Here is a 56,228-nt window from a genome sequence, read left to right as displayed (position 1 = left end):
TCCTGCTCGGTTCGGCGCTCGCGCGGTCGTCCGGGGTGAGCGGGGCATCGGCGCCGATCCACGTCACGCTCGCGGCGCTCGGGTTCGCCCTCGTCACGGCATGGCTCGGCGCCCGTGCGGGTCGGCGCTTCGCGGAGACGGCGCACCGGACGACCGGGGTGCTCGTCGGCACCGCCGTGGTCGCCGTGCTGAGCCTCGCCGTGGCGCTCTCGTCGACCTCCACCGCGACGGAGCCGAGCGTCTGGCAGGCCGTCGTGTTCCCCGCACTCTGGTTCGGGATCCCGGCGTTCGTCGGCTCCGAGGTGTGCCGCGCGCGCCGGATGCTCCCGCCCGACCCGGTCTTGCAGCGGGCGATCGACCTGGTGCAGCGGATCCCCGCGGTCTGGCGTGCCGTGGCGGCGTTCGGACTCCGGGTCGGCACGGCCGCGACCGCCGTCGTCGTCGCGGTCGCCGGGGTCGTGGTCGCGTTCCTGCTGTTCGGCTCGTTCGCCGAGGTCATCACGCTGTACGAGCGGTCGCACGCCGGTGTCGTCGGGGGCATCGCGCTGACGGTCGGACAGCTGGCGTTCCTGCCGGACTTCGTCGGCTGGGCGACCTCGTGGCTCGTCGGGCCCGGGTTCGCCATCGGCACCGGCTCGAGCGTCTCGCCGATCGGCACCTCGCTCGGCCCGATCCCAGGGCTCCCGGTCTTCGGCGCACTGCCCGCGTCCGGTCACACCTTCGGACTGGTCTGGGTCCTCGTGCCGGTCGTCGCGGGGTTCGCGGTCGCCGGACTCCTGCGGCCGCGGCTCGTCCGGGCGCTCGGCACCGCCGACTCCGCGCTCCACCGGGCACTCGGCGGCGTCGCGGCCGGCCTCGTCGCGGGGGTCCTCACCGGCTTCGTCGCCTGGATCTCGTCCGGCTCGTTCGGGCCCGGCCGGCTCGCGGAGGTCGGGCCGCACGCGCTCGTCGTCGGTGCGTTCGCCGCGCTCGAGGTCGGCGTGCCGGCGGTCGTCGCGCTCGCCGTCGGCAGCGACCTCGTGCGGCTGCCGGAACGTCGGGAGCGCTGGACCGAGACGGACGACGACGACACCGCGGCAGGCGCCGAGGGGTCGTTGCTCGCCGCGCTCGACCGAGCCGGGGCGGGTCGGACGACCGAGGTCCACCGCTTCGTGGTCGAGGAGGTGCACGAGCCCGTCGACCACGCGCCGGCCGCCGGCGGGGCCGACGCCGACGCCGACGCCGAGTCGAGCACGGCCTCGGTCGACGACGGACCGGTCGCTGCCACCTCGGGGCCGGAGCGGGACGCTGACGCCGGGCCGGACGTCCACCGGGACGCCGACGCGGACGTCGAACTCCCCGCGTGGGCCCGGACGGACGTCGTCGCCGCCGACCGCGTCGACCACGAGGCCCCGGACCACGCCGGCCGCCCCGCCTTCAGCGCAGTGCGCGACCGCCTGCGTGGCGCCGCCGACGGTGTGCGCGGCGGGGTCCGGGACCGTGCGGCAGCCCTGCGCGATCGGGTCGCCGGCAACGACGTGGGACCGGCCTCGGCGCCGCTGCCCACCGCGCCGGGAACGGAACCGCAGCCGGCGTTCCCCTGGAGCACGGAGGAGTTCGTCGCGGGCCACCACGACCGGCCTGACGACCACGACGAGCCCGGTGAACACGACGAGCCTGACGACCACGACGAGCACGACGCGGACGACGGACCCGCCTCGCGTGACCGCGCCGCCGCCGCACCGAACTGGGACCACACCGACCAGATCCCCGAGGACGAGCTGCCCTGGTGGCGCAGGCCCAAGTCGGCGGAGTAGCACGCCCGAGCGCCCCGGTAGGCTGGACCCCGTGCTCGAACTGGTCGTCCTGATCTCCGGTACCGGGTCGAACCTGCGGGCGCTGCTCGAGGCGACCACGGACGCCGAGTACCCCGCCCGCGTCGTCGCGATCGGGGCCGACCGTGACGCCGAGGGGCTCGGTCTGGGCGAGGAGTTCTCGATCCCGACCTTCACCGTTCCGTACTCCCGCTACGCCAGCCGCGCCGAGTGGGGCGCCGCCCTGGCCGAGCAGATCCGCCCCTGGTCGCCGGACCTCCTGGTGCTGTCGGGCCTCATGCGCCTGCTGCCGCCGGCCGTCGTCGCCGAGTTCTCCCCGGCGATCATCAACACCCACCCCGCGTACCTGCCCGAGTTCCCCGGCGCCCACGGTGTCCGCGACGCCCTCGCCGCCGGCGTCACCGAGACGGGCGCGAGCGTCATCGCGGTCGACGACGGCGTCGACTCGGGCCCGATCCTCGCGCAGGAGCGTGTCCCGGTGCTGCCGGGCGACTCCGAGTCGACGCTGCACGACCGCATCAAGCCGGTCGAACGTCGCCTGCTGATCCAGACCGTCCTCGACATCGCCAACGGCAAGACCGACCTGAAGGGCTCCCCGAACGCATGAGCGTGCACGCCGCCGACCCCAGCCTGTACCGCGACCGTGACGTGGTGCCCGTGCGCCGCGCACTGATCTCGGTGTCCGACAAGTCCGGTCTGCTGGAGCTGGCCGGCGCGCTCGCCGACGCCGGGGTCGAGATCGTGTCGACGGGGTCCACCGCGCAGACGATCCGTGACGCGGGCTTCGCGGTGACCGACGTGTCGAGCGTGACGGGCTTCCCGGAGTCGCTCGACGGTCGTGTGAAGACCCTGCACCCCTCGGTGCACGCCGGGCTCCTCGCCGACCTGCGCCTGGAGTCGCACGAGCAGCAGCTCGCCGAGCTCGGCATCGAGGCCTTCCAGCTCGTCGTCGTGAACCTGTACCCGTTCGTCGAGACGGTGGCGTCCGGTGCCGACACCGCGACCGTGGTCGAGAACGTCGACATCGGCGGCCCGGCGATGGTCCGCGCGTCGGCGAAGAACCACCCGAACGTCGCGATCGTCGTCTCGCCGTCCTCCTACGCCGAGGTCGTCGAGGCCGTCCGCGCCGGCGGCACGACGCTCGAGCTCCGGAAGCGTCTGGCGGCGCAGGCGTTCGCCCACACCGCCGCGTACGACACCGCGGTCGCCTCCTACTTCGCCTCGGACGTGGTCGGCACGGTCGCGGCGGCTGACGGCGCCGGCCAGGAGGCCCGTGCGGACTTCCCGGAGCACCTCTCGGTCGACGCGGGGCTGGCCACCACGCTCCGCTACGGCGAGAACGCACACCAGCGCGCCGCGCTCTACCGCGCCGAGGACGGCACCGGCATCGCCCAGGCGACGCAGCTGCACGGCAAGGAGATGTCGTACAACAACTACGTGGACGCCGACGCCGCCGTCCGCGCCGCCTACGACTTCGCCGAGCCCGCGGTCGCGGTCATCAAGCACGCGAACCCGTGCGGCATCTCCACCGCACCGGCTGACGCAGCAGACCCGATCGCCGCCGCCCACGCCGCCGCGCACGCCTGCGACCCGCTGTCGGCCTTCGGTGGGGTCATCGCCGCGAACCGTCCCGTGACGCTCGGGATGGCCGAGACCGTCGCGGACATCTTCACCGAGGTCGTCGTGGCCCCGGCCTTCGACCCCGAGGCGCTCGAGGTGCTCTCGCGGAAGAAGAACATCCGCCTGGTGCAGCTGCCCGCGGACTTCGCGCTGGCGCCGCAGGAGGTCAAGCAGGTCTCCGGCGGGTTCCTCGTGCAGGACGCCGACCGCTTCGACGGGTTCGACCAGTCGACGTGGACCCTGGTGTCGGGCGAGCCCGCGGACGAGCAGACCCTGGCGGACCTCGCGTTCGCCTGGAAGGCCTGCCGCGCCGTGAAGTCGAACGCGATCCTGCTGGCGAACGCGGGCGCGAGCGTCGGCGTCGGCATGGGGCAGGTCAACCGGGTCGACTCGTGCCACCTCGCCGTGGACCGGGCCGGGGACCGCGCCGCCGGGTCGGTCGCGGCCTCGGATGCGTTCTTCCCGTTCGCCGACGGCCTGCAGGTGCTGCTCGACGCCGGTGTCCGCGCGGTCGCGCAGCCGGGCGGCAGCGTCCGCGACGACGAGGTCATCGCCGCGGCGACGGCAGCCGGCGTCACGATGTACCTCACGGGCGAGCGGCACTTCTTCCACTGAGTCGAACAACCGCAACCGTCGGAAAACGCTTGCGCGCTCCGTTCGACTGTGAATAGTCTGTAAGGCTCCGCGACAGGCAGCCGACGACCCAGCAGGAGACTGCTCCGGGCCGGCGGCACCGCGGACACAACGGTGACGACGACGACGACTGGAGTGACGATGCACACGACGACCCCGACCACGGCCATGGCAGCCCGTGCGGACATCGTGCGCCTCGTGGGGACCGCTCCCGACGCACGGCCCCGGTTCGCACCCGGAGCCGTCGCGCCGTACCCGTTCCCGGGTACGCCCGCCGTCACGGCACCGCTGTCCGCGTAGGGCTGCATCCCACAGCCAGCGACGAGCCGTCGGTCACGACCGACGACGACGAGCACGCGACGAGCCGCCGGGTGACCACCGGCGGCGACGAGCACTGGCCCGCGCGAGCCCACGCCTGAACCCGGGGACGGCCACGCCCCCGGTGCACTCCGACCGACCCGACGCCGCGCTGTGCGGCGGCGAACGGCCACGACGCGAGGCCGACCCGCCCCACCGGGCGGGAGCGGCCCACGACCCGGCCACCCGCTCGGCCGACGACCACCACGCAACGGACACCGAGCCTCCCGGCTGACGGCTGCGACAGCAGCGACCGGCCAGGGGGTGCGGCACGACGCACGAGGACGCAACGCATGTCCAAGACGCCAGACCAGGCGCGCCCGTCCACCGACCGACCCTCGACCTTCCGTGCGATCGCGCGGATCCACCCCTACGTGAAGCCGTACCAGCGTCGGCTCATCGGCGGCATGGCCGCTGCGATGGGCGCCTCGCTGGTGGCGCTCGCGATCCCCTACGTCCTGCAGTGGCTCGTCGACGGCCCGCTGTCCTCGAAGGACGCCGCGCAGATCTGGCCGGCCGGCCTCGGCGTGCTCGCGCTCGGTGTGCTCGAGGCGTTCTTCATCGCCTCGCGTCGCCGGCTCGTCATGCGTCCGTCGACGCGGATCGAGACGAGCATGCGGAACGCGCTCTACGCGAAGCTGCAGGACCTGCCGGTGGCCTTCCACGACCGCTGGGAGTCCGGCCAGCTGCTGTCCCGGTCGGTGTCCGACCTGTCGCTCATCCGCCGGTGGCTGGCGTTCGGCGTCGTGCTGCTCGTCGTCAACATCGTGACGATCGTGGTCGGCTTCGTCGTGCTGTTCTCCTTCGGGTGGCTGCTCGGCCTGGTGTTCCTCGTCGCGTCGATCCCGCTGTGGATCAACGGCCTGCTGTTCGAGCGCAAGTACTCGGTGGTGGCCCGACGCAGCCAGGACCAGGTCGGCGACCTCGCCACGAGCGTCGAGCAGTCGGTGCACGGCATCCGCGTGCTCAAGGCGTTCGGACGCGGCCGCTCCAAGCTCGACGAGTTCAGCGAGCAGGCCGAGGCGCTGCGCGGCACCGAGATCGAGAAGGCGAAGGCCGTCGCGAGCATCTGGCTGTGGCTGCTGCTCGTCCCGGACGTCGCGTTCGCGCTGTGCCTGCTCGCCGGGATCTACCTCGCATCGCAGGGACAGCTGACGGTCGGGCAGCTGTTCGCGTTCTTCGCGACGGCGACCGTGCTGCGGTTCCCGATCGAGTCGATCGGCTTCCTCCTGTCGATGACGTTCGACACCCGCACGGCGGTCGACCGCTTCTTCGAGGTCATGGACTCCGAGAACACGATCACCGACCCCGAGCACCCGCAGACGATCGCGGAGCCGCACGGTGCGCTGTCCTTCAACGCGGTGCACTTCCGGTACCAGGACTCCCCGCCGCAGTACCCCGACCTCGTCAACGGGGTCGAGCTGCAGCTCCGCCCGGGCGAGACCATGGCGCTCGTCGGGCTCACCGGCTGCGGGAAGACCACGCTGCTGTCGCTCGTGCCGCGGCTCTACGACGTCACCGGTGGCTCGGTGACCATCGACGGCGTCGACATCCGCACGCTCACGCGCGAGGAGCTCCGTCGCCACGTCGGCGTCGCGTTCGAGGACGCCACGCTGTTCTCCACGTCGGTCCGCGACAACGTGCTGCTCGGTCGACCGGACCTGTCCGGCGACGAGGCCGAGGCCGTCATGCGCGAGGCGCTCGACATCGCGCAGGCGTCCTTCGTGGACGACCTGCCCGACGGCGTCGACACCCGTGTCGGCGAGGAGGGCCTGTCCCTCTCCGGCGGGCAGCGGCAGCGCCTGGCGCTCGCCCGTGCCATCGCGGCGCGGCCGTCGGTGCTCGTCCTCGACGACCCGCTGTCAGCGCTCGACGTCGACACCGAGGCCCGGGTCGAGGCCGGCCTCCGCCGCGTCCTCGCCGAGACCACCTCGCTCATCGTGGCGCACCGCCCGTCGACCGTGACGCTCGCTGACCGCGTCGCGCTCATGGAGAACGGCGTCGTCACCGCCGTCGGCACCCACTCGGAGCTGATGGCCACCAACGACCACTACCGCTACGTCATCTCCTCGCTCGACGAGGACGATGCGCCCGCCCGAGAGGAGGCGATGGCATGAGCCAGCAGGAACAACAACTGCCAGCCCAGACGTCGGCGCAGTCGACCGACGCACCGGACGTCGACGACGCGCAGCAGCCCGTCACCGCGTCGATCACCACGCTCGGCGTCCGCGGCGAGGAGCGCGACGACTTCACCAAGGCGGAGAGCAAGCGCCTCCGGCGTCGGTCCCTCGCCCTGCTCGGGTCGCTCGCCGCGCCGCTCAAGGCCCGGCTCGTCCTGCTCGCGGTCGTCGTCGTGGTGTCGACCGCGGGGACCGTCGCGGGCCCGGCGCTCATCGCGTGGGGCATCGACAACGCCCTGCCCGCGGTGCTCGACCGGAACGACTGGGTGCCGGCGTTCGGCGTCGTCGCGACGTACATCGTCGTGGCGATCGCCGGGGCCGTCCTGACCGCCTGGTACACCGTGCTGGCGGCCCGGATCAGCCAGGCGATCCTGTTCGACCTCCGGAAGCGGGTGTTCCTGCACACGCAGCGGCTCTCGCTCGAGTTCCACGAGACGTACACGTCCGGCCGGATCATCTCCCGCCAGACGAGCGACCTCGACTCGATCCGCGAGCTGCTCGACTCCGGGCTGAACCAGCTCATCCAGGGCGTGCTCTACATGGTGTTCACGGCGATCGCCCTCGTCGTGCTCGACCCGACGTCCGGGCTCGTGCTCGCCGCGTCGCTCGTGCCGCTGTGGTTCCTGATCCGCTGGTTCCAGACGAACTCGCAGACGCTGTTCCGAGCCACCCGCGTGACCTCGGCCCGCGTCATCGTGCACTTCGTCGAGACGATGACGGGCATCCGCGCGGTGCAGGCCTTCCGCAAGGAGTCCCGCAACCGCGACGAGTACGGCCGCTACGTCGAGGACTACCGGCTGGCGAACACGAAGGTCTTCAACCTCTTCGGGACCTTCGACCCGGTGCTCGTGCTCATCGGCAACGCCACCCTCGCGGCGGTCGTCATCGTCGGCGGCTTCCGGATCGTCGGCGGGACGCTCGAGGTGGGTGCGCTGCTCGCGGTCGCGCTGTACGCGAAGCGGTTCTTCGACCCCGCGCAGGAGCTCGCGATGTTCTACAACGGGTACCAGTCGGCCTCGGCCGCGATGGAGAAGATCTCCGGGGTGCTGGAGGAACGGCCGAGCGTGCCGGACCCGGTGAAGCCGACTCGGCTCGCGGACGCCACCGGGCGGATGGACTTCGACGACGTCGTGTTCGCGTACAACGCGGACAAGGTCGTGCTGCCGGAGTTCGACCTGCACATCCCCGCCGGGCAGGCGATCGCCCTCGTCGGCTCGACCGGAGCGGGCAAGTCGACACTCGCGAAGCTCATGGCGCGCTTCTACGACCCCTCGCAGGGATCGGTCAAGCTCGACGGGGTCGACCTGCGCGAGCTCGACACGAAGGACATGCGCCGGGCGATCGTCATGGTGACGCAGGAGGCCTACCTGTTCTCCGGCTCGGTCGCGGACAACATCGAGCTCGGCAAGCCGGGGGCGTCCCGCGAGGAGATCGTGCGGGCGGCCAAGGCGGTCGGCGCGCACGAGTTCGTCATGGCGCTGCCGGACGGGTACGACACCGACGTGAACAAGCGCGGTGGCCGGGTGAGCGCGGGACAGCGGCAGCTGCTCTCGTTCGCGCGGGCGTTCCTCGCCGACCCCAAGGTGCTCATCCTCGACGAGGCCACGGCGTCGCTCGACATCCCGTCGGAGCGACTCGTGCAGGAGGGCCTCGAGACGCTGCTCGCCGACCGGACCGCGGTGATCATCGCGCACCGGCTGTCGACCGTGGCGATCGCGCACCGCGTGCTCGTCATGGAGCACGGGCGCATCGTCGAGGACGGTACGCCGGAGGACCTCATCGCCGGGACGGGCCGATTCGCCCAGCTGCACGCGGCCTGGCGGGACTCGCTCGTGTAACGCAATACCGTGGTCCACATGTGATATCTTGCGAGCGTGATGCGCGCAGGGCCGTTCCGCACCGATGTGAACGCCCTGCGCGCGTTGTCCGTTCTGCTGGTCGTGACCGTGCACGCAGCCGGGCTCCCGCGCTCCGGCTGGATCGGCGTCGACGTCTTCTTCGTGATCTCCGGGTACCTGATCGCGGGCTCCATGGTCCGCGAGCGGGTCGCCAGCGGACGCTTCGCGCTCGGTTCCTTCGCGGCGCGGCGGTTCTGGCGGCTGCTCCCGGCCGCCCTCGTCACGATCTCCGTCGTGGTCGTCCTCGCCACGGTGGGACTCCGCCCGGCACTGGCGCGCGCCGTGGCCGGGGACGGCGCCGCGGCAGCCGTCGGTGTCGCGAACGTCGTCTTCCTCGCGCGGGACGCGGACTACTGGGCGGCGTCATCGGCGAGCTCGCCCTTCCAGCACTTCTGGTCCCTGAGTGTCGAGCTGCAGTTCTACGTCGTGTTCCCCGCCCTGGTGCTCCTCGTGTGGCGCGTGTCCGGCGCACGGGACGCCGGTCGCGTGCGCGCGCTCGCCGTCGGCACCGCCGGGATGGTGATGCTCGTCTCCGCGGTGTGGGCGGCCGTCGAGGGTGTCACGGCACCGGGCGTCGCCTACTTCGACACCGGAGCCCGGCTCTGGGAGCTCGCGCTCGGTTCGGTACTCGGCGCGGTGTCGGTCCCCGTCGCCGGCTCACGCATCGGCGAGGGACGGATCGCCCGCCGGTCCAGGCTCGGTCCGCGGGCACGGGCCGCGCTCGTGGTCGTCGGTTTCGTCGTGATCGGCGCGGCGAGCTTCGTCGGCCCCGCGTCGGACGGTGTCCCGATCCCCGACGCGCTCCTCGCCGTCACGGGTGCCGCGCTCGTCCTCGTCGCCGGGGACGGGCTCGGACCGGTGCCGCTGCTCGGTTGGCGTCCCGTGCAGGTGATCGGGGACGCGTCGTACTCGATCTACCTCTGGCACTACCCGGCCGTGGTCGCCGCGGGGCTCCTGGTGCCCGAGCACCGCATCGTCGGGGCCGTCTGCGGCGTCGGCGTCGGGGTGGGGCTCGGGCTGCTCTCGAGGCGGCTCGTCGAGGTGCCGGGCATGCGGATCGGCCGGCGGCGTCGGGCGCTGTCCCGGGGTGTGCTCGGGACAGCGGCCGTCGGCGCCGCGCTCGCCGTCGGTGCGACGGGCGCCGTTCCCGTGTCGCAGTCGACCGGCAGCGGCGACCGCGCCGCACCGTGGGACGCTCGGGGTCTGTCCGCGGCGATCGACACCGGCGTGCGCGCCGACTCCTGGCCGCACGATCTCGTCCCCGGACTCGACGCCGCGTCGGTCGGGCCGCCCCCGGGGTACGAGGCCTGCGCCTGGACCGACATCGCCGACCCGGCGTCGTGCCGCTTCGGGGACCCTCGCGCCACCCGTGCGGTCACGGTCGTCGGGAGCTCGGTCGGGACGTCGCTGATGCCAGCCGCGGCCGAAGCCTTCGCCGACGATGCCGTCGTCCGCGGGCTCACGGCCGAGGGGTGCCCCATGATCGGCCTCACCGTCGAGGGGAAGTCAGCGGACGACCGAGCACGGTGCGACGCCCAGCGTGCAGCGGCCGTACGGGACATCAAGCGCACGCGTCCCGACGTCGTCATCGTCACGCACTCGTACGACGGCGTCGCGCAGCAGGTCGGCGATCCGTCTCTGCGGGAGGCGGCGGCACGCTGGTACCGGGCGGCCGCCGAGTTCGCGGACCGTGTCCACCCGTCCGGCGCGGCGGTCGTCTTCGTGGCGGCCGCACCCGAAGCACCCGATCGGGCGCGGTGTGCGGCACTGCGCTGGTCACGACCGTCCGCGTGCGCGACCACCCTCTCGGATGCGTACGCGGCGGCGGCCGACGCCGAGCGCCGGGTCGCCGCCGAGCGGCCGACCGTCCACTTCGTCGACTCGAGTCGGTGGTACTGCGACGCGGCCGGCGTTTGTCCGGCGATCGCAGGTGACGTGCTCATCCGCGAGGACGGGCAGCACATCACGCCGGAGTTCGCGCGGCGGATCTCCGGCGTGCTCCGGGACGCGGTGACGACGGCGACAGCGCCGACAGCGACAGCAACAGCGACGGCCACGGCGACGGCGACGGCGAGCTGCACGCCGCCTGGCGGGACGGGCTCGGGCAGGTCCTGATGGGCGTCCGAACCACGAATCCGACGTCGAACCGTGCGTCCGCGCTGGTTCGACGTCGGATTCGTGGTTCGACGTGACAGGCTCGGACCATGAGCAACGACAGCGTGCAGCCCGGCGGCGTCGCCCTGCGCGACCCCTTCTACGGAGCGCCGTTCCCCGAAGCCGTCCGGCGGTTCTGGCGGAAGTACACGGTCTTCGGCGGACGGGCCTCCCGCGCGGAGTTCTGGTGGTGGTGGATCACGTCGTTCGCGATCGGCCTCGCGCTGCAGCTCGTCCCGCAGGCGTTCACGCCCGACGCACCGCTGTTCGAGAACCAGGTCGGCGCGTACCTCTTCGTGCTCTGGGGGCTCGCGACGCTGGTCGGCTCGCTCGCCCTCGGCGCACGGCGCCTGCACGACGCGAACCTGTCCGGGTTCTGGCAGTTCCTCCACGTCGCGCTCGGCATCGGCTCCCTCGTGCTGCTCGTGCTCTTCCTCCTGCCGCCGAACGCGAAGGGCGCGCGCTTCGACGCCTGACGCACCCCGCGGCGGGAACCCGCAAGAGTGTCGCCGACGGGAGGTCCCGGACACCTCACGGTCCTACTGTTCGCGTGTGACCCACTCTCCGAGCAGCCCCACCGCGCGCCTGCGGGAAGACCTGACGTACGGCACCGAGCACGTCCTCTTCAGCACCCTGCTCGGGTCGGCCCTGATCCCCAGGGTCGTCCGGCGGGCGCTGCTCAACCTCGCCGGCGCCCACGTCGGGTCCGGTCCCGGCGTCGGGTTCGCCCTGACCGGGTCGGCGCGGAACCTGACCATCGGCACCGGTGTCTTCTGCAACAAGCACGTCTCGATCGAGGCCGTCGCGCCCGTGACCATCGGCGACGACACCGCGATCGGCATGCAGGTCCTCGTCGTCACCAGCCACCACGGCATCGACGCCGCCGGCGACTGGGACCGGACGGCCTCTGGCCGCGCGGTCGCCATCGGTGAACGGGTCTGGATCGGCGCCCGCACGATGGTGCTCCCCGGCGCGGTCGTCGAGGACGACGTGGTCGTCGCGGCGGGCGCCGTCGTGGCCGGCCGCCTCCGCTCCGGCGGCCTCTACGCCGGCGTCCCGGCGCGACGCATCCGCGACCTGCGGCCCACGGAGTCGGGTGGGGTCACGGACGTCGCCGCCACGGCCGCGGTGGCGGTCGGGTCCGGTGCGGGTGTGCCCGGGCCGGACGGTGCGCCCCTCGACGCGGCCGCTCAGAACGGGTCGGTCGGGAACCCCGGATCCGTCGGGTCGTAGCCGGGGTCCGGCCTGGAGGCACGGCCTGCGTCCGCCCCGCCGGTCGCGGTGCCCGACCTGCCACCCTGGTCGGGCGACCAGCGCGCTCGACGCATGTCGAGCCTCCAGGCCGTGGCTCCGTGCACGAGGGGCGTGCCCTCGACACGGTAGTGCTCGAGCGCTCGGGCCTCGTGGTGCACCGGCGGGTGTCCGCCGGACCGGACCACGCGCCACCAGGGCAGGTCGGCGCCCTCGTGGGCCATCACCTTGCCGACCGCGCGCGAGGCACGTGACCCGAGCACCGCGGCCACGTCGCCGTAGGTCATGACCCGGCCGGACGGGATCGAGCGGACCACGTCGGCGACCGCCGCGCCGAAGTCGACCGGGTCGCGCGGGGCAGCGCTCACCCGAGGGTGAGCACCGCGAAGTGGTCGCCGTACTGGGTCTCGCGGAGGACCTCGAAGCCGATCGCGCGGAAGAAGGCCTCGGGGCTGTCGTCGCCGCCGGGCTCGTACACGACCGTGAGCCGCTCGAACCCACGACTGCGGGCTTCTTCCGCGAGGCCGTGCACGGCGAAGCGACCGACCCCCCGGCCCTGTGCGCTCGCCGCGACGTTGACGCGCCAGATGGCGCTCCGGAGCTCTTCCTCCGAGTTGTCCGCGTCGAAGGTGCCGATGATCATGCCGACCACCTCGTCGCCGTCGAGGACCACGCGCGTCCACGCGGAGCTGAGCTTCACGTCCGACTCGGCCTGAGCGTACGTCGTGGGCTGCACGAACTGTTCCTGCCCCGGCTTCAGCGTCAGGGAGTTGGCCGCGGCGGCGGTCGCTGCGGAGAGCTGTTCGAGACGGAGTTCGGCCATGTCGCCAGGGTATCCGTGCGGCCAGTCCGGGGGCCAGTGCACCGTGCACTCCGATACCGCACCGTTGTGACCGCCGGGTCGGGCGGACCGGCGCGGTATGGTCGCGGCATGGCAGAGCACCGGCGTGGGGCGAACCTCCCGTCGATCGGGGGTTTCAACCGCACGGTCGTGCTCGACGCGGTCCGACGCTCGCCGGAGGGCCTGAGCCGCGTGGAACTCGCCGGGCGCACGGGGCTGAGCGCGCAGACGGTCTCCAACGTCACGCGGTTCCTCATCGAGGCCGGGATGATCGTCGAGTCCGGCACGGTCGTCTCCGGCCGTGGCAAGCCCCGGACGATCCTGCGGCTCGAGGCGGCCAGCCGGTACGCGGTCGGCGTGCACGTCGACCCTGCGATCGTCACCTACGTGCTGCTCGACCTGGCCGGCACGGTGGTCGCGCAGAGCACCACCTCCACGCCGAGCGCGGACGACCCCGCCGAGGTGGTCCGGACCATCGCCGGCGCCGTCGACGCCCTGGTGACCGGGGCGCGGGTGGACTTGGACGCGGTGCTCGGGGTGGGCGTGGCGAGCCCGGGGCCGATCGACGCGGAGGCCGGCGTCGTCCTCGACCCGCCGTTCCTGCCCCGGTGGCGGGACGTGCCCCTGCGGGACGCCCTGGCCGGGGCCACGGGCCACCCGGTGCTGCTCGAGAAGGACGTCACCGCGGCCGCGGTCGGCGAGATGTTCCTCGCGGGCGAGTCCGCCGCCCGGAACTTCGCGTTCGTGTACTTCGGGACCGGCTTCGGCGTCGGACTCGTCCTCGACCACGAGCCCGTCCGGGGTGTGGGGTCGAACGCGGGTGACGCCGGACACATCATGGTCGACCAGGGGCCGCTCGCGGGGACCCCGGACGGCTCGGGCACGCGGGGCGAGGTCGGTGCCGCGGTGGCACCCGACCGGCTCGTGCAGGTCGCCGCCGCCCGCGGGCTCGACCTCGGGCCGGTGTCGGACGCCGCCTCCGTCGACCGGGCGTGGGACGTGCTCGCGGCCGCGATCGCCGCCGGGGACGAGGAGGCCTGCGCGCTCGCGGCCGACACCGGACGGGCGATGGGGAACGCGGCGGTGCTCATCGTGAACCTGCTCGACCTCGACCGCGTGGTGTTCGGCGGGCCGTTCTGGTCGCGGATCGCCTCGGCGGCGCTGCCCGCTGCCCGGTCCGCCATCGTCGACTCGCCGTTGCTCGTGCCCAAGCACCCGATCGCCGTCGAGGACACCGACCGTGGCGCGGACGTCGCGGCCGTGGGGGCGGCGTGCCTCGTGCTCGACGCCGCGCTGTCGCCGCGGGCGAGCACGCTGCTGATCCGGCGCTGAGCGGGTCGGGTCGGGTCGGCGAGGTCGCCGCGGCCGATGTCGATGCGGCGCCGACGCGGAACGACCGTGCCGTCGTCGTTCGACGACGGCGGTGTCGTTCCTTGCGGACGCGGGCTCCACACGGGCGCAATGAAGGACGCCACCGTTGTCGCACGACATCGAGGACGTCGTTCCGAGACCGCCGGCCCGGACGACCGCCGGCCCGACACGACCACCGGCCCCGGATGACCGCCGGCCCCGGACGACCGCCGCCCCGGGACGGTTCGCGACCCGAACGCCCGAAATCCGCTCTTGACACGGATAAGTCAATACGGTGGACTAATCCTGCGCGCGGGTGACGGAGCCCGCGGACATCCCGTGCAAAGGAGCACCGATGAAACGCCGCACCCGAATCATCGCCGGCCTCGCAGCCGTGGCAGTCGCCGCGGTCGGGCTGGCGGGCTGTTCCAGCTCAGGCTCCGCCTCGAGCAACACGATCAAGATCGCCTACCAGAAGTTCGGCGCCTTCCAGCAGCTCGACGCCCAGATGAAGGAAGTCAAGACGGCGTACGAGAAGGAGTACCCGGGCAAGAAGGTCACCCTCGTGCCGATCCAGGCGCAGGGCAACGACTACTACACGAAGCTCGCGCTCATGAACAAGGCGCCGGCGACCGCACCGGACGTCATGTACGAGGACACCTTCCTCATCAAGGCGGACGCCCAGGCCGGGTACCTCCTGCCCCTCGACGAGTACACGGCGAAGTGGAAGGACTGGGACCAGTTCTACGACAACGCCAAGCAGGCCGGTGAGGGCGTCGACGGCAAGACCTACGGCGTCTCGATGGGCACCGACACCCGGGCGCTCTGGTACAACAAGGACATCTTCAAGAAGGTCGGCCTGCCGGTCCCGTGGCAGCCGAAGACCTGGGACGACGTGCTCGCCGCCGCGAAGACCATCAAGGAGAAGGACTCCGGCGTCATCCCGTTCAACATCTACTCGGGCAAGGCGCAGGGTGAGGCCTCGACCATGCAGGGCTTCGAGATGCTCCTCTACGGGGCGGACGGTGCCGGCAACACCCTCTACAAGGACAAGAAGTGGGTGACGGGCTCGAAGCAGTTCCAGGACTCGCTCCAGTTCGTCAAGGACGTCTACCAGGGCGGCCTCGGCCCGACACCGCAGCAGGCGCTCGACACCAACGTCGGCACGACCATCGCCCAGACGTGGCTGCCGCAGGGCAAGCTCGCGATCGACCTCGACGGTTCGTGGCAGTCCGGCACGTGGCTCAAGACGGGTACCGCCCCGTGGGCGAAGTGGAACGACGTGATGGGCCAGGCGGCGTTCCCGACCCAGAACGGCCAGGAACCGGGCTACAACTCGATGTCGGGTGGTTGGACGCTCGCGATCGGCAAGAACTCGAAGAACCCGCAGGCCGCGTTCGACTTCATCGCGAAGTTCCTCGACAAGGACGGCTCGCTCAAGTACGACACCGAGAACAGCCAGATCGCCGTCCGCAAGGACGTCGCCGAGGACAGCGCCTACACGGACGCGAACCCCACGTTCAAGTTCTTCTCCGGGCTGGTGGAGCACACCAACTTCCGCCCGGCGACGAGCGACTACTCGCAGGTCTCGAACGCCATCCAGGTCGCGATGGAGTCCGTCATGACCGGTCAGCAGACACCGAAGCAGGCCGCTGCCGCCTACGACCAGGCCGTCGAGCAGGTCGTCGGCAAGGACAACACCGTCTCGGCCGGCTGACGGACGTCACCACCTGACGGACGGGAGGCGCGGCTCGCGTCGTGCGCCGCGCCTCCCGTCCGTCACCCCCCACCTTCGGAACCCTCTCCGCACCCGGAAGGCAACCAACCGTGTCCAGTACCCCCCTCGCGCCGACGCTGTCGGCGCCCGGTGCGCCGCAGCGCACCGACCCGCCGGCACCGCGCAAGCGGAAGCCGATGCGGAACGTCGGACGGGCCGTCCCCCTCCTGCCGGCCGTCGTCCTCCTCGTCATCTTCCTGCTCGGCCCCGTCATCTCGTCGTTCTACGGGTCGTTCACCAACTCGGCGCTCACCGGCGTCGGGGCCTCCGACCAGCAGTTCGTCGGGCTGAAGAACTACGTCGAGCTCTTCCAGGACCCGGACTTCCCGAAGTCCGTCGTCCTCACCATCGTCTTCCTCTTCGCCTCGGCCGTCGTCGGGCAGAACGTGCTCGGCCTCGGCCTCGCGCTCCTCATGCGCAGCGCCAACAAGGTCGTGCGGTCGATCGTCGGCACCTTCGTGGTCGCCGCGTGGGTGCTCCCCGAGATCGTGGCGTCGTTCGCGGCCTACGCGTTCTTCAACGACCAGGGCACGCTCAACGAGTTCCTCAAGGTCTTCGGGATCAGCGGGCCGAACTGGCTCTACACGTTCCCGATGCTCTCGGTCATCCTCGCGAACATCTGGCGCGGGACCGCGTTCTCGATGCTCGTCTACTCGGCCGCCGTGCAGGAGGTCCCCGAGGAGATCACCGAGTCCGCCGAGGTCGACGGCGCGGCCGGATGGCAGCGGCTCGTGTACATCACGATCCCCGTGATCCGACGCTCGATCTCGACGAACCTCATGCTGACGACGCTGCAGACGCTGTCGGTCTTCACGCTCATCTTCGTGATGACGGGCGGCGGCCCCGGCACGAACTCGTCGACGCTGCCGATCCTGGCGTACCAGGAGGCGTTCAAGTTCTCGCAGCTCGGCTTCGGGACGGCGATCGCGACGATCCTGCTCATCGTCGGCGCGGTCTTCTCGATCATCTACATCAAGGCACTGAAGCCGGAGGTGGACTGACCATGGCCCTCACTGCCGACCGCCCGGTCGCGAACGCCACCCGGGCGGTGACCGCCCCCGGCGCACTCCACATGACCTCCCCGCGCGGCCGCACGATGCGCTGGGTGTCGAACGTCGTGCTGCTCGTCATCGCCGTGTGCTTCGCCGTTCCGCTGCTGTGGCTCGTGCTCGCCTCGCTCGACACGCAGGCGTCGCTGTCCGTGAAGATGCCGACGCAGTTCACGCTCGACAACTTCGCGAAGGTGCTCACCCCCGACCTGTCGTTCATCCCGCTCGGGAACAGCCTGCTGCTCTCCGGCGGCACGGCGGTCGTCACGGTCGTCGTCGCGATCCTCGCCGCCTACCCGCTGTCCCGCTACAAGATGCGGGTGAACAAGCCGTTCCTCTACAGCATCCTGTTCGGCACCGGCCTGCCGATCACCGCGATGATGGTCCCCGTCTACGCGCTGTTCGTCTCGCTCAACCTCATCGACAACGTGTGGGGCTGCATCTTCTTCCTCGCCGCGACCAGCCTGCCGATGGCCATCTGGATGGCGAAGAACTTCATGGACTCGGTCCCGGTCTCCCTCGAAGAGGCGGCGTGGACCGACGGCGCCTCGATGCTCACGACGCTGTGGCGGATCGTCATCCCGCTCATGCGCCCGGGCATCGCCGTGGTGTTCATCTTCGTGTTCATCCAGGCGTGGGGGAACTTCTTCGTCCCCTTCGTGCTGCTCCTGTCGCCCGAGAAGCAGCCGGCCGCGGTCAGCATCTTCAACTTCTTCGGCCAGAACGGCGCCGTCGCGTACGGGCAGCTCGCCGCGTTCTCGATCGTGTACTCCGTCCCGGTCATCGCCCTCTACGTCCTCGTGTCCCGGGGCCTCGGCGGCGGCAACGCCCTCGCCGGCGGCATCAAGGGCTGAGACAGAAGGAGACTCCTCCATGCACTCCGACGAACCGCTCGTCCACGCCCGCATCGCCCGGCTGGTCCGCGACCGCATCGACCCCGCCGTGCACCGTCGCTCGGCGCCGGTGACGGTCGACGCCTGGCAGGTGCCCGACGAACCGGTGCCGTTCGCCACCGCGGTCGCCGCCGACTACACGCCGTTCGACGGCGGCGCCTGGGGCGGGAGGCCCTGGGGCACCACCTGGTTCCGCATCCGCGGCACCGTCCCGGACGACTTCGGCACCGCGCCCGGCACCACCGCCGAACTGCTCGTGGACCTCGGGTTCACGAAGCGGCAGCCGGGGTTCCAGGCCGAGGGCCTCGCCTGGCGGCCGGACGGCACCACGATCAAGGGCATCGAGCCGCTCAACGACACCGTCCCGCTCGAGGTCGGCCCGGGCGGGTCCTTCGAGCTCTACGTCGAGGCCGCGGCCAACCCGGACATCGGCGGCGACGAGTTCCAGGGCGCGACCCCGCTCGGCTCGAAGGCCACCGCCGGCTCCGACCCGATCTACCTCGTCCGACGGATCGAGCTCGTCGAGCGCGACGACACCGTGTGGGAGCTCCAGCAGGACTTCTGGGTGCTCCGCGGACTCATGGCCGAGCTGCCGACCGACGGCACCCGGGGCGCGGACATCCTGCGCGGACTCGAGCGCGCCGCCGACGCCCTCGATCCGGACGACGTCGCCGGCACGGCCGCCGCAGCCCGCGAGGTCCTCGCACCCCTGCTCGCCGTCGGCGCCTCCGGCTCGGCCCAGCGCGCGATCGCCGTCGGGCACGCCCACATCGACTCGGCGTGGCTCTGGCCCGTCCGCGAGACGATCCGCAAGTGCGCCCGGACGTTCTCGAACGTGCTCGACCTGATGGACCGGGACCCCGACTTCACGTTCGCCTGCTCGTCCGCGCAGCAGTACGCCTGGATCCGTGACGGCTACCCGTCGATCTGGGAGCGGATCAAGCAGCGCGTCGCCGAGGGCCGGTGGATCCCGGTCGGCGGCATGTGGGTCGAGTCGGACACGAACCTCCCCGGCGGCGAGGCCCTCGCCCGGCAGTTCGTCGCCGGCAAGCGGCTGTTCCTCGAGGAGTTCGGCATCGACACCCCCGAGGCCTGGCTGCCCGACTCGTTCGGCTACTCCGGCGCCCTGCCGCAGATCGTCCGGGCCGCGGGCTCGAAGTGGTTCGTCACGCAGAAGCCGTCGTGGAACGAGACGAACGTCATCCCGCACACCTCGTTCCACTGGGAGGGCATCGACGGCTCCCGGGTCCTCACGCACCTGCCCCCGGCGGACACCTACAACTCGGACGTCTCGCCCGCCGACCTGCACCGCGGCGAGCGGCAGAACAAGGAGCGCGGCGTCGCGAACACGGCGATGCTGCTCTACGGGTTCGGGGACGGCGGTGGCGGTCCCACCCGCGAGATGGTCGCGGCGGCCCGACGGCAGCACGACCTCGACGGCTCGCCCCGGGTGACGCTCGGCACACCCGCCGACGTGTTCGAGGAACTCGAGCGCGTCCTGCCCGAACCCGCCGTGTGGTCCGGCGAGATGTACCTCGAGTTCCACCGCGGCACCTACACGTCGCAGGTCCGGACGAAGCAGGGCAACCGTCGCTCCGAGCACCTGCTCCGCGAGGCCGAGCTCTGGGCCGCCACCGCGGCGGTCCGGCACGGGCTCGACTACCCGTACGAGGAGCTCGAGGAGGCCTGGCACACCGTCCTCCTCCAGCAGTTCCACGACATCCTGCCGGGGTCGTCGATCGCCTGGGTGTACGAGGTCGCCGAGGCGAACTACGCCCGCGTCGCCGAGGTCCTCGAGGGGCTCATCAGCACCGCGACCACCGCGCTCGCGAACGGCGGCGCCGCGGCGCTCGCCGGGGTCGGCGCGTCCGCAGCGGCGACCGAGGGCGGCGCCACGGGCCTCCTCGACGCCCCCGCCGCCGGCCCCGCGGGCACGGCCGGCGGTGCCGACGGGCGACTCGTCCGCTTCAACGCGTCCCCGGTCACGGCGGGCGGGGTGACCGCCCTGGGCGGTTCGCCGACGGACGAGGCGCGCGCCGTGCCTCCCGTCCGACACGGCGACCACCTCGTGTTCGACACCGGCGTGGTCACCGCGACCATCGACGGGGCCGGACACGTCGTGTCCCTCACGGCGAACGACAGCGGCCGCGACGCGATCGCCCCCGGGTCCGCCGGCGCGGAGTACACGGTGTTCCGCGACACCCCGAACCAGTGGGAGGCGTGGGACATCGACCGCGCCTACCAGCGCAACGGCACGGTCCTGACCGCCTCCGACGTGACGGTCGACGGCGACACCGTCGTCGTGTCGCGCGCGTTCGGGTCGTCGACGATCACCACCCGCTTCTCGGCCGTCGACGGCGAGGCGGAACTGCACATCGAGACCGAGGTCGACTGGCACGAGCACCAGAAGCTGCTCAAGCTCGCGTTCCCGATCGACGTCCGCGCGAGCGTCGCCTCGAGCGAGATCCAGTTCGGGCACATCGACCGTCCGACGCACCAGAACACGTCGTGGGACTCCGCCCGCTTCGAGACGAGCGCCCACCGCTGGGTCCACGTCGCCGAGGCAGGCTTCGGTGTCGCGGTCGCGAACGACTCCACCTACGGGCACGACATCACCCGTGCCACGCGGGAGGACGGCGGCACCACGACCCTCGTCCGCGAGTCGCTCCTGCGGGCGCCGACGTTCCCCGACCCGGACGCGGACCAGGGACACCACGTCTTCCGCACGGTGCTGCGGGTCGGCGCCACGGCGCTCGAGGCCGCCGACTCCGGGTACCGGCTGAACCTGCCGGTGCGGTCGGTTCCCGGGACCACCACGGTCGACCCGCTCGTGACCGTGTCGTCGCCGCAGGTGTTCGTCGAGGCCGTGAAGCTCGCCGAGGACCGCTCCGGGGACGTCGTCGTGCGGCTCTACGAGGCCGCCGGCGGACGCGCGACGGACGTCGGGGTGTCGTTCGGGTTCGACGTCGCGTCGGTCACCGCGGTCGACCTGCTCGAGCGTCCGGTCGAGGCGTCGTCGTGGGGCGCCGGCGAGCCGGTCGTGCTGACCCTGCGACCGTTCGAGATCGTCACGCTGCGGGTCCGGCGGGCCTAGCGGGGTCCCGCCGGTCCCGAGGCAGCGGGGCCGGCGGGGCGCGGGGCGCGGGGCGCGGTCCGCGGTCCGCGGTCCGCGCGTGAGGCTGCGGCGTCGGGGGAGCTCGGGTGCGTTCCCCCGGCGCCGCGTTGCGTCCGCGGGTGTGGGGTGGGTGCTCCCGGGCGTACCCGGTCATCCCGGGCGTACCCGGTCATCCCGGGCGTACCCGGCCGTTCCGGGCGTACCCGGTCGGAGGTCCGCAGCGCTCGCGACGTGCGGCGGCGAACCGATCCAGGTGCCGATCACTACCGTGGCGCGCATGGCTGTCAGGGAGATCTGGCTCGTGCGGCACGGCGAGTCCGAGGCGAACGTCGCGGCCGCCCGCGCCGAGGCCGACGGGGCGGACGTCATCGACGCGGGGCACCGGGACGCCGACGTTCCGCTGAGCCCCCTCGGGGAGCGACAGTCCCGTGCGCTCGGCACCGAGCTCGCGGACCGGGGCCTCGACGACGTGCCCGTCGCGCTCTGGGTGTCACCGTACCTCCGCGCGCAGCAGACCATCACGATCGCGATCGAGCACGGCGCACTCGCCGAACCGGCACGTCGCACCGACGAACGGCTCCGCGACCGTGAGCTCGGTGTGCTCGACCTGCTCACCCGGCAGGGTGTCCGGAACCGGTACCCCGACGAGGAGCGCCGCCGCGAGTGGCTCGGCAAGTACTACCACCGGCCGGCGGGCGGGGAGTCGTGGGCCGACGTGATGCTGCGGCTCCGGTCCGCGCTCGTCGACGTCGACCGGCTCGAGGACACCGACCGGCTCGTCGTCGCCGCCCACGACGCCGTCGTCATGCTGACCGTCGCCGTGTGCCTCGACCTCGACGAACCCGCCCTCACCGAGTTCGCCCGCACGCACACGGTGGCGAACGCCTCGCTCACCCGACTCCGACGCGATGCCGTCGGTGCCCCGTGGTCGCTCGAGGAGTTCTCCTCGGTCGGCCACCTCTACGACGACGAGGTCACCGAGCACGGTGGCCGGAAGGACGATGCTCGTGTCCGCTGACCCCATCACCCCGAACTTCCTCCGTGACTGGGCACTCCCCGAGGCGGGGGTCGGCAAGTACGGTCGCGGGCAGGTCCTCGTCGTCGGCGGCGCGGCACGGACGCCGGGCGCAGCCGTGCTCTCGGCGCTCGCCGCGCTGCGGGTCGGAGCCGGGCGCCTCACCCTCGCCGTCGCGCGGAGCGTGGCGTCGACGGTCGCGGTCGCGGTCCCCGAGTCGGGGGTGGAGCCCCTCGACGAGGATGCCGACGGCCACGTCGCGATCGGTGCCGGTGACGGCATCGCGGACGTGGCCGCCAGCGCCGACGCCGTGCTGATCGGCCCGGGGCTCGACGAGCCGGACGGGACGCGGGACCTGGTGGGCAGCCTGGCCCGGGCGGTCGGACCGGACACGGTCGTCGTGCTCGACGCCTTCGCACTCGGCGTCGCGGCCGACCTCCGACAGGAACTCGAGCCGTTGCGGGGGCCGCCTCGTCATGACGCCGAACTCCGGTGAGGCAGAACGCCTCCTCGGGCGGGCGTGCGGCGAGGACACCGTCGCGGACGCCGTCGACATCGCCGAACGGTTCGGCGCGGTCGTCGCACTCGGTGACGCCATCGCGACGCCCCGCGGCCGGACCTGGCTCAAGGGCACCGGTGCCGGCGGTCTCGGGACGAGCGGCAGCGGCGACGTGCTCTCGGGCGCGATCGTCGGGCTGCTCGCGCGGGGAGCGGACCCGGCGCAGGCCGTCGCGTGGTCGTCGTACGTGCACGCCGCAGCGGGGGACCGGTTGGCCGTGCAGGTGGGGCCGCTCGGCTACGTCGCCAGCGAGCTCGTCACGGAGATCCCGCGCGTCCTGGTCGAGCTCGGCGCCTGATCCGGCCCCGGCCCCGCCCGCCCCTGGCCCCGCCCGCCCCTGGCTCCGCCCGCCCCTGGCTCCGCCCGCCCCTGGCCCGGCAGCCCCGGCCGCCTAGGCCCGCAACGACTCCACGGCCTTCGCCACCCGGCGCGCCCGCGTCTCCGGTGCCTTCGCCGCGAGCACCGGGTCCACCACCGCCCGCTGCCGTGAGTTCGACAGCGTCTCGAACGCCGCCCGCACCCCGGCCGCGTCGAGGGCTGCCGCGAGGTCGTCCGGCACGGCGACCGTCCGCGGCGTCGTGTCCACCTCGAGCGTGACCTCGACGGTGTCCCCGGCCTGCACGCGCGCGGCCTCGCGGTGTGCTGCCGAGAGCGGGACGAGCGACTGCGCCCCCATCACGCCGACGGTCGACCGGTAGGTGTAGCCGCCGTCCAGCGTGACGACCACCGCCGGACGCTTCCCGGCGCCGAGCGCCTCGATGACCTCGGGCGGGACCGGCAGACCGGTGGCCGTCGTCCGTGCCTGCAGGACCGTCGTCGTGAACCGCATGGCGCGAGCCAAGCACCTGAGCGACCACGCCGCAAGAGTTCGGCCCCCGTTCACCGCGCCGCTGCGGACCGGAAACCGGCCCCGGTCATCCTCGTGTCCGACCGAGTCGCACAGTCGTGCGGAACGGACCCCGACCCGGAAGGCACACCCCGTGCAGCACAAGCGCACTCTCGCCGGCATCGCCCTCGCGGCCGCCGCGATCGTCACCCTCGCCGGTTGCTCGGCGACGAGCAGCGCGTCCACGAAGGACGACTCCGACTGGAAGACCGCGACGAGCGCCCAGTCCGCCGGCGGCATGGACGCCCTCGTGAAGGCCGCGAAGGCGGAGGGACAGCTCAACGTCATCGCGCTGCCGCCGTCGTGGGCGAACTACGGCAAGATCATCGACGGCTTCAGCAAGGAGTACGGCATCAAGGTGAACTCCGCGAACCCGAACGGCTCGAGCGCCGACGAGGTCGCCGCGGTGAAGTCGCAGAAGGGCCAGTCGACCGCCCCCGACGTGCTCGACCTCGGCAACGCGGTGCTGCAGCAGAACCTCGACCTCCTCACGGACTACAAGGTCGCGAACTGGTCGGACATCCCGGACAGCCTCAAGGACGCGGACGGCAAGTGGACGCGTGACTACACCGGCCTGATGTCCATCGGCTACGACTCGTCCAAGATCACCGACGCCCCGAAGGACCTGAACGACCTGCTCGGCTCCGAGTACAAGGGCAAGGTCTCGATCGCGGGCGACCCGACGCAGGCGAACCAGGCCGCGTCGGCGGTGTACCTCGCAGCCCTGGAGAACGGCGGCTCGGCCGACGACATCACCAAGGGTGTCGAGTACTTCGGCAAGCTGAAGCAGGCCGGCAACTTCCAGAACGTGCTGCCGACGCAGGCCACGGTCGCCTCGGGCGAGACCCCCGTCGTCGTGCAGTGGTCGTACAACAACCTCGCATGGGGACCGGCCGCCGGCGCATCGGGCAACAAGAACTGGAAGACCGTCGTCCCCGAGGGCCAGGCGCTCGGCTCCTACTACTCGCAGGCCATCAACAAGGACGCGCCGCACCCCGCAGCGGCCCGCCTGTGGCAGGAGTACATCGCGAGCCCCGACGTGCAGAACCTCTACCTGCAGGCCGGCGCCTTCCCCTCGACCCTCGCGGCGCTCGAGAAGTCGGGCAAGGTCGACCAGGACGCCCTCTCGGCCGCCGGCGGCATGCCCAAGGACTACGTCGAGCTGACCGATGACCAGGTCACGGCGGCCGCGAAGGTCCTGGCCGCCAAGTGGTCCGCCACGATGGGGTCCTGACCGGCATGACCACCGCATCGGCACCCGGGGCGCACGCCCCCGTCACCGCCGGGCCCGCCGCCACCACCGCGGCGCCCGCCCCGGCTGCCGGTACCACCGTCCGTCGCGGCGTCGGACCCCGTGTCCGGCGCCGCGGCGGCGTCGCCTGGCTCGGCCTCACCCCGTTCGCCGCGTACGTCCTGCTGTTCCTCGCCGTCCCCGCCGTCATCGCGGTCGGCAGCGGGTTCTTCACCGGCGACGGCACGTTCACCTTCGCCAACCTCGCCGCCTTCGCCGACCCGACGGTGCTGCGGGCCTTCGGGGCGTCCGCCGGTCTGTCCGCGGTCTCCGCGGTGATCGGCGCGGTGATCGGCGGACTCGTGTGCTGGGCGCTCACCGCACTCCGACCCGACGGGCTCGTCCGCTCGATGATCGACGCCGCCTCCAGCGTCCTCGCCCAGTTCGGCGGCGTCATGCTCGCGTTCGCGTTCATCGCGACGATCGGTGCGCAGGGCCTCGTCACCACGTGGCTCGTGTCCGTGTTCCACGTCGACCTCAACGCCGGCGGCGCGTTCCTCTACACGGTCCCCGGGCTCGTCCTCCCGTACGTCTACTTCCAGGTGCCGCTGATGGTCCTCACGTTCATGCCCGCGCTCGAGGGCGTCAAGACGCAGTGGGGAGAGGCCGCGGCCACGCTCGGCGCGTCCCGTGCGACCTACTGGCGGCGCATCGCGCTGCCCGTGCTCGCGCCCGCCTTCTGGGGATCGCTGCTGCTCCTGTTCGCGAACGGGTTCTCCTCGTTCGCGACCGCCGCGGCGCTCATCTCGCAGGGCGGCATCGTCCCGCTGACGATCCGGGCGCAGCTCACGAGCGAGACCATCATCGGGCTGCAGAACGTCGCCGGGGTCCTCGCCCTCGGCATGGTGGTCGTCATGGCCGTCGTCATGGGCGCCTACGCGCTCCTCCAGCGACGCGCAGCGCGGTGGCAGCGATGACCGCGGTGAGCGGCACGGCCGCCGTGGACGCAGCGATCGCAGCCCGTGCCCGGTCCGCGGGCGCGGGTCGGCCGGGAGGCACGGCTCGCCCCGGGCGCTTCGGCCCGGCCCCGTCCCGGGTCACCGCCGCGATCGTGCTGGTCGTCGTCGGGCTCGTGTTCGCCGTCCCGCTCGTCGCCCTCGTGCAGTTCACGTTCCGCCAGGGCACGGACGGCGGGCTCACCCTCGACCACTACACCGCGCTCGCCGACCCGGTGAACGCGACGACCTACCAGCCGGTCTTCGACGGCCTCGTCGCCTCGCTCGTCATCGCGGCCATCACCGTCGCGATCGTCCTCCTCGTGCTGCTCCCGGCGCAGATCATCACCGCGCTCCGCTACCCGAGGCTCCGCCGCCTGCTCGAGTTCGTGTGCCTCGTCCCGATCACCGTGCCGCTCGTCGTGCTCGTCGTCGGGTTCATCCCCGTGTACCAGGTCGTCGCGCAGCTGCTCGGGTCCGGGTCGTGGACACTCGCGTTCGCCATCGGGATCGTGTCGCTGCCGTTCGCGTTCCGCCCGGTCGCCGCCGCCATCAGCGCGATGGACATGACCGTCCTGTCCGAGGCGGCGCGCTCCCTCGGCGCCTCGTGGTGGACGGTCACGTGGCGGGTCCTCCTGCCGAACCTGCGCCGGGGCATCACCGCCGCGTGCTTCCTCACCATCACGGTCGTCCTCGGCGAGTACACGCTCGCTTCGTTCCTCTCCCGCACGACGTTCCAGACCGCGCTCGTGCTCGTGCAGCAGACCGACCCGTACGTCGCCGCGATCTTCTCCGTCGCCGCGCTCGTGTTCGGCTTCCTGCTGCTCGTCGTCATCGGCCGGGTCGGTGCACGCCGCCGGCGCAGCCCGAAGGAGTCCGCATGACCACCACCGCCCCCGCAGCATCGGCGTCGCTCGCGAGCACCGGCGCCACCGTCGAGCTCGACGCGGTCGAGAAGCACTACGGCGCACACCGAGCCCTCGCCGGACTCTCCCTCTCCGTCCGTCCCGGGGAGTTCCTCTCCCTGCTCGGCCCGTCCGGTTGCGGCAAGACCACGGCACTCCGCGCACTCGCCGGACTCGAGGCCGTCGACGCCGGGACCATCCGCATCGACGGGGAGGACGTCGGCACCGTCCCGGTCAACCGCCGCGACATCGGGATGGTCTTCCAGCAGTACTCGCTGTTCCCGCACATGACGGTGCGGCAGAACGTCGCCTTCGGCCTCGAGATGCGGAAGGTCCCCGCCGCCGCCCGCCGCGAGCGGGTGATCGACGCACTCGACATGGTGCACCTCGCGGACTTCGCCGACCGCTTCCCGCACCAGCTCTCCGGCGGCCAGCAGCAGCGTGTGGCACTCGCCCGCGCGCTCGTCACGCGACCCCGCGTGCTCCTGCTCGACGAACCGCTGTCGGCGCTCGACGCGAAGGTGCGCGTCTCGCTCCGCGACGAGATCCGCCGCATCCAGAGCGACCTCGGCATCACCACGGTCTTCGTCACCCACGACCAGGAGGAAGCACTCGCCGTCTCCGACCGGATCGCCGTCATGAACGCCGGGGACATCGAGCAGATCGGGACCCCCGAGGAGCTCTACAGCGCGCCGGTCTCGGCGTTCACGGCCGACTTCGTGGGCCAGTCGAACCGGATGCGCGGCGACCTCCGGGGCGGTGACGTGTTCGTGTACGGCTTCACCGTGCCGGCGCTCGACCGCTCGGCTGCGGACGGCCCGGTCACCGCGTTCGTCCGCCCCGAGGACGTCGCGTTCGCGGTGGAGGGCGTCACCGGCACGGTCGTCTCGTCGAGCTTCCTCGGGTCCGTCCGCCGGACGACGGTGCGACTCGACGACGACACGATCGTCGCGGTGCAGCACGCGGTCGGCGACCGACGTGTCGTCGGCGAGCCGGTCGCGCTCCGCCTGACGGGCGCGCCCGTCGCGGTCGCGCCGCTCGCCTAGCGGGCTCCGCGACCGGGCCGGGTCTTGGCTCCGCACCGACGGACGGGAGGCGCGGTGCGGGCCCGCGCCGTGCCTCCAGACCGGTGGACGGGCGCGTCAGCGCGCCAGCGCGCCAGCGCGTCAGCGCTGGAAGCGTGTCGCCACCTCGTCCGAGAGCGCGGCGTCGACCCGGGCACGCATGTCCTCCGACATGGGCGGGAGGGCATCGAGCCGGAACCAGGCAGCCTCGGTGTTCTCGCCGTCGGCCGGGAACGGCGTGCCCGAGACGTACCGGAACGCGAACACGAGGTCGAGGTACTGCGCACGGTCGCCGTTCGGGTAGGTCATCTCGGGCAGGACCCGGACCCACGCGAGCCGCTCGGCCTCGGCGACCACGTCGGCCTCCTCGAGGACCTCGCGGGCAGCGGCGACGGCGGGCTCCTCGCCCGGGTCGACGATCCCGGTCACCGGGGTGTAGGCGCCCGTGTCCGCCCGCCGGACGACGAGGAGCTCACGCTCGGCGCCCGTGCCCCGGGTGACCACGGCCGTCACGCCGGTGAGCCACAGCGGGGCGTTCCCGATCCGCTCGCGGAGGGCCAGGACGAAGTCGGGGGTCGGCATGGCACCACGCTACGGCACGACCCTGTCGCGGACTGGTCATGACCAGTATGGTGTGATCGTGGAGATCATCATCCTGCCCACGCCGGCGGAGGTCGGTCGCGTCGCCGCGGCCAAGATCGCGTCGGTCGTCGCGAAGAAGCCGTCCGCCGTCATCGGACTCGCCACCGGGTCCAGCCCGCAGGGCATCTACGCCGACCTGCAGCGCCGCGTCGACGCCGGCGAGATCGGGTTCGCCGAGGCCCGGGGCTTCGCGCTGGACGAGTACGTCGGCATCCCGCTCGAGCACCCCGAGTCCTACGCCTCGGTGATCGCCCGCGACGTCGTCGGTCCGCTCGGGTTCGACCCGGCGCGCGTCCGGGTTCCTGACGGCCGCGCTGCGGACCTCGAGTTCGCCGCGAAGGAGTACGACGCCGCGATCCGTGCCGCCGGCGGGGTCGACGTGCAGATCCTCGGGATCGGCGCGAACGGGCACATCGGGTTCAACGAGCCGACGTCGTCGTTCGCGTCCCGCACGCGCATCAAGACCCTCGCGCCGTCCACCCGCGCGGCGAACGCCCGCTTCTTCGACTCGCCCGACCAGGTGCCGACCCACTGCATGACGCAGGGGCTCGGCACCATCCTCGAGGCCCGCGAGCTCGTGCTCGTCGCGCAGGGCTCGGCCAAGGCGGACGCCGTCGCGGCCGCGGTCGAGGGGCCGCTGTCGTCGTTCGTCCCCGGGTCGGCGCTCCAGCTGCACGAGCACGCGACCGTCGTCGTGGACGAAGAGGCGGCCGCCGGCCTCCGACTCGCGGACTACTACCGCTACACGTACGACAACAAGCCGGCGTGGCAGCGGTTCGAGTGAGCCGGCGGGTCAGCGGGCCGTCGCGAGCCTGCTGAGCGCCTCGTCGAGCGTCTCGGCCGAGCAGCCGAAGTTCAGCCGCACGTGTCCGGCGCCCTGGCGACCGAAGTCCAGGCCTCGTGACAGCGCGACCCGCGCCCGGTCGACCAGGACCGGCGCGGGGTCGTCACCGAATGGCAGCGCGCCGAGGTCGACCCAGGCGAGGTACGACGCCTGCGGCTGCCGGTACCGGGCGCCGGGCAGCACCTCCCCGAGGCGTTCGGCCAGGGTCCGGCGGTTGGCGGCGAGTTCCGCGAGCAGGGACGCGAGCCACGGTCCGCCCGCACGGAAGGCGGCCACGCTCGCGGTGTAGCCGAGGATGCCGGTCCGCTCGACGACCTCGGCGGGCATCCCGTCGAACCAGGCCCGTGCCCGCTCGGACGCGCCGATCAGCAGGGCGCACTTCGTGCCGGCGAGGTTCCACGCCTTGCTCGCGCTCGTCAGGGCGACGCCGAGGTCGGCTGCCACCGGGCAGGAGTCGAGGAACGGCGTGAAGACCGCGTCCGCGTGGGTGAGCGGGGCGTGGATCTCGTCGGAGACCACCACCGCGTCGTACTCGGCCGCGAGCCGGGCGAGAGCAGCGAGCTCGTCGCGGGGGTGCACCAGGCCCAGGGGGTTGTGCGGGTTGCACAGCAGCACCGTGCGGGCGCCGTCCTCGAACGCCCGTCGGACGCCGTCGAGGTCCATCCGCCAGCCGGCGGTCGTGCTGGACGCGTCCCCGGGATCCGTCGGCGGCAGCAGGGGCACCTCGGTCGCCGAGCCGCCGGCCTCCGCGACGTACTCCCAGAACGGCGGGTAGACGGGCGGCATGACGACGACCTGGTCGCCGGGCTCGATGACCCGGCGGAGCGTCTCCACCGCCGCCACCGACACGTCCGTGGTCGTGCGGACGAGGTCGGGGTCGACCCGCCACGACCACCGCTCGGCGGCGAAGTCGGCGAAGGCCTCCGGGAGCGCCCTGCCGTGTCCCACGTAGCCGGTGTCCCCGTTCGCGACCGCGGCGACGAGGGCGTCCCGGATCGGTTCCGCGAGCACCGCGTCCATCTCGGCGACGAACATCGGCAGGACCTCCGGTGGGTAGGTCGTGTACTTCTCGCTCGTGCGGGTGCGCTGCGCGTCGAACGCGGAGACCATGACGCTCATGCGGCCATCCTCGCAGGCGACGGCGGACCGGGGTACGTGCTGCGCGTGCACGCTGCGGCGGACCGGGGTACGTGCTGCGCGTGCACGCTGCGGCGGACCGGGGTACGTGCTGCGCGTGCACGCTGCGAAGCCTGCACGGCGGTGCGCCTAGCGTGGCGATGTCATGGCTGCCGAACACCGCAAACCCGTCGAGCCCGATGCGGCTCCCACCGTCGCACACCACACCGCCCACCTCGTGGCGGCCGTCGAGGTGCCCTCGACGCCCTCGACGCCCTCGTCGTCGACCGGCCGGGACGCCGACGGTGACCAGCGGGACCGCCGCGGTCCCGACGGCGGCCAGCCGGACCCGAACCGCTGGAAGGCCCTCGTCATCTGCCTGCTCGGCGGCGGGATCGTCCTGCTCGACGTCTCGATCGTCAACGTCGCGCTGCAGTCCATCTCCTCCGGTCTCCCCGGCGCCAGCCCCGAGGCCGTGCAGTGGATCCTCTCCGGCTACGCCCTGGCATTCGGGCTCCTGCTCGTCCCGGGCGGCCGCCTCGGTGACGCGTCCGGACGGCGGCGGATGTTCGTCATCGGCGTCGGCCTGTTCACGCTCGCCAGCGCCCTCTGCGGCTTCGCCCCGAACGGCCTGGTGCTCGTCATCGCCCGGCTCGTCCAGGGGCTCGCCGGCGGTCTGCTCACCCCGCAGGTCACCGCCCTCATCCAGCAGCTCTTCCGCGGCAAGGAGCGGGGCACCGCCTTCGGGCTCTTCGGCGCCACAGTGGGCATCGCCACCGCGATCGGCCCGCTCGTCGGCGGCCTCCTCATCACCGCGTTCGGCACCGAGAACGGCTGGCGCTTCGTCTTCTTCGTGAACCTGCCCGTCGGACTGGTCACGGTCCTCCTGGCCTTCCGGTACCTGCCCGCGGCGCCCAAGACCGAGCGTGGGCGGAAGCACGACTTCGACCCGGTCGGCATCGCCCTGCTCGGGGCTGCGGTGGTCGCCCTCCTGCTGCCCTTCGTCCAGTCCCAGGAGTGGGAGGGCAACGCGAAGTACCTGCTCGTCGTCGCGGCGGTCGTGTTCGCCGTGCTCTTCGTCCTCTGGGAGCGGCACTACGGCCGCAGCAAGGAACCCGTGGTCGACCTCGGTCTGTTCCGGCGCCGGTCGTTCTCGCTCGGGGTCGGCCTCGCCACGGTGTACTTCGCCGGCTTCACCCCGCTGTTCTTCGTCCTCACGCTGGCACTGCAGTCCGGTCTGCACTACTCCGCACTGCTGGCCGGAGCGACGTCGGTGCCGTTCGCGATCGGGTCCGGGATCGCGTCGACCGTCGGCGGGCGCATCGTCTCGCGCTTCGGACGGCAGCTCATCGTCGTCGGCACCGTCCTGGTGCTCATCGGGCTCGGTGGGGTCATCTGGGTCGTCGCGAACCACTACCGGTCGGATCTCGGGTGGTGGCTCGTCGTGCCGCTCCTCGTCGCGGGTGTCGGCTCCGGCCTGACGATCTCGCCGAACCAGACCCTGACGCTGTCCGAGGTGCCGGTCGAGCAGGGCGGTTCCGCCGGTGGGCTCATCCAGGTCGGCGCGCGCGTCGGCTCGGCGATCGGCATCGCGGCGGTCGGCAGCGTCTTCTACTCGGCGCTCGCCAGCTCGAAGGGCGACTACGCGCAGGGACTGCCGCTCGGCCTCGGGGTCGCCCTGGCGTTCGTCGCGGCCGCGCTCGTGGCGGGTGTCGTGGACGTGCTCGTCGGGAAGGCGAAGGGGACCGAGGCGTCGGTCTGACGGCGGTCCGTCAGGACGAGTAGGGTTCCGACCAGCCGGTCCGGAGCCGCTCGGCCGCGCGGGCGAACGTCGCCGCGACGTCCGGCTCCGGGTCGAACAGGTTCTGGATGCGCAGGCCGTCGAACAGGGCGAGCAACTGCTGCGCTCCCTTGGCGGGGTCCATCGTCCTCGGCTCACGGCCGACCACGATGTCGTGCTCCAGCGACGCGCGGATCCCCGCCCGGAACGCCCGGTAGCTGGCGAGGAACGCTTCGCCGGCAGGCTCGCCGGGGTCGGCCGCGGGCGCGAGCGACGAGACGATCAGCCGGTCGAGGGCCGGGTCCTCGGCGAAGGCGACGACGAGCCTTCGGAGGTAGGCGACGGTGCCGTCCGTCACGGCCATCGGCGCGAACGGGGCGATCACCTGGTCCAACCAGGTGGCGAGCGTCGACGCGAGGAGGACCGGGACCGTCTGGTAGTGCTTCGCGACCTCCTCCTCGGACAGGCCCGCCCGATCGGCGACCGCTCCCAGCGATGCGCGCGCCGGACCGACGTCGCGGAGGACCTCGATGGACGCCTGCAGGATGCGGTCGCGGACCGGCCTGGTGCTGCGCCGTGTGGACAGCTGCCCCGGGGGCGTGCGGAGGAACCACTCGAGCAGCGCTCCGGACCGGGTCGCGGTCGAGCCGGGGCCCGGGACGCGCTCGGGGTCGAACAGGTCCACGAAGCCGGGAAGGGCGAGGATCGCCGGGTCGTCCGTGCGGAACGCCATGGACCAGTCGGCGAAGGCCCGGTGTTCGATCGGGTCGTCGAGCACGACCTGCACGTCGACGTTCGCCGGGTCGGCGGCGACCTCGCGGACACGGTCACGGACCACCTCGGCCGGCCCCTCCACGATGCCGAACACGTTCACGTCGTCGAGCGCGAGCACCCCGGTGATGCCGAGGTCGGCGTTCCGAGCGCGCTCGACGGCCAGGAGCCGCAGGAGCCCGGCCTGGTCGAGCCGGCCGGTCCGGGCCGTCGTGAACACGAGGGATCGGAGGCTCATCGTCGTGTGCTCCCTTCGGGGCCGTCCGGTGTGGTCCGCCCGGCGGTGCCGTGCTCCCGTCGGAGCGCGACGAGCGTGAGGTCGTCGTCGACACGCTCCGGGGCGCTCGCCATGAACGCCGCGAGTCCGTCCGTCAGCGTGGGGACGGCCACGAGCCGGGCCGCCAGGTCGGTCAGGGTGTCGAAGGTCGCGTCCGGGAGCTCGAGGATGCCGTCGGACGCGCAGACGAGGACGTCCCCGGGGCCCAGGTCGACGTGCCGGGGGAGCCGCGCGAACCCCCGCGGCTGCAGTCCGATCGGGAGGTCGACCGACGCGATGCGCTCGGTCCGCCCGTCAGCGTGCCCGATCGCGGCGAACCCGTGGCCCGCGTCCACGAACTCGACCGCGCCGTCGGCCAGGCGGACCCTCGCGTGGAACAGCGTCGCGAACGCCGAGGCGCGCTCGAACCGTGCCCGGACGGCGTTCTCCGCCCCCTCGACCGCGACCGCGGGGTTCTCCCGGGCGAGGGCGTCGAGTGCGCCGAGGAGGTTCGCGGCGAGGAGTCCCGCCGGGGTCCCCTTCCCCATGACGTCACCGAGGGTCAACGTCGCCGACCGACCGTCCGGTGCGACGACGATCTCGGCGAGGTCGCCCGACACGCCGGCCGCTGCGCGAGAGGCGGACGCGGACGTCCACCCGGTCGTGTCGACGGGCACCGGTCGGAACGCTGCCTGGACGGAGCGGAGTCGCGCGGTCTGGTCGAGACCGGCATCCTCGTCGTCGTACAGGTCCTGCAGCAAGCCCACTCCCGCAACCTACCGTGCGGCTTGTCCACGATGCGCGTACCGGCGATGGGCCTCGCCGCTGGCGAAGTCGATCGCACCCGGTCCCCACGAGACGGTGGCGCCCGGGGAACCCGGACGCCACCGCTCCGTACTGCCCGGTCAGCCCTGCGGGACCCGGTCCACCACGGACGTCGTGACCGCGGACGAGTCGAGCACCGTCCCCGTCGGGAGCACTCGGCTCGCCGAGCCGGTCAGTGTCCGCGAACCGAGGTACGCCCCGCTGTCCGGGTCGATCACGATCTCCGAGTGCTCGCCGTCGCGGTTCGGCTCGTCCCGGCCGATCGCGGTCCCGGTGCGGCCGTCGAGCGTCACCGCGTCGTGGGTGATCGTCGTCCCCGGGATCTTCGCGAGGACCTCGTACATGGCGCTCCGGAGGTCCGCGGGGACGAGCCCGGTCGCGAGGTCGTCGGAGATCAGCGTCGTCATCGCCTCCGCGTGGCTCACGGAACCGGTGGCGTGCTCCGACACCCACGCGTACAGCTCGTCCGGGTCCCTCGGCATCTCGGTCAGGTGCGCCGGGGTCCACTCCGAGTACCCCTCGAACTGACCGCTCGCTCCGCGCAACGTCTCGGTCGGGTACGGGGACCCTTCGTCCTTCCACTCCGCGGCGGCCTCGGTGGCGGAAGCGGCGGGGAAGAACCGTGTCGGCTCGCCGGACGTGCGCACGAGGGTCCACTCGGCCGACACGTCAGCGGGCCGGTACACCGTGATCGTGTACGGCACGAGCGCGGAGTACCTGTTCGCGTCACCGAAGAACGCCTGGCTCTCCCGCTTCGTCGACACCTCGAGGTACTGCCCCGGCCCGACAGTCGGGTCACTCGCCCGGACGGCCTCGTCGGCGGCCCTGCGCAGGACCTCGGCGGCGGTGGCGGCCTGCGGGTGCGACCCCACGACCGGCACGCGCTCGGTGGTCCCGGTCAGGTCGCCGCCGACGATGACCGTGGCGAGTGCGGTGACCGCCGCGACGGACCCGACCGCCCCGAAGGTCCAGCGGGAGCGGCGGTGACGGCGGACCGTGCGGTCGAGCACCGCGCGTCGGATCGGACGGATGGCTTCGTCGAGGGCGGCACCCTCGGGCGGCGGTGCGGTGATCACAGTGTCTGCTCCATCTCGTGCAGCGCGCGGCTCGACTTCAGCTTCGCGCGGGACCGTTGGATGCGCTTGCGCGCGTTCGTGGGGGTGAGGCCGAGCATCGCGGCGGCCTCGTCGTAGGACCGGCCCTGCAGCAGACAGAGCTCGCAGAGTTCGCGATCGGGTGACTCGAGCGCGGCGATCTCCGCGCGGACCCACCGCAGCTGGTGCACGGCTTCGTCGTGCGCGACCTGGCGGTACCAGGCCTCGGACGCACCGCTGTGCTCGTCGACCTGGTCGGCCCGGTTCGACCGTCGCTGCCGGTTCGTGTTCATCGCGACGTACCGCGTCGTGGTCAGCAGCCACGGCAGCGCGGATGCGCCGACGAGCCCGATGTCCTTCCGTCGCCGCCACGCGACGAGGAACGTCTCCTGGACGATGTCGTCGACGTCCGACCGCTCGTCGGCGAGCCCCCACGCGTAGCGGAAGACCGCCCGCGAATGCCGGTCGAGCAGTGCGGTGTACGCCTCCCCGTCGCCCTTCGCGACGGCGGCGACGAGTGCTGTGTCCGGGACGGTGCCCGGCCCCCTCTGTGTGTTCACGATTGCCTCCGAACAGTGAGTGTCCGGATGCGCCCCCGTGTGACAGATCCGTTCCCGAGCGACGCGGCGGCCGGACGATCAGCCGATCGGACGCCCGGCTCCCCACACCCGCGTCACCTCGAGCGCCGGCGTCAGCGCCACGAGGTCGGCTGCGTAGCCGGGGGCGATCCTGCCGAGCCGGTCCTCGAGCCCGAGTGCCCGCGCGGGCACCGCGGTCAGTGCCGCTACGGCGTCCGGCAGTGACCGCCCGGCGAGGGCGACGGCGTTGCGGAGTGCCTGGTCCTGCGTGAGGGTCGACCCGGCGATGGTCTCGGTTCCGGCGACGAGGGCGACCCCGTGCTCGACGGTCACCGCGAGGGAGCCGAGCGTGTACGAGCCGTCAGCTGCCCCGGCGGCGCCCATCGCGTCGGTCACGAGCGCGACGCGGCCGGACGCGGCGTCGAGCAGCAGGGACGCCACCGACGGGTGCACGTGCACGCCGTCGAGGATGAGCTCGAGCGTCACCCGGTCGTCGGCCACCGCGGCGGGGATCGGGCCCGGCGCGCGGTGGTGGATGCCCGGCATGGCGTTGTACGCGTGCGTGAGCAGGGTCGCGCCGGCGTCGAACGCCGCACTCGCCTGTTCGTACGAGCAGACCGTGTGGCCGACGGCGACGGTGACCCCGGCCGCGACGAACCGCTCGATCGCGTCGAGTGCGCCGGGGAGCTCCGGGGCGATCGTGACCTGGCGGACCACGCCCGCGCCGGCACCGAGCAGTGTGTCGACGGCGTCGGGTGTCGGGTCGAGCAGGAACGCTGCGTTGTGTGCGCCCTTGTTCTGCGGGGAGAGGAACGGCCCCTCGAGGTGCACACCGAGGACGAGCGGGTCGGACGCCATGACCTCGCGGACACGGTCGAGCGAGGTCACCAGGGCGTCGAGCGGGTTCGCGACGAGCGACAGGACCGACCGGGTCGTGCCGTGCGCCCGGTGCACCGCGAGGGCCGCCGCGAAGGACTCGTCCTCGTAGGACGCGCCACCGCCGCCGTGCCCGTGCAGGTCGACGAACCCGGGCACCAGGACGGCGTCACCGAGGTCGACGACCTCGTCCGCCGCGGGGACGTCGGGGCCGGAGCCGACCGCACGGATGACGTCACCGTCGACGAGGACCCAACCGTCGGCCGTGGTGCCGGCCGCGTCGACGACGCGGGCCGACCGCACCAGCGTGCGCCGTGCCTCCAGGCCGGACCCGTCGGCGACGCCGATGCCGGTCACCGCGCCTCCCGGCGGAACTGCACCACGCCGGACACCGCGGCGACCACGATGAAGACCAGCCCGACGACCGGGTGCCCGATCGACACCCAGGCGGCACCGGCGGCGACGACGAGTGCGACCTCGACGATCGTCTTGCCGACGATGTCCGTCTCGACCGGGGACCGCGGCGAGCGGAAGAAGAACCACACCACCGCGGCGAAGAGCGGGGCGCCGACGATGAAGAACAGCGCCGGCAGCGGGAACGGCCAGGCGAGGTAGCCCCAGTAGCCGAGCGAGAACAGGCCGAACGCGCACACCACGGCCCGGAGGACGTCCCAGGCGCCGGTGCGTCGGGGGCGGACGGCGTGCGGGCCCGGGGTCTCGGACCAGTCGACGGGGCTCTGCGGTGCGGACACGGTGCCTACTTGAAGATGATGGTGCGGGCGCCGTCGAGGAGCACGCGGTCCTCGGCGATCCACCGGACGGCCTGGGTGAGCGTGCGGGACTCCTCGTCCTGCCCGATCGACACGAGCTCGGCGGGGTCCTTCGTGTGGTCGACCCGGACGACGTTCTGCTCGATGATCGGCCCCTCGTCGAGGTCGCTCGTGACGAAGTGCGCCGTCGCGCCGATGAGCTTCACGCCGCGCGCGTGCGCCTGGCGGTAGGGGTTCGCTCCCTTGAAGCCGGGGAGGAACGAGTGGTGGATGTTCACGGCACGGCCCTCGAGCGCGGCGCAGAGCCCCGGCGAGAGGATCTGCATGTAGCGCGCGAGGACGACGAGCTCGATGTCGAGCTCGTCGACGGCTTCGAGGATCCGCTGCTCCATGTCGTGCTTCGTCTCGGCGTCGGTCACCGGACGGTGCTCGAACGGCACCGAGTAGAACGACGCGAGCTCCTGCAGGTCGGGGTGGTTCGAGAGGACGAGGGGGACCTCGATCGGCAGCTGTCCACCGCGCTGCCGGTACAGCAGGTCGTTGAGGCAGTGTCCGGCCTTGGACACGAGGACGAGCGTGCGGAGGGGCCGCCCGACCACGTCGAGCTGCACCCGGGCGTCGTAGCGCTGCACCACGGGTTCGAGGGCGTCCTCGAAGGTGGCGCGGTCGACCGGGGCCATGACCTGGAGGCGCATGAAGAACGTGTTCGTGTCGGCGCTCGAGAACTGCTGCGACTCGGTGATGTTGCCCTGCGCGGCCACGACGGCTCCGGACACGGCGTGCACGATCCCGGGACGGTCGTCGCAGACGAGGGTGAGGGTCCAGTGCGTGAGGGCCGCGGTGTGCGCGGGCGTCGGGTCGGTCACCGGATCAGGGTACCGGGCACGCTGTCGCGCGCCGGCCCGGCGGTGCTGCTCGGCCCGGGGCGGCCTGATGGCCGGGCTGCACGTCCAGGGTCGGCCTGGAGGCGCGGTGCGGGTCCGTCGGTCCGGCCGCGGCTCCGGGGAGGTCGCGCTGGCGGTCCGGCCGGGAGACGCGGGCCGGATCCGGGTCGCGACGCTTGCCGCCTGGGGGCGGCCGCCTGGCGCGTGCCGTGCGCCACGCAGCCCGCGCCGCGCGCGGACGATGCGATCGGTCCGTGGCAGTTCTGGTTCGCGAACGCCGCGTTGATCGAACCGGAACTGCCACCTCACGGAAGGGCACGGCGTTCGCGACGCTGCGGGAGCCGTGCCCGCGCGACGTGGCAGACACCACCGCGTACTTCGCGGCCGGGTCCGGAGACGGTCAGACCACGTCCGGACGGGACAGCGCGCGGTCGGCGATCGTCAGGACGCTCGCGAGCACAGCGACCCCGACGATCACCCACGCGAGCACGTGCAGGTCCGGGGTCGTCGGGGCCGTCCCGAACACCCCGCCGATGAGCGAGGACGCCCCGATCGCGCCGATGTACACACTCGTGCGCGAGAGCCCGGCCGCGGTCCCGATGTACTCCGCCGGCACGACGCGGTAGAGCGCCGCCTGGTTCGACACCGAGGCCAGCGCTTGCGGGACGCCGAACAGCGCCGGGGCGAGGAGGAGCAGCACCACCGGCGACCCCGTGTGCAGGAGCAGCAGGAGCAGCCCGCCGACGATCGGCACCACGGCCGCGGCGATCAGCGGACCACGGACGGCGGTCTTCCGTGCGACGAGGAACGACGCCACTCCGGCGACGACCGCCGCGGGCAGCTGGAGGTACCCCGCGACGTCGCTCGGGTAGCCGGCGACGTCCTGCACCCACTGCGAGAAGCCGTAGGTCATCGTGTAGGCCAGCAGGTACACGAGGAACAGCCGCAGGTAGGTCCGCGAGAGCGCGCCGTTGCGGGCGAGCATCCGCACGTCGACGAACGGCTTCACGGCGCGCAGCTCCCAGACGACCAGCGCGACGAGCAGCACGACGGCGGTCCCGAGCAGCCACCAGAGCCCGGCCGAGAGGTCGAGCAGGAACACCAGGAGCGCGGACACCGTGCCGGTCATGAGCAGCATGCCGACCGGGTCGAGCGCGGTCAGGACGGGCAGGTCGTCGTCCGTGCGCGGGCGGAGGCGGTCCGACGGCAGCCACAGCACCGACACGACGATGCCGAACACGGCGAGCGGGACGTTCACGAGGAAGATCGCGTGCCAACCGAACGCCGCGATGAGGGCGCCGCCGAGGGGTGGCCCGGCGGCGGCGGAGACGAGCGACGTGATCGACAGCGCACCGAGGACGAGCGAGGGGGTGGGCTTGCCGATCCGTGTGGAGTGCTGTCGCAGCGTGGTCAGGGCCGCCGGGTACGCCGACGACGTCCCGATGCCGATGAGCACCCGCGCGGTCACCGCCCCGCCGAACCCGGTGAGGATCTCGGGGACGAGCCCCGCGACGCCCACGATGACGAGCCCGGTGAGGAACACCTTCTTCGGGCCGAAGCGGTCCGCGAGCTTGCCCATCGTCGGTTGCGCCACGGCACTCGCGAGGTACAACGCCGCCACGAGCCAGATGGCCTGCGCGGCCCCGATCCCGAGGTCCCGGGAGATCGGCGCGAGCGCGACGGACACCATGGTGGTGTTGATCGGGTTGAGGAGCGGGCCGACGAGGACGGGGACGAGCAGCTTCGGGCCGAAGCCGCTGCCGCCGCCGTCGGTCGGAGCGGGCGCGGGGACGGGGACCGGGGCGGTCGCGGTCACGGTTCCACCAGCGACTCGAGGATCTCCAGCGAGCGGGCCACGGTCGCGCGGTCCTCCGGGGTGAGCGCGGCCAGCCGGTCCGCGAGCACCCGGCTGCGGGCCGACCATGCGTCCTCGCGCGCGGCTGCGCCCGCCGGGGTCGCGCGGACGAGGGTCCGTCGCCCGTCGGAGGGGTCCTGCCGGCGCTCGGCGTACCCGAGGTCGACGAGCGCCTGGACGGTCGCGCCCATCGACTGCGGACGGACGCCCTCGGCGCGTGCGAGGTCGGCGACCGTGCTCTCGCCGTACCGGAGGAGCCGGCCGAGCGCCGCGGTCTGCGAGGCCGTGACCTCGTCGGACTTCCCGGTGAGGAGCGTCCGACGGATGCGCCCGTGGATCGTCAGCAGTGCACTGGCGAGGTCGGCGGCGTCCTGCAGGGTCATACCGCCACGGTACTACTTCGACAGGAGGACTTGCAAGGCTGCCTGTCAATCAGGGAACCACGTCCGCGGGGCCGGTCGCATCCCCGACGAACGGCGCCAGGATCGCGGACAGGGGCTCCGCGTCGCCGGCGAACCACGAGTTGCTCGCGAGCACGACCGGGAACGCCTCGGCGAGCAGTGCCCGACCCGTGCTCGTCAGGGTGATCCGGGACGGCCGTCCGCGTCCGCGCTCGGGGCCCCGGTCGAGCAGTCCGCGGTCCGCGAGTGCCGCGACCAGGGTGGTGACGCTCTGGGGGCGGATGCCGACCGCACGGGCCAGTTCGGCCTGGGTGAGCCGCTCGCCGGCCGCCAGCTGCACGAGTGCCCCGAACTCGACGGGGCTGAGTCCCAGCGGTGCGAGCACCTCACCGAGGCGTCTGGCGAGCGTGCGGGCAGCGCGGATCACCGTCCATGCGGCGATCGCGTCGACGTCGTCGCGCGTCGCTGAGAACTCCCGGGGCACGACCCCAGGCTACCGGCGTAGCCTTTGATGTCAGAAAACTGATACTAGGGAGGATCATGGTGCAGCACAGCGACGGCGTCATCGCCGTGACCGGGGCCACGGGTGACGTGGGCGGTCAGACCGTCGAGCGACTCCTCGGCGCAGGAGCCCGCGTCCGCGTGATCGCGCGCCGCCCCGAACAGGTGGACGCGTTCACCACACAGGGCATCGACGCGCGCCTCGCCGACCTCGGCGACCGCGCGGCCCTGACCGCGGCGCTCGACGGCGTCGACCAGCTCTTCCTCGTCACGGCCGCGACGCCACGGCAGGCCGAACACGGGCGGACCGCCGTCGACGCAGCCCGTGCTGCCGGTGTCCGCGCGGTCGTCCACCTGTCCGGCGGGGACGCAGCCGAGCACTCGCCGATGCCGTGGGCCGCCGCCATCTGGCAGGTGGACGAGTCGATCCGAGCGAGTGGGCTCGAGCGGACGATCCTCCATCCGTCCGGGTTCATGACGAACCTCGTGGCGTCCATGCCGGCGATCCGACGCGGGATCTTCCCGCAGACGATGGGCCGCGGCGTCATCGGGTGGATCGACACGGCCGACATCGCCGCCGTCGCCGCGACGGTCTTGCTCCGCGGCGACCACACCGGTGCGGAGCCCGTGCTCACCGGCCCCGAGCTCCTCGACGGCCCTGGTGTCGCACGCGGGCTCGCGGAGGGGCTCGGGCGACCGGTCCGCTACCTCCACCTGCCGAGCCGGGTGTTCCGGACCGTGCTCCGCGCGAGCGGGGTCGACGCCTGGCAGGCCGAGGGCCTCCGTCAGCAGTTCGGTCGAGTCGCGCGACGGGGCCTCGACGGCGTGGACGCGTTCACCGACGAGGTCGAGCGCATCACCGGGGAGCCTCCCCGCTCGCTCGCGGACTGGGCTCGCCGGCACCGCGAGGAACTGCTCGGTCCCCGTGCCGCTGCCTGACGCTCACCGACCGGTGATCGTGCCGACCAGGTGCTCCTGCACGTACCCGACCCAGTCGTAGACGTCCCGCAGGCCGACCCCGGCCTCGGCGCGGTACGACGCTTCCTCGCTCGCCGCGTCGGTGATGCCGAGGCGTTCGGCGATCGTGAGCCGGAGGTCCGTCAGGCACCGCAACCACGCCTGCTCGTCCGTGGGGGAGAACCCGCCGTCGCGCACCCCGGTCAACCACTCGTGCACGACCGCCGCGTTCGACGTCTTCTGCGTCAGCAGGTCGGACTGCGTCCACCGACGGAACTCCGCGCTCGCCGCATCGTCGTCCGGGTACGCGTCGGGGAACATCCGCGTGGCCACGGGGTCCGCGGAGAGGTCGCCCGCGAGCACCTGCTGGAGCTGCTCGGTCAGCGACGTCAACACCTCGCGCTCGCCGGAGGACAGCACGAGGTGGACGCCGTCGGCGCGGCGGACGAACGGGATCACGGGGCCGGCGCCCGGTCGACCGTCGCCTGCAGGCCGTAGCCGTGCATGGCCTCGACGTGGGCCTCCATCGCCTCGCGTGCGCCGGTCGCCACGATCGCCCGACCGTCCTCGTCCACCTGGTGCATGAGCCGCTCCGCCTTCGCCCGTCCGAACCCGAAGTAGGACTGGAAGACGTAGGTGACGTACGACATCAGGTTGACCGGGTCGTCCCAGACGACGGTGACCCACGGGGTGTCGGAGCGGGTCGTCGTCCGCTCGTCGACATCGGGGCTGGTCAGGGTCATGCCACCAGGGTGACACGAACCGGTGCGCTCGGTACGATCGTGGGGTCGCGACTGGCGTTGGATGGGTCACCATCGGGGAGCGACACTTGACACGGTGCGCGGCCGTACGCCTGGGCCGCGCCCACCCGTCCACCTCGTCGTGCTCCCGCGCGACGGAACAGACAACGAGGAGTCCCGTGTCCATCACCGATCTGACGCCTGCGGCCGCGCAGTCCACGTTCAACGCCCCCCTCTCCGAGGTCGACCCCGAGATCGCAGCGGTGCTGCAGAACGAGCTCGGTCGTCAGCGCGACACCCTCGAGATGATCGCGTCGGAGAACTTCGTCCCGCGTGCCGTCCTCGAGTCGCAGGGTTCCGTCCTGACGAACAAGTACGCCGAGGGATACCCGGGCAAGCGCTACTACGGCGGCTGCGAGTTCGTCGACGTCGCCGAGCAGCTCGCCATCGACCGGGCGAAGGCCCTCTTCGGTGCCGCGTACGCGAACGTCCAGCCGCACTCCGGCGCCAGCGCGAACGCCGCGGTCCTGCACGCCATCGCCTCCGCGGGCGACACGATCCTCGGCCTGGAGCTCGCCCACGGCGGTCACCTGACCCACGGCATGAAGCTCAACTTCTCCGGCCGGATCTACAACGCCGTGTCGTACGGCGTCGACCCGGAGACCTTCGAGGTCGACTACGACGACATCCGCGCGAAGGCGATCGAGCACCAGCCGAAGGTCCTCATCGCCGGGTGGTCGGCCTACCCGCGCCAGCTCGACTTCGCGAAGTTCCGCGAGATCGCGGACGAGGTCGGCGCGACGCTCTGGGTGGACATGGCGCACTTCGCCGGCCTCGTCGCCGCCGGGCTGCACCCGTCGCCCCTGCCGCACGCACACGTCGTGTCCTCGACCGTGCACAAGACGCTCGCCGGCCCGCGCTCGGGCATCATCCTGTCCAACGAGGAGTCGCTCTTCAAGAAGCTGAACTCCGCGGTCTTCCCGGGGCAGCAGGGTGGCCCGCTCATGCACGTGATCGCCGCCAAGGCCACCGCGTTCCTCCTCGCCGGCCAGCCGGAGTTCAAGGACCGCCAGGAGCGTACGCTCCGCGGTGCGAAGGCCCTCGCGACGCGCCTCACCCAGGACGACGCCAAGGCTGCGGGGATCGACGTCCTCACCGGTGGCACCGACGTGCACCTGGTGCTCGTGGACCTCCGCGAGTCCGAGGTCGACGGCAAGCAGGCCGAGGACCTCCTGCACGAGGTCGGCATCACTGTGAACCGCAACTCGGTGCCCTTCGACCCGCGTCCGCCGATGGTCACCTCGGGTGTCCGCATCGGCACCTCGGCGCTCGCGACCCGCGGGTTCGGCGACGCCGAGTTCACCGAGGTCGCGGACATCATCGCGCTGACGCTCATGCCGAACCCCGACGTCGAGGCGCTCTCGGCGCGGGTGAAGGCCCTGACCGACGCGTTCCCGCTCTACGCGTGACGGCCGCACCGCTCCCTCGCGAGCGGTGGGCCGGCGAGGGCAGTGCCGTCCGCATCGACGGCACCGCCCTCGCCGCCCGCACGCTCGACGACCTCAAGCTCCGCATCGACCGCTTGCACGACCACGGGTTCCGGCCCGGCCTCGGCACGATCATGGTCGGGCAGAACCCGGGCTCGGTGTCGTACGTCGCCGGCAAGCACAAGGACTCGGCGCAGATCGGGCTGGACTCGGTCCGCATCGACCTGCCCGAGACCGCCTCGGCAGCCGACATCCGCGCCGCGATCCTGCAGATGAACGACGACCCCCGGGTGACGGCGTTCATCGTGCAGCTCCCGCTGCCGCAGGGCATCGACCCGATCCCGATGCTCGAGCTCATGAACCCGGCGAAGGACGCCGACGGCCTGCACCCGACGAACCTCGGTGAGCTCGTGCTCGCCGTCCCCGGTGGTGCCGGCACGATCGACGCGCCCCTGCCGTGCACCCCGCGCGGCATCGTCGCGATGCTCGAGGCGTACGACGTCCCGATCCGGGGGCAGCACGTCACGATCATCGGGCAGGGCCTGACGGTCGGGCGCCCGCTCGGTCTGCTCCTCACCCGCCTCGAGGCGACCGCGACCCTGACACACTCGCTGACCGAGGACGTCGCCGCCGAGTGCCGACGGGCGGACATCATCGTGGCCGCCGCCGGGGTCGCCGGGCTCGTGCAGCCGGACTGGGTCAAGCCCGGTGCGGCGGTCATCGACGTGGGCATCAGCCGCATCGTCGACGAGGCCACCGGGAAGGCGAAGCTCCGCGGCGACGTCGACCCCGCCGTGGCCTCGGTCGCCGGGTTCCTGTCGCCGACGCCGGGTGGCGTCGGGCCGATGACCCGCGCGATGCTCATGAAGAACGTCGTCGAGGCGGCGGAGCGCCACCTGCGGTGACGCGTGGGCGGGCCGTGGTAGGGGCGCACCGAGTGCGGCCTGGAGGCTCGGCTCGCCCCCGCCCCACCCGCCCGGCCGTGTGTGGCCGGGTCCCGGGCCGCCCCTCGGACGGGCGCTTCTGCCGCGCCCGGCACTGCGCTACCGTTCGTGCATGACCACGGCTGTCACGGAGCCTCCGGCGCAGGAGTCGCTGTTCACGAAGGACGCCCGCAAGCTCGTCTGGATCACGCTGCTGTGCCTGTTCCTGCAGGTCCCGGGCCAGACCTGGTCCGCCGATCCACAGCTGCCCGGGAGCATCGACACCCACCAACTCGGCTTCGTGCAGATCGAGGCGAGGCCGTGGATCGGGTGGGCGCTGGTCACCACCGGGTTCGCGGTCGCCGGGTTCGTCGTCGGCGTCGCTCGTCGTGGTGCCGCACGGTGGGACCAAGACCGCGTGCTCGCCCTCGGTCTGGCCGGGGTCGTCGGGGTGACTGCCCTGGTGTGGGTGCTCTTCATCGTGCAGTGGCAGTGGGTGTTCTGGGCCGTCGCCCACGGTGACCTCCACCCGTTCACGATCGGTGACATCTCGTCGTCGGTGCACCGGTTGGAAGGTGCGCCGTGAGCCTCGACCCCGGCACTCCGGGCCCGCACCGGGCGGACCGCGTGCAGACGGCACCGGTGATGGCGCACGCGGGACGGAAGCTGCGGCCGCGCGCATGGGGCCTCGCGCTGATCGGTGTCGTCGCGCTCCTGTCCTCCCCGACGCTCACGGTGTGGTCGGCCTCGGCCGAGTACGGCGGGGCGGACAGTGACGGCCACTGGATCGACGGCGCGGGCAACCCGCTGTCGAGCGCCCCGCCGACCGTGCAGGTCGAGGCCCACACTGCGCCGGCCGCTCTCGCCGTCCTGCTGCTCGTGGTCGTCGTCGGGGTGTTCCTGCCGCCGACGCTCGAACGCTTCGGGAAGCGGTCGCTCGGCGACGTCGTCCGGTACGCCGCGTACCTGGCCGTCCCGGTGGTCGTCGTGGTCGGCGTGCTGATCTACAGCGTGTGGCAGGGGCACGTCGTGATGGACCAGATCGACCACGAGGTCTTGCGCCCGCACGGCTTCCCGTGGGGCGGTGTGACGGTCACCACGGGCCACGCGACCCGCTGATCGGTGCGGCGCCCGGTGGTCTCCGCGCGCCGCGCCGAAGCGCCGGCGCGCGTCAGTCGCGCCGGGCGCCCTGCGCGGCGTGCACGGTGAAGACGGTCGGCTCGCGGTACCCGGCCGCGGCGAAGGCGGACGTGACGGCGTCCGCGATCGCGCCACGGGCCTCCCGGTCGACCAGCGCGATCGCCGCTCCACCGAACCCGCCACCCGTCATCCGCGCGCCGACGGCGCCGTGCTCCACGGCGGTCGCGACCGCGAGGTCGAGCTCCGGCACGGAGATCTCGAAGTCGTCGCGCATGGACTCGTGCGACGCCACGAGCAGCGATCCGATCGCGCGCGGGCCGTCCTCGCGGAGGGTGCGCACCGTGTCGAGGACGCGCTGGTCCTCCGTGACGATGTGCCGGACGCGGCGGAAGGTCTCGTCGTCGAGCCGCTCCTCGGCGCGGGGGAGGTCCTCGACGCTCACGTCGCGGAGGGCCTCGACCCCGAGGATGCGCGCCCCGCGCTCGCACGACTCGCGGCGGGCCTTGTAGCCGCCGGTCGCGTGGGCGTGCTCCACCCGGGTGTCGATGACGAGGACCTCGAGGCCGTTCGCCTCGAGCGCCAGGTCGACCACGGCGGTGTCGAGCGTGCGGCAGTCGAGGAACACGACCGCGTCCTGCTCACCGAGCAGCGACGCGGACTGGTCCATGATCCCGGTCGGGGCACCGACCGCGTGGTTCTCGGAGTACTGACCCACTCGGGCGAGCGTCTTGCGGTCGAGCCCGAGCTCCCAGAGGTCGTTGAACGCCAGGGCGACGCCGCACTCGATCGCCGCGCTCGACGACAGGCCGGCGCCGACAGGGACGTCCGACTCGATGAACACGTCGAACCCGCGCTTGTCCGACAGGTCCGCTCCGGCCTGCTCACGCAGTGCCCAGGCGATGCCGAGAACGTACGCCGACCAGCCGTGCATCCGCGACGGGTCGAGTTCGTCGAGGGTCAGCTCGACGACCGACGACGGGTCGAACGCGGACGCGACGCGCAGCACCCGGTCGTCCCGCTGCCCGATCGAGGCGACGGTCCGCCGGTCGATCGCGAAGGGCAGTACGTACCCGTCGTTGTAGTCGGTGTGCTCGCCGATGAGGTTGACCCGACCCGGCGCGGAGTACCGCACCGTCGGCTCGTACCCGTAGACCTGCTGGAACGTCATGCGCGTTCGATCCCTCCTCGGATGAACTCGGCCGCCTTCTCGGGCACGAGGTCCCCGATCCAGGCACCCATGGCGGCCTCACTGCCGGCCAGGAACTTGAGCTTGTCCGCCGCGCGGCGCGGGGACGTGATCTGCAGCATGAGCCGCACGGTGTCACGGGCGGTGTGCGCCGGCGCCTGGTGCCAGGCGGCGATGTACGGCGTCGGGTCCCCGTAGAGCTGGTCCATCCCGCGGGTGAGCCGGAGGTGCATGTGTGCCAGCTCGTCCTTCTCGGCGTCGGTGAGCCCGGCGAAGTCCGGCACGTGCCGGTGCGGCAGCATGTGGACCTCGATCGGCCAGCGTGCGGCGAACGGCACGAACGCGGTGAAGTGCTCGCCGGCGAGGACGACACGGTCGGACGCCCGCTCGTTCGCGAGGTGCTGCTCGAAGAGGTCCGGGCCGAAGCGCTCGATCGAGGCCAGGAGTCGCTGCGTGCGGGGGGTGACGTACGGGTAGGCGTAGATCTGGCCGTGCGGGTGGTGCAGAGTGACACCGATCGCTTCGCCGCGGTTCTCGAACGGGAAGACCTGCTGGATGCCGGGCAGCTCGGAGAGTGCGGCGGTGCGGTCCGCCCAGGCCTCCACGACCGTGCGGGCGCGGGACTCGGAGATCGACGCGAAGGAGCCCTCGGTCGCGGGGGAGAAGCAGACGACCTCGCACCGGCCGACGCTGCGGAACTGCCGGTTGAGCCCGACCTCGGTCAGGGCGTCGAGCGACGGTGGGGCGTCCTCGGCTCCGTCGGGTCCGCCGAGCATCGGGCCGAACGACGGCGAGCGGTTCTCGAACACCGCGACGTCGTACTGGCTCGGGATCTCCGACGGGTTCGCCGCGGTCTGCGGCGCGAGGGGGTCCTGGTCGGCCGGCGGCAGGAACACCCGGTTCTGCCGGCTCGCCGCGATCGACACCCACTCGCCCGTGAGGACGTCCTGCCGCATGCGGGCGGTTTCCGGCCGGGGATCGAGCACACGCTGGTCGATGCTGCGCTCCACGGGCAGTGTCGAGTCGGCGTCGTCGAAGTAGAAGAGGTCGCGGCCGTCCGCGAGCTTCGTCGCGCGCTTGGTGATCACCGGAGGATCCTACCGCGATCCGAAGTGTTGCGAAAGCAGACGGAAGCGGACGAAACTGGGGGCGTGAGCGACGACGACCTCTTCCTCGACGGCGCGCTCCCGGCACCCCTCCGCCAGGACCGCATCGTCGCCATCGTCGAGGGAGCACCCGGGCTCGTCCGGACGGCCGCCCTGGCGGCGGCGCTGGGGACGAGCGAGGTGACGGTCCGGCAGGACCTCGCCGCCCTCGACCTGGAGGCCCGGATCCGGCGGGTGCACGGCGGTGCGGTCCGTCTCGTGGCCGGGTCCGGCGAACGGCCTCTCGAGGAGACGGCCGTGGAGCACCAGGTCGCGAAGGCGGCGATCGGTCGCGCCGCCGCTGCCCTCGTGCGCTCGGGGGAGTGCGTCGTGCTCGACGTCGGCACCACGCCCGCAGCCGTCGCGTCCGCCCTCGTCGCGCGCACCGACCTGGTCGACGTGACCGTCGTCACGAACTCCCTGACCACCGCGCTCGCGCTGGAGCCCGCCGTCCCACGCTTCACGGTCATCGTCACCGGCGGCACGCTCCGGCCGCTCCAGCACTCGCTCGTCGCGCCGTTCAACAACACCGTCGTGCCGATGATCGCCGCCGACGTCGTGTTCCTCGGCGGGACCGGCCTCGACGTGGACCACGGTCTGACGAACGTGAACCTGCCCGAGACGGAGACGAAGCGGATGCTCGCGGCGACGGCACGGCGTACGGTCGTGGTCGCGGACGGGTCGAAGTTCGGCCGTGCCCACCTCGGGGTCGTCCGTGCGCTCGAGGACATCGACGTCGTCGTCACCGCCGAGGCCTCGGCGGACCTGGTGGACGCCGTGCGCGCCGCCGGGGTCGAGGTCGTCGTGGCCGACGAGCGCTGAACCACCGCGTTGCCCAGGAAGGACCAGCCCGCCATGACCGCAGCCCCCACCGGAGGCCAGTACCACCTCCGCCACGCCGGACCGGACGGCGTCGTCGAGGCCGTCGTGACCGAGGTCGCGGCCGGCATCCGGGAACTCCGGGTCGCCGGCTTCGACCTCACCGAGCCGTTCGACGTCGACCAGGCACCGCCCGGAGCGGACGGCATCGTGCTCGTGCCGTGGCCGAACCGGGTCGCCGGCGGCACGTGGGAGCTCGACGGCGTCACGCAGCAGCTCGACGTCTCGGAGCCGAAGTACGGCAACGCCTCGCACGGGCTGCTCCGCTTCGCCCCGTACCGCACGGTGTCGCAGACCGAGTCGTCGATCGAGCAGGAGGCGACGGTCCACCCGCAGCACGGCTGGCCGTTCACCCTGGAGACCCGCGTGCACCACGAGCTCGTCGACGACGGCATCCGCGTCACCCACACGATCACGAACCGCTCCGGTGTCCGAGCGCCGTTCGCCGTGGGAGCGCACCCGTACCTGCGCGCGGGCGACACCCCCGCCGAGGACCTCGTCGTGACCCTCGACGCCGCCACGGCCTTCTCGACGAACGAGCAGAAGGTGCCCGACGGTTCCTTCGACGTCACCGGCACGGACTCCGACCTGCGCGGGGGGCGCCGGGCGGGCGATTCCGACCTCGACACCGCCTACACGGACATCGCGGCCGACCAGGACGGCGTCCGGCGGACGACACTCCACGGACCCGAGGGCGACGGCGTCGAGCTCTGGCAGGACGAGTCGTTCCCGTACGTGCAGGTCTTCACGTCCCGGACGTTCCCCCGCGGCGACGGCACCGGGCTGGCCGTGGCGGTCGAACCGATGACGGCGCCGGCGAACGCGCTCAACTCCGGGGAGGGGCTGCGCTGGCTCGAGCCCGACGAGACCTGGACCGGTACCTGGGGCATCCGGCGCGTCTGGTCCTGAGGGTTCCGCGCGCTGCCGCGGGCCCCGAGTCGCGCGCTCGCGCTCGCGCTGCCGAGTCTCGCGCTCGCGCTGCCGAGTCTCGCGCTCGCGCTGCCGAGTCTCGCGCTCAGCGACCGTTCTCGTGGTCGGCGGTCCGAGATCGGTCGCTGAGGCCGAGTCTCGGGCACGCAGCTGCCCGAGCGCGCGGCCGCACACGACGAAGGCCGCCCCGGTTCGGGGCGGCCTTCGGCGTACCGCGTGCGGTACCAAGAGCGGCGCTGGCGTCAGGCGCGGCGCATGCGGAGCGCCTCGACCGCGAGGGACTCGGTGCGGTAACGCCCGACCTCCTGCGCCCAGGCCGGGTCGTCGCCACGGAGCGCGATGTACTCCGAGCGCTGCCGACACACGTAGCCGAGCACGGTGGTGGTGTTGGCGACCTCGAGGAAGTCCTCGCGGATGTGCCGCGTCGACACCTTCGCGTTGCGGCGGAGCGTGTCGAGCAGCAGCTCGTCGCTCATGGTCGTCTTGGTTGCTGCTGCGAGCTCGACGATGCGGCGCGCGCCGTCGGCGCTGGTGTGCGTGGCTTCGATGGGCTCGATCACGGTGTACCCCGTTCGTTCTTCGATGGTGCTGTGGTGCCGGACCCGTTGCTCGGATCCGGGAACGACACTATCGGCGTCAACCCAACAGACCGCTGAACGCACACTGGGCTGTGCCGTGGAACGGACAAGAGGTGCCTGTGGACGACTTGTACCCCGGACCGAGCGTCCTGGACGTCAGGCGCAGTGCTCGTCGCCGCTCGGCGCCGAAGCCAGGTCGTCGAGTGCCGCGCTGACACGGTCCGCGAGGTACTGGTACCCGGCGTCGTCGAGGTGCCCGCCGTCGTCCGACACGTAGCGGCGGCTGTTCGACGGGGTGAACCAGCCGTCCGACAGTGCGTCGATGTACGGCACGTCGACGGCCTCGGCTCCGGCGGCCACGGAAGCCGAGATCCCGCTGTTCGCCGTGGATCGCGGGTACGGCGCTGAGGGCCCGAGTGCGATCACGGTCGCGTTCGGCCACTGCTGCTGCACCTTCCGGAGCGTGCGCTCGACCGTGGCCTGCAGGGTCGCCGCGTCCACGAGCCAGTCGTTCTGGCTGCCCTGGACGATCACGAGGTCCGGCGTCGTCCGTCGTGCCATCCGCTCGATGCGGGCCTCGTAGGAGTAGTACGACGTGCTCGGCCGACCGGTGTCGACGTACCCGGTGCCGGGGTAGGCGTCGATCGTCGCGTCCCAGTGCCGATCCGCCACGAGGTCCTGCGCCCAGCCGTGTCGACCGCTCGACGAGCCGACGCCCGTCGAGTACGAGTCGCCGATGACGAGCACGTCCGACCCGGTGGCGATGGCCGAGGCAGTGCGCACCGCCGACTCGCTGCGCGGCGAGACGGTCGGTTGGCAGGCGCTCGAGACGCTCGGCAGCGGCACGAGGAGTCCGGCGACACCGACCGCCATCGCGCCGAGGCCCACGAGGGGCAGCCGGGAGCGGCGGGGACGCTGGACGGCGGGGTGGTCCGTCCCCGCTCGCGCTCGTCTGTTCCGCCACGACACGACCGACATCCTAGGGAAACCGGTCCGGGCGCATCCTGTGGGGCGAAGCGGTGGGCCCCGTGGGGCTCGAACCCACGACCCTCGGATTAAAAGTCCGGTGCTCTACCAACTGAGCTAGAGGCCCGCACCCGCAAGGCTAGCGGGTACGGGCCTCCACACGGGCACCGGGGACCGGGCTCGTCAGCTCCGACGGCCGGTCAGCGTCCGCAGCAGCCAGAGGACGAGTGCGATGACGGCGAGCACGATGCCCACGTAGAGCAGGAACTTGAGGCTGGCGGCGAAGCCACCGACGAACAGCAGGATGACCGCGATCACGGCCAGGATGATGAGCAGGGCGTTCATGGGGGTCCTCTCCGTGACGTCCGGGAGTGGTCCCTCCCTGCCGGAGCACCGTACCCGCGGAGCGCTCGTTGCGTTCTGGGCGAACGGGGGACGTGGGGCGTCGGTGGCCGCGCCTACACTGTCGCGGTGCCTCGCGATCACCACCGTCCCGTCCACTTCACCGATGCCGAGTTCGCCGCGATCCAGGGCGGCGAGGACCCTGCGGTGGTGAACCGCGTCGCGCACGAGACGGCGAACGCCCTGCTCCACCGCGTGCGGCAGGACCCGGACCCCGCGGTGGTGGAGCGACTCGTGACCTACACGGACGTGCACGGCATCGATGCGATCGCGGAGCTCTGGGCGCGGGTCGGGGCGCACACGCTGCCCGGGGCGCTCTGGCGCATCTACCTCGTCCGCACGGTCATCCGGCAGGCCCCGGACGAGATCGCGTACTTCTTCCAGCGCGGCACCGAGCGCATCGGCACCATCGACCAAGCGGTCGCGGGCGCCGAGCAGCCGACCGGTCCGGCGGAGATCCTCACCCTCGCGGACCGGATCCTGCACGGCCTCTACACGGGTGACCTCGCCGTGGCGCTGGACCGCGGCGCGGCGTTCTGCCGGCTGACCGCGGCGGGAGCCACGGCGGTCGCGGACGAGGCCGACCTCACGGCGTCCGCGCGTGCGACCGAGCTCACGACGCGGGCGTTCCGCCTCACCGAACTCGCGGCGGACCTGACGGAGGCTGCGGCGCTCTGGCGCCGCGACAGCCTCGACTGATCCCGCGCGCGCCGCGTCCGGACAGCACCCGCCACCGGACGGGAGGCACGGTGCGACCCCTCCCCGCGCCTCCAGGCCGTCCCGCCCATCGACGGAACGGCGCCGACGGAACGCCACCGACAGCACGCCACCGACGACGGAACAGCACCGGCCGACCGACCGGCAGACACAGAAGAACCGGGCCGCAGAAGCGCCTCTCGGCGCGAGGCCGCTCGAAGCGGCGAAATTTGGAGCCCGGGGCTTGCTGCGGCCCGGCGACGTCCACTCTACGGAACGACCCTGGACACGTCGAATCCGCTCTCGCACGTCGGACACCGCACCGATCCAGGACCCGTCCAATCCGCCCGGTCGAGGGCACCGAATCATCATCGTGGCCAGACCCTGTCCCGGTCACAGCGAGGGGTCCCACGCGGCCCGGTCCGGCGTCAGTCGGTCAATTCCCTGCGGACCACGTGGCCCCCTCGCCCACACACCCGAACAGCTGCACGATGCCTGAGCACATGCAGCGCCCCGTGCACCGAGAGGGGGGAAACCTGCAATGCTTGCCATCGTGGAACGCGACACGAAGCGCTGGGGCTCTGCCGAGCCGGCGCCGCCGTCGCCCGATGAACTCCTCACCAGGGTTGCGAACGGCGACCAGGCGGCTTTCTCCGACCTGTACGACGAACTCTCCGGGCGTGTGCTCGGCCTCGTGACCCGGCTCCTGCGGGACCGTGCCCAGTCCGAGGAGGTCACGCAGGAGGTCTTCCTGGAGGTCTGGCAGCAGGCCACCCGGTTCGACCGCAGCCGTGGGACCGCCGCGAGCTGGGTCCTCACGATGGCGCACCGCCGCGCGGTCGACCGGGTGCGGGCCTCGCAGGCCTCGCATGACCGTGACACCCGGATCGGCATCCGTGACTTCGAGTCCGGCTTCGATCAGGTGACCGAATCGGTCGAGATCCGCATCGAGCACGAGCGGGTGAGCCGGGCACTGGCGAAGCTCACCGAGTTCCAGCGCCAGGCGGTGCAGCTCGCGTACTACGGAGGCTTCTCGCACAGCGAGATGGCCGAACAACTCGGTGTCCCGATCGGCACCGTCAAGACCCGTCTCCGCGACGGGATGATCCGACTCCGAGACGAGATGGGGGTGACCTCATGACCGACCGACACGACGACCCGTCCTCCCTGACCGGTTCGTACGCGCTCGATGCGCTCTCCGACGAGGAGCGCACCCAGGTCGAGGACGCGCTCGCGTTCTCGTCCGACCTCCGGGCCGAGGCCGACTCGCTGCGCGAGACCGCGCTGCAGCTGGCGTACTCGACCGACCCGATCGAGCCGCCGGCGTCGCTCAAGGCATCGCTGATGGCGCAGATCCAGACCACGCCGCAGGTCGCGGCTCCCGCTGCGTCCTTCGCGGACACTCCCGCGCTCGACGACGGCCTGGAGGCACGATCCGCTTCCGCCCCGTCACCCACGTCCTCCGTGGTGCCGGGTCCGGCGGAGTCCGCGGCTCGCCGTCGTTGGTTCCAGCGCCCGGCAGCGGCCATGTCCGCGGCAGCCGCCGTGGCGGTGGTCTTCCTCGGCGTCGGGCTCAGCGTCGGTGGTGTCCTGAACCCCGGTTCTGAGCCCGGCCCGGGTGCTGGTTCGTCGCAGAGCTCGAGCGTCCTCGACGGCATCTACGCGGCGTCGGACTTCCAGCGCAGCAGCACGCCGGTCGAAGGCGGGGGCACCGCCACCGTCGTCTGGTCGAAGGACATCGGCAAGTCGGCCGTGATCCTCGACGGGGTCCAGGCCGCGCCGAAGGGCAAGACCTACGAGCTCTGGTACATCGCGTCGAAGGCGTCCGGTGGTGCGATCAAACCCGCTGGCCTCATGGAGCAGTCCTCCGACGGCGTCCACTCGGCTGTGCTGACCGGCGACCTGCAGGACGGTGTGACCGTGGGCATCACGGTCGAGCCGGCCGGTGGTTCCGAGCAGCCGACGACCACGCCGATCGCCGCGGTCCCGCTCGACGCGTAGCGCCGGGCGGGCCCTGGCCCCAGGCGGTCGGTCCCGGGAGATCGCTGGCCCCAGGCGGTCGCATCGTTCGCTGCCGCTGTCTCACGTCGCCGCCGCTGTCGTCCGACAGCGGCGGCGTCGTTGTTGGGCGCGTGCAACCTGCCGCGTCCGCACGGAGCGACCGGCCCGTTGTCGTCCGACAGCGGCGGCGTCGCACGAGCACGACCGTCGAAGCTCCTCGGCGCACCCTACGATGCCGACGGCCCCACCGGACCGTGGTCCGACGGGGCCGAGCGTGCGTGACGCTGCGTCAGCCGATCACCCGAAGCGGCCGGAGACGTAGTCCTCGGTGGCCTGCACGGACGGGTTCGAGAAGATCGTCGCGGTGTCGTCGTACTCGATGAGCTTGCCGGGGTGACCGGTGCCGGCGATGTTGAAGAACGCCGTCTTGTCGGAGACGCGCGAGGCCTGCTGCATGTTGTGGGTCACGATGACGATCGTGTACTCCTTCTTCAGCTCCTCGATGAGGTCCTCGATGGCGAGGGTCGAGATCGGGTCGAGTGCCGAGCACGGCTCGTCCATGAGGAGCACGTCGGGCTGCACCGCGATCGCGCGGGCGATGCACAGACGCTGCTGCTGACCGCCGGAGAGGCCCATGCCGGGCTTGTCGAGGCGGTCCTTGACCTCGTTCCAGAGGTTCGCGCCTTGCAGGGAGCGCTCGACGATGTCGTCGGCCTCGGACTTCGAGATGCGCTTGTTGTTGAGCTTCACGCCCGCGAGCACGTTGTCCTTGATCGACATCGTGGGGAACGGGTTCGGCCGCTGGAACACCATGCCGACCTGACGTCGCACGAGCACCGGGTCGACGCCCGCGCCGTAGAGGTCGTCGCCGTCGACCTTGACCGAGCCCTCGACCCAGGCGCCGGGGATGACCTCGTGCATGCGGTTCAGGGTGCGGAGGAACGTGGACTTGCCGCAGCCGGACGGACCGATGAACGCGGTGACGGTGCGGGGTTCGATGGTGATGTCGACACCCTCGACCGCCTTGAACTTCGAGTAGTAGACGTTGAGGCCGTCGACCTCGATGCGCTTGGACACGTGGATTCCTTCGGGGTGGTGGTCGGTGCCGCGCTAGCGGGGGAGCTTGGGGGCGAAGAGGCGGGTGATGAAGCGCGCGAGCAGGTTGAGCGCCATCACGATGAGGATGAGGAGCAGCGCGGCCGTCCACGCCCGGTCCACGAACGGGACCGGGTTGGCACCCTGCTGCGAGTACTGCGTGTACGCGAACACGGGCAGCGTCATCATCGGGTCTTTGAAGAGGTCGTAGTTCATCGATGCGGTGAACCCGGCCGTGACGAGCAGCGGCGCGGTCTCGCCGATGACCCGGGCGATCGACAGCATGACACCGGTGGTGATGCCCGCGAGGGACGTGGGCAGCA

Annotated in this window: 57 protein-coding genes, 1 tRNA gene and 1 riboswitch (2 of these 59 cut by a window edge); of the genes, 33 read left to right on the top strand and 25 right to left on the bottom strand. The window is 72.3% G+C overall.

What is annotated here, in order from left to right; all coding sequences use genetic code 11:
* From IEY20_RS09875 to IEY20_RS09835, 9 genes are all read left to right on the top strand, one after another.
* Positions 1-1,796 carry the 3' portion of a cell division protein PerM gene (locus IEY20_RS09875; protein ID WP_188889103.1) on the top strand. Its footprint begins 190 nt before the window's first position, so 1,796 of the gene's 1,986 nt are visible here — the last part of the coding sequence; its start codon lies beyond the left edge, outside the window; its stop codon occupies positions 1,794-1,796.
* 31 nt (positions 1,797-1,827) lie between these two features.
* Positions 1,828-2,421 carry a phosphoribosylglycinamide formyltransferase gene (gene purN, locus IEY20_RS09870; protein WP_022903163.1) on the top strand — a complete coding sequence of 198 codons (594 nt, stop codon included), beginning with the start codon at positions 1,828-1,830 and terminating at the stop codon, positions 2,419-2,421.
* Complete coding sequence (purH, locus tag IEY20_RS09865) at positions 2,418-4,049, top strand: bifunctional phosphoribosylaminoimidazolecarboxamide formyltransferase/IMP cyclohydrolase (RefSeq protein WP_175327604.1); 1,632 nt, start codon at positions 2,418-2,420, stop codon at positions 4,047-4,049. Before purN ends, purH begins: the two co-directional genes overlap by 4 nt.
* A 159-nt stretch (positions 4,050-4,208) precedes the next feature.
* On the top strand, positions 4,209-4,367 hold the full coding sequence (locus tag IEY20_RS09860) for a hypothetical protein (RefSeq protein ID WP_175327605.1): 159 nt from the start codon (positions 4,209-4,211) through the stop codon (positions 4,365-4,367).
* Positions 4,368-4,717: 350 nt separating this feature from the next.
* On the top strand, positions 4,718-6,541 hold the full coding sequence (locus tag IEY20_RS09855) for an ABC transporter ATP-binding protein (protein WP_175327606.1): 1,824 nt from the start codon (positions 4,718-4,720) through the stop codon (positions 6,539-6,541).
* Between the two features lie 92 nt (positions 6,542-6,633).
* The gene (locus IEY20_RS09850; RefSeq protein WP_175327664.1) at positions 6,634-8,442 is read left to right on the top strand and encodes an ABC transporter ATP-binding protein; all 1,809 of its coding nucleotides are present in this window, start codon (positions 6,634-6,636) and stop codon (positions 8,440-8,442) included.
* 39 nt (positions 8,443-8,481) lie between these two features.
* Positions 8,482-10,617 (top strand): acyltransferase family protein, encoded by a 2,136-nt coding sequence (locus IEY20_RS09845; RefSeq protein ID WP_229727985.1) that lies wholly within the window; start codon positions 8,482-8,484, stop codon positions 10,615-10,617.
* 89 nt (positions 10,618-10,706) lie between these two features.
* Positions 10,707-11,132, top strand: a complete 426-nt coding sequence (locus IEY20_RS09840; protein WP_022903170.1) for a DUF805 domain-containing protein — start codon at positions 10,707-10,709, stop codon at positions 11,130-11,132.
* Between the two features lie 76 nt (positions 11,133-11,208).
* Entirely contained in the window at positions 11,209-11,889 is a 681-nt protein-coding gene (locus IEY20_RS09835; protein ID WP_175327608.1) for an acyltransferase, read from the top strand.
* On the opposite strand, the gene IEY20_RS09830 is transcribed toward IEY20_RS09835, so the two are convergent.
* A complete protein-coding gene (locus IEY20_RS09830; RefSeq protein ID WP_175327609.1) occupies positions 11,847-12,275 on the bottom strand; it encodes an MGMT family protein in 429 nt (142 codons plus the stop codon). The genes IEY20_RS09835 and IEY20_RS09830 overlap by 43 nt on opposite strands.
* Positions 12,272-12,730: a GNAT family N-acetyltransferase gene (locus tag IEY20_RS09825; RefSeq protein WP_175327610.1), complete on the bottom strand. Its 459-nt coding sequence runs from the start codon at positions 12,728-12,730 to the stop codon at positions 12,272-12,274. The genes IEY20_RS09830 and IEY20_RS09825 overlap by 4 nt, the downstream gene beginning before the upstream one ends.
* Positions 12,731-12,838: 108 nt before the next feature.
* On the opposite strand from IEY20_RS09825, the gene IEY20_RS09820 reads away from it, so the two are divergent.
* The 8 genes from IEY20_RS09820 to IEY20_RS17305 all read left to right on the top strand — a co-directional run bounded on the left by IEY20_RS09820 (position 12,839) and on the right by IEY20_RS17305 (position 22,804).
* Positions 12,839-14,080, top strand: coding sequence for an ROK family transcriptional regulator (locus IEY20_RS09820; protein ID WP_188889101.1), 1,242 nt, complete (start codon positions 12,839-12,841; stop codon positions 14,078-14,080).
* A 373-nt stretch (positions 14,081-14,453) separates the two neighbouring features.
* Entirely contained in the window at positions 14,454-15,815 is a 1,362-nt protein-coding gene (locus IEY20_RS09815; RefSeq protein WP_175327612.1) for an extracellular solute-binding protein, read from the top strand.
* A 110-nt stretch (positions 15,816-15,925) separates the two neighbouring features.
* Positions 15,926-16,876, top strand: coding sequence for a carbohydrate ABC transporter permease (locus IEY20_RS09810; protein WP_022903176.1), 951 nt, complete (start codon positions 15,926-15,928; stop codon positions 16,874-16,876).
* 2 nt (positions 16,877-16,878) lie between these two features.
* Complete coding sequence (locus IEY20_RS09805; RefSeq protein ID WP_022903177.1) at positions 16,879-17,778, top strand: carbohydrate ABC transporter permease; 900 nt, start codon at positions 16,879-16,881, stop codon at positions 17,776-17,778.
* A gap of 19 nt (positions 17,779-17,797) precedes the next feature.
* Positions 17,798-20,911 (top strand): alpha-mannosidase, encoded by a 3,114-nt coding sequence (locus IEY20_RS09800; protein ID WP_175327613.1) that lies wholly within the window; start codon positions 17,798-17,800, stop codon positions 20,909-20,911.
* 298 nt (positions 20,912-21,209) lie between these two features.
* Positions 21,210-21,950 carry a histidine phosphatase family protein gene (locus tag IEY20_RS09795; protein WP_175327614.1) on the top strand — a complete coding sequence of 247 codons (741 nt, stop codon included), beginning with the start codon at positions 21,210-21,212 and terminating at the stop codon, positions 21,948-21,950.
* Positions 21,940-22,443 (top strand): NAD(P)H-hydrate dehydratase, encoded by a 504-nt coding sequence (locus tag IEY20_RS17310; RefSeq protein ID WP_268239157.1) that lies wholly within the window; start codon positions 21,940-21,942, stop codon positions 22,441-22,443. Before IEY20_RS09795 ends, IEY20_RS17310 begins: the two co-directional genes overlap by 11 nt.
* On the top strand, positions 22,424-22,804 hold the full coding sequence (locus IEY20_RS17305; protein ID WP_254698945.1) for an ADP-dependent NAD(P)H-hydrate dehydratase: 381 nt from the start codon (positions 22,424-22,426) through the stop codon (positions 22,802-22,804). Before IEY20_RS17310 ends, IEY20_RS17305 begins: the two co-directional genes overlap by 20 nt.
* Before the next feature lie 93 nt (positions 22,805-22,897).
* Here the strand turns inward: IEY20_RS17305 and IEY20_RS09785 are convergent, their stop codons facing one another.
* Complete coding sequence (locus IEY20_RS09785; protein WP_175327615.1) at positions 22,898-23,335, bottom strand: YdeI/OmpD-associated family protein; 438 nt, start codon at positions 23,333-23,335, stop codon at positions 22,898-22,900.
* 151 nt (positions 23,336-23,486) lie between these two features.
* Here IEY20_RS09785 and IEY20_RS09780 point away from each other — a divergent pair, with 151 nt between their 5' ends.
* The 4 genes from IEY20_RS09780 to IEY20_RS09765 are packed head-to-tail and all read left to right on the top strand — an operon-like array spanning position 23,487 to position 27,569.
* Positions 23,487-24,626, top strand: coding sequence for an ABC transporter substrate-binding protein (locus tag IEY20_RS09780; RefSeq protein WP_175327616.1), 1,140 nt, complete (start codon positions 23,487-23,489; stop codon positions 24,624-24,626).
* Between the two features lie 5 nt (positions 24,627-24,631).
* The gene (locus tag IEY20_RS09775; RefSeq protein WP_175327617.1) at positions 24,632-25,600 is read left to right on the top strand and encodes an ABC transporter permease; all 969 of its coding nucleotides are present in this window, start codon (positions 24,632-24,634) and stop codon (positions 25,598-25,600) included.
* On the top strand, positions 25,597-26,502 hold the full coding sequence (locus IEY20_RS09770; protein ID WP_175327665.1) for an ABC transporter permease: 906 nt from the start codon (positions 25,597-25,599) through the stop codon (positions 26,500-26,502). The genes IEY20_RS09775 and IEY20_RS09770 overlap by 4 nt, the downstream gene beginning before the upstream one ends.
* Positions 26,499-27,569 (top strand): ABC transporter ATP-binding protein, encoded by a 1,071-nt coding sequence (locus IEY20_RS09765; RefSeq protein WP_175327618.1) that lies wholly within the window; start codon positions 26,499-26,501, stop codon positions 27,567-27,569. Before IEY20_RS09770 ends, IEY20_RS09765 begins: the two co-directional genes overlap by 4 nt.
* Before the next feature lie 120 nt (positions 27,570-27,689).
* Here the strand turns inward: IEY20_RS09765 and IEY20_RS09760 are convergent, their stop codons facing one another.
* Positions 27,690-28,169 (bottom strand): NUDIX hydrolase, encoded by a 480-nt coding sequence (locus IEY20_RS09760; protein WP_022903777.1) that lies wholly within the window; start codon positions 28,167-28,169, stop codon positions 27,690-27,692.
* A 55-nt stretch (positions 28,170-28,224) separates the two neighbouring features.
* On the opposite strand from IEY20_RS09760, the gene nagB reads away from it, so the two are divergent.
* Positions 28,225-29,013: a glucosamine-6-phosphate deaminase gene (gene nagB / locus IEY20_RS09755; RefSeq protein ID WP_031273571.1), complete on the top strand. Its 789-nt coding sequence runs from the start codon at positions 28,225-28,227 to the stop codon at positions 29,011-29,013.
* A 9-nt stretch (positions 29,014-29,022) separates the two neighbouring features.
* Here nagB and IEY20_RS09750 read toward each other — a convergent pair whose 3' ends face one another.
* Complete coding sequence (locus tag IEY20_RS09750; protein ID WP_175327620.1) at positions 29,023-30,192, bottom strand: MalY/PatB family protein; 1,170 nt, start codon at positions 30,190-30,192, stop codon at positions 29,023-29,025.
* A 163-nt stretch (positions 30,193-30,355) separates the two neighbouring features.
* On the opposite strand from IEY20_RS09750, the gene IEY20_RS09745 reads away from it, so the two are divergent.
* Positions 30,356-31,951 carry an MFS transporter gene (locus tag IEY20_RS09745; protein ID WP_175327621.1) on the top strand — a complete coding sequence of 532 codons (1,596 nt, stop codon included), beginning with the start codon at positions 30,356-30,358 and terminating at the stop codon, positions 31,949-31,951.
* A gap of 10 nt (positions 31,952-31,961) precedes the next feature.
* On the opposite strand, the gene IEY20_RS09740 is transcribed toward IEY20_RS09745, so the two are convergent.
* The 10 genes from IEY20_RS09740 to IEY20_RS09695 form a co-directional block, all read right to left on the bottom strand.
* Positions 31,962-32,978, bottom strand: a complete 1,017-nt coding sequence (locus IEY20_RS09740; protein WP_175327622.1) for a BLUF domain-containing protein — start codon at positions 32,976-32,978, stop codon at positions 31,962-31,964.
* The gene (locus tag IEY20_RS09735) at positions 32,975-33,763 is read right to left on the bottom strand and encodes a PP2C family protein-serine/threonine phosphatase (RefSeq protein ID WP_175327623.1); all 789 of its coding nucleotides are present in this window, start codon (positions 33,761-33,763) and stop codon (positions 32,975-32,977) included. Before IEY20_RS09735 ends, IEY20_RS09740 begins: the two co-directional genes overlap by 4 nt.
* A 138-nt stretch (positions 33,764-33,901) precedes the next feature.
* Positions 33,902-34,897, bottom strand: a complete 996-nt coding sequence (locus IEY20_RS09730) for a CU044_5270 family protein (protein WP_175327624.1) — start codon at positions 34,895-34,897, stop codon at positions 33,902-33,904.
* Positions 34,894-35,475 (bottom strand): RNA polymerase sigma factor, encoded by a 582-nt coding sequence (locus IEY20_RS09725; protein WP_175327625.1) that lies wholly within the window; start codon positions 35,473-35,475, stop codon positions 34,894-34,896. The genes IEY20_RS09730 and IEY20_RS09725 overlap by 4 nt, the downstream gene beginning before the upstream one ends.
* A 78-nt stretch (positions 35,476-35,553) precedes the next feature.
* Positions 35,554-36,726 (bottom strand): N-acetylglucosamine-6-phosphate deacetylase, encoded by a 1,173-nt coding sequence (gene nagA, locus IEY20_RS09720; protein WP_229727975.1) that lies wholly within the window; start codon positions 36,724-36,726, stop codon positions 35,554-35,556.
* Complete coding sequence (locus tag IEY20_RS09715; RefSeq protein ID WP_175327626.1) at positions 36,723-37,121, bottom strand: YrdB family protein; 399 nt, start codon at positions 37,119-37,121, stop codon at positions 36,723-36,725. The genes nagA and IEY20_RS09715 overlap by 4 nt, the downstream gene beginning before the upstream one ends.
* A gap of 5 nt (positions 37,122-37,126) precedes the next feature.
* Positions 37,127-38,005: a formyltetrahydrofolate deformylase gene (gene purU / locus IEY20_RS09710; RefSeq protein ID WP_175327627.1), complete on the bottom strand. Its 879-nt coding sequence runs from the start codon at positions 38,003-38,005 to the stop codon at positions 37,127-37,129.
* A gap of 418 nt (positions 38,006-38,423) precedes the next feature.
* On the bottom strand, positions 38,424-39,839 hold the full coding sequence (locus IEY20_RS09705; protein ID WP_204620581.1) for an MFS transporter: 1,416 nt from the start codon (positions 39,837-39,839) through the stop codon (positions 38,424-38,426).
* The gene (locus IEY20_RS09700) at positions 39,836-40,261 is read right to left on the bottom strand and encodes a MarR family winged helix-turn-helix transcriptional regulator (protein WP_175327629.1); all 426 of its coding nucleotides are present in this window, start codon (positions 40,259-40,261) and stop codon (positions 39,836-39,838) included. The genes IEY20_RS09705 and IEY20_RS09700 overlap by 4 nt, the downstream gene beginning before the upstream one ends.
* 49 nt (positions 40,262-40,310) lie before the next feature.
* The gene (locus IEY20_RS09695) at positions 40,311-40,763 is read right to left on the bottom strand and encodes a MarR family winged helix-turn-helix transcriptional regulator (protein ID WP_175327630.1); all 453 of its coding nucleotides are present in this window, start codon (positions 40,761-40,763) and stop codon (positions 40,311-40,313) included.
* Between the two features lie 56 nt (positions 40,764-40,819).
* On the opposite strand from IEY20_RS09695, the gene IEY20_RS09690 reads away from it, so the two are divergent.
* Positions 40,820-41,719 carry an NmrA family NAD(P)-binding protein gene (locus tag IEY20_RS09690; RefSeq protein WP_175327631.1) on the top strand — a complete coding sequence of 300 codons (900 nt, stop codon included), beginning with the start codon at positions 40,820-40,822 and terminating at the stop codon, positions 41,717-41,719.
* A gap of 3 nt (positions 41,720-41,722) precedes the next feature.
* On the opposite strand, the gene IEY20_RS09685 is transcribed toward IEY20_RS09690, so the two are convergent.
* Positions 41,723-42,196 (bottom strand): DUF2017 family protein, encoded by a 474-nt coding sequence (locus IEY20_RS09685; protein ID WP_175327632.1) that lies wholly within the window; start codon positions 42,194-42,196, stop codon positions 41,723-41,725.
* A complete protein-coding gene (clpS, locus tag IEY20_RS09680; RefSeq protein ID WP_175327633.1) occupies positions 42,193-42,480 on the bottom strand; it encodes an ATP-dependent Clp protease adapter ClpS in 288 nt (95 codons plus the stop codon). Before clpS ends, IEY20_RS09685 begins: the two co-directional genes overlap by 4 nt.
* A gap of 37 nt (positions 42,481-42,517) precedes the next feature.
* Positions 42,518-42,603, top strand: a riboswitch (ZMP/ZTP riboswitch).
* A gap of 53 nt (positions 42,604-42,656) precedes the next feature.
* On the opposite strand from clpS, the gene glyA reads away from it, so the two are divergent.
* From glyA to IEY20_RS09660, 4 genes are all read left to right on the top strand, one after another.
* Positions 42,657-43,946 (top strand): serine hydroxymethyltransferase, encoded by a 1,290-nt coding sequence (glyA, locus tag IEY20_RS09675; protein ID WP_022903413.1) that lies wholly within the window; start codon positions 42,657-42,659, stop codon positions 43,944-43,946.
* A complete protein-coding gene (locus IEY20_RS09670) occupies positions 43,943-44,869 on the top strand; it encodes a tetrahydrofolate dehydrogenase/cyclohydrolase catalytic domain-containing protein (RefSeq protein ID WP_175327634.1) in 927 nt (308 codons plus the stop codon). The genes glyA and IEY20_RS09670 overlap by 4 nt, the downstream gene beginning before the upstream one ends.
* 151 nt (positions 44,870-45,020) lie before the next feature.
* Positions 45,021-45,473: a hypothetical protein gene (locus IEY20_RS09665; protein WP_175327635.1), complete on the top strand. Its 453-nt coding sequence runs from the start codon at positions 45,021-45,023 to the stop codon at positions 45,471-45,473.
* Positions 45,470-46,006, top strand: a complete 537-nt coding sequence (locus IEY20_RS09660; RefSeq protein ID WP_175327636.1) for a hypothetical protein — start codon at positions 45,470-45,472, stop codon at positions 46,004-46,006. Before IEY20_RS09665 ends, IEY20_RS09660 begins: the two co-directional genes overlap by 4 nt.
* A 52-nt stretch (positions 46,007-46,058) precedes the next feature.
* Here the strand turns inward: IEY20_RS09660 and galK are convergent, their stop codons facing one another.
* Together galK and galT are read right to left on the bottom strand one after the other, a co-directional pair.
* Complete coding sequence (galK, locus tag IEY20_RS09655) at positions 46,059-47,195, bottom strand: galactokinase (protein ID WP_175327637.1); 1,137 nt, start codon at positions 47,193-47,195, stop codon at positions 46,059-46,061.
* Complete coding sequence (gene galT / locus IEY20_RS09650) at positions 47,192-48,301, bottom strand: galactose-1-phosphate uridylyltransferase (RefSeq protein ID WP_175327638.1); 1,110 nt, start codon at positions 48,299-48,301, stop codon at positions 47,192-47,194. The genes galK and galT overlap by 4 nt, the downstream gene beginning before the upstream one ends.
* Positions 48,302-48,364: 63 nt before the next feature.
* On the opposite strand from galT, the gene IEY20_RS09645 reads away from it, so the two are divergent.
* Together IEY20_RS09645 and IEY20_RS09640 are read left to right on the top strand one after the other, a co-directional pair.
* Positions 48,365-49,180, top strand: coding sequence for a DeoR/GlpR family DNA-binding transcription regulator (locus IEY20_RS09645; protein WP_022903419.1), 816 nt, complete (start codon positions 48,365-48,367; stop codon positions 49,178-49,180).
* A gap of 33 nt (positions 49,181-49,213) precedes the next feature.
* The gene (locus tag IEY20_RS09640) at positions 49,214-50,146 is read left to right on the top strand and encodes an aldose 1-epimerase family protein (RefSeq protein WP_175327639.1); all 933 of its coding nucleotides are present in this window, start codon (positions 49,214-49,216) and stop codon (positions 50,144-50,146) included.
* A 263-nt stretch (positions 50,147-50,409) separates the two neighbouring features.
* Here the strand turns inward: IEY20_RS09640 and IEY20_RS09635 are convergent, their stop codons facing one another.
* From IEY20_RS09635 to IEY20_RS09620, 4 genes are all read right to left on the bottom strand, one after another.
* A complete protein-coding gene (locus tag IEY20_RS09635; RefSeq protein ID WP_175327640.1) occupies positions 50,410-50,727 on the bottom strand; it encodes a hypothetical protein in 318 nt (105 codons plus the stop codon).
* A gap of 174 nt (positions 50,728-50,901) precedes the next feature.
* Positions 50,902-51,714, bottom strand: a complete 813-nt coding sequence (locus IEY20_RS09630) for an SGNH/GDSL hydrolase family protein (protein WP_175327641.1) — start codon at positions 51,712-51,714, stop codon at positions 50,902-50,904.
* Between the two features lie 51 nt (positions 51,715-51,765).
* Positions 51,766-51,838: transfer RNA gene (locus IEY20_RS09625), tRNA-Lys, on the bottom strand.
* 56 nt (positions 51,839-51,894) lie between these two features.
* Positions 51,895-52,056 (bottom strand): hypothetical protein, encoded by a 162-nt coding sequence (locus IEY20_RS09620; RefSeq protein ID WP_022903423.1) that lies wholly within the window; start codon positions 52,054-52,056, stop codon positions 51,895-51,897.
* Between the two features lie 126 nt (positions 52,057-52,182).
* Here IEY20_RS09620 and IEY20_RS09615 point away from each other — a divergent pair, with 126 nt between their 5' ends.
* The 3 genes from IEY20_RS09615 (at position 52,183) to IEY20_RS09605 (ending at position 54,810) form a co-directional block, all read left to right on the top strand.
* Complete coding sequence (locus IEY20_RS09615) at positions 52,183-52,812, top strand: DNA-directed RNA polymerase subunit beta (RefSeq protein ID WP_175327642.1); 630 nt, start codon at positions 52,183-52,185, stop codon at positions 52,810-52,812.
* 538 nt (positions 52,813-53,350) lie between these two features.
* Entirely contained in the window at positions 53,351-53,950 is a 600-nt protein-coding gene (gene sigK, locus IEY20_RS09610; protein WP_022903425.1) for an ECF RNA polymerase sigma factor SigK, read from the top strand.
* Complete coding sequence (locus tag IEY20_RS09605; protein ID WP_022903426.1) at positions 53,947-54,810, top strand: anti-sigma factor; 864 nt, start codon at positions 53,947-53,949, stop codon at positions 54,808-54,810. The genes sigK and IEY20_RS09605 overlap by 4 nt, the downstream gene beginning before the upstream one ends.
* A gap of 297 nt (positions 54,811-55,107) precedes the next feature.
* Here the strand turns inward: IEY20_RS09605 and pstB are convergent, their stop codons facing one another.
* Positions 55,108-55,887, bottom strand: coding sequence for a phosphate ABC transporter ATP-binding protein PstB (pstB, locus tag IEY20_RS09600; RefSeq protein WP_022903428.1), 780 nt, complete (start codon positions 55,885-55,887; stop codon positions 55,108-55,110).
* Between the two features lie 33 nt (positions 55,888-55,920).
* Positions 55,921-56,228 carry the 3' end of a phosphate ABC transporter permease PstA gene (gene pstA / locus IEY20_RS09595; protein WP_175327643.1) on the bottom strand. It continues 778 nt past the right edge of the window, so only the last 308 of its 1,086 coding nucleotides appear in the window; its start codon lies beyond the right edge, outside the window — the gene reads right to left on this strand; its stop codon occupies positions 55,921-55,923.

The sequence above is a fragment of the Curtobacterium luteum genome (assembly GCF_014646995.1).
GTDB lineage: Bacteria > Actinomycetota > Actinomycetes > Actinomycetales > Microbacteriaceae > Curtobacterium > Curtobacterium luteum.
Note: the sequence above shows the minus strand (reverse complement) of the source record. Positions and strands in the feature narration are given on the sequence as shown.

Coding starts and splice junctions, on each gene's coding strand:
- purH (WP_175327604.1), top strand. CDS start 2,418: ATGAGCGTGCACGCCGCCGACCCCAGCCTGTACCGCGACCGTGACGTG.
- IEY20_RS09740 (WP_175327622.1), bottom strand. CDS start 32,978: ATGAGCCTCCGATCCCTCGTGTTCACGACGGCCCGGACCGGCCGGCTC.
- IEY20_RS09760 (WP_022903777.1), bottom strand. CDS start 28,169: ATGCCGACCCCCGACTTCGTCCTGGCCCTCCGCGAGCGGATCGGGAAC.
- IEY20_RS09845 (WP_229727985.1), top strand. CDS start 8,482: ATGCGCGCAGGGCCGTTCCGCACCGATGTGAACGCCCTGCGCGCGTTG.
- IEY20_RS09820 (WP_188889101.1), top strand. CDS start 12,839: ATGGCAGAGCACCGGCGTGGGGCGAACCTCCCGTCGATCGGGGGTTTC.
- IEY20_RS09750 (WP_175327620.1), bottom strand. CDS start 30,192: ATGAGCGTCATGGTCTCCGCGTTCGACGCGCAGCGCACCCGCACGAGC.
- clpS (WP_175327633.1), bottom strand. CDS start 42,480: ATGACCCTGACCAGCCCCGATGTCGACGAGCGGACGACGACCCGCTCC.
- IEY20_RS09605 (WP_022903426.1), top strand. CDS start 53,947: ATGACCGACCGACACGACGACCCGTCCTCCCTGACCGGTTCGTACGCG.
- IEY20_RS09815 (WP_175327612.1), top strand. CDS start 14,454: ATGAAACGCCGCACCCGAATCATCGCCGGCCTCGCAGCCGTGGCAGTC.
- IEY20_RS09855 (WP_175327606.1), top strand. CDS start 4,718: ATGTCCAAGACGCCAGACCAGGCGCGCCCGTCCACCGACCGACCCTCG.
- sigK (WP_022903425.1), top strand. CDS start 53,351: ATGCTTGCCATCGTGGAACGCGACACGAAGCGCTGGGGCTCTGCCGAG.
- IEY20_RS09665 (WP_175327635.1), top strand. CDS start 45,021: ATGACCACGGCTGTCACGGAGCCTCCGGCGCAGGAGTCGCTGTTCACG.
- IEY20_RS09770 (WP_175327665.1), top strand. CDS start 25,597: ATGACCGCGGTGAGCGGCACGGCCGCCGTGGACGCAGCGATCGCAGCC.
- IEY20_RS09775 (WP_175327617.1), top strand. CDS start 24,632: ATGACCACCGCATCGGCACCCGGGGCGCACGCCCCCGTCACCGCCGGG.
- IEY20_RS09805 (WP_022903177.1), top strand. CDS start 16,879: ATGGCCCTCACTGCCGACCGCCCGGTCGCGAACGCCACCCGGGCGGTG.
- IEY20_RS09745 (WP_175327621.1), top strand. CDS start 30,356: ATGGCTGCCGAACACCGCAAACCCGTCGAGCCCGATGCGGCTCCCACC.
- IEY20_RS09640 (WP_175327639.1), top strand. CDS start 49,214: ATGACCGCAGCCCCCACCGGAGGCCAGTACCACCTCCGCCACGCCGGA.
- IEY20_RS09825 (WP_175327610.1), bottom strand. CDS start 12,730: ATGGCCGAACTCCGTCTCGAACAGCTCTCCGCAGCGACCGCCGCCGCG.
- IEY20_RS09765 (WP_175327618.1), top strand. CDS start 26,499: ATGACCACCACCGCCCCCGCAGCATCGGCGTCGCTCGCGAGCACCGGC.
- IEY20_RS09800 (WP_175327613.1), top strand. CDS start 17,798: ATGCACTCCGACGAACCGCTCGTCCACGCCCGCATCGCCCGGCTGGTC.
- IEY20_RS09785 (WP_175327615.1), bottom strand. CDS start 23,335: ATGCGGTTCACGACGACGGTCCTGCAGGCACGGACGACGGCCACCGGT.
- IEY20_RS09795 (WP_175327614.1), top strand. CDS start 21,210: ATGGCTGTCAGGGAGATCTGGCTCGTGCGGCACGGCGAGTCCGAGGCG.
- IEY20_RS09690 (WP_175327631.1), top strand. CDS start 40,820: ATGGTGCAGCACAGCGACGGCGTCATCGCCGTGACCGGGGCCACGGGT.
- IEY20_RS17305 (WP_254698945.1), top strand. CDS start 22,424: ATGACGCCGAACTCCGGTGAGGCAGAACGCCTCCTCGGGCGGGCGTGC.
- IEY20_RS09860 (WP_175327605.1), top strand. CDS start 4,209: ATGCACACGACGACCCCGACCACGGCCATGGCAGCCCGTGCGGACATC.
- IEY20_RS09840 (WP_022903170.1), top strand. CDS start 10,707: ATGAGCAACGACAGCGTGCAGCCCGGCGGCGTCGCCCTGCGCGACCCC.
- IEY20_RS09620 (WP_022903423.1), bottom strand. CDS start 52,056: ATGAACGCCCTGCTCATCATCCTGGCCGTGATCGCGGTCATCCTGCTG.
- galK (WP_175327637.1), bottom strand. CDS start 47,195: ATGACGTTCCAGCAGGTCTACGGGTACGAGCCGACGGTGCGGTACTCC.
- IEY20_RS09700 (WP_175327629.1), bottom strand. CDS start 40,261: ATGACCCTGCAGGACGCCGCCGACCTCGCCAGTGCACTGCTGACGATC.